The sequence below is a fragment of the Streptomyces sp. NPDC056169 genome, assembly GCF_042268445.1.
Classification (GTDB): Bacteria; Actinomycetota; Actinomycetes; order Streptomycetales; family Streptomycetaceae; genus Streptomyces.
The window spans coordinates 1-57,671 of sequence record NZ_JBHJUO010000029.1 but is presented as its reverse complement, the minus strand read 5'-3'; the positions used below and the strand labels follow the sequence as shown (position 1 = coordinate 57,671).

Below are 57,671 nucleotides of genomic sequence, written 5' to 3'. Positions count from 1 at the left end.
CTGCTGCTCACCACGGCCTCCAGCACCAACGGTGCCGCGGTCACCCAACAGGCCGACACCGGCTCGTCCTTGCAGCAGTGGACGATCAACTGACGGTGGTACGAGCAGGGTTGGCAGGGATTTCAGTGCCTCCTCGGGGTGACTGATGTGGTCATGCGCCTGACAGTATGGGTGCCGTATTACCCGCCGGTACGGCACCCATCCCGAAGGGAGCGATCAGCGCATGACCAAGCCTGAGAACGCGGCACGCGAGTACGACGTCGTCATCAGCGGAGCCGGCCTCGCCGGCAGCGCCGCGGCGATCCTGCTCGCACGCCGCGGTGCCCGCGTCGCCCTGCTGGAGCGCCGCTCGGACCCCGCGGCGTACAAGGTGCTGTGCACCCACTCCCTCACGGCCAACGCCTACCCGGTGCTGGACGAACTCGGCCTGATCCCCGCGCTGGAGAAGGCGGGCGCCGTCCACAACGACGCCCGCTGGTGGACCCGGTGGGGATGGATCGAGCCGAGGGCGGCGGCGGGCGGACCCGAGCTGCCGCACGCGTACAACGTCCGGCGCAGCGTCCTCGATCCGCTGATCAGGTCCCGTGCGGCGGAGACGCCCGGCGTCGATCTGCTCCTCGGCCATCAGGTGACCGGGCTGATCCGGGAAGCCGGGCGGACCGTCGGGCTGCGCACGTCGACGCGGCAGGGCGAGCGCGAGATCCGGGCCCGGCTCGTGGTCGGCGCCGACGGCAAGGACTCGGCCGTGGCGGAGTTCGCCGGGGTGCCGTCGAGGCGGTTCGAGAACACCCGGTTCGGCTATCTCGCGCACTTCCGCAACCTTCCGCTGCACGGAGGGATCGGTCAGACCTGGTTCCTCGAACCGGACATGGCGTACGCGTTCCCGAACGACGACGGCGTGACGGTCCTCGCGGTGCTCCCGGACAAGAAGCGGCTGCCGGCCTTCCGCGAAGACCTGGAGGGCAGCTTCCTCGACTTCGTCCGCGCCCTGCCCGAGGCGCCGCCCATCGACACCGCCGAGCGCGTCTCGAAGATCATCGGAACGGTCGACTACCCGCTCCACAGCCGCAGGCCGACCGCCCCCGGCGTCGCGCTCATCGGCGACGCCGCCCTGACCGGCGACCCCCTGTGGGGCGTCGGCTGCGGCTGGGCCCTGCAGTCGGCGCGCTGGCTGACCGAGGCGGTCGCCCCGGCCGCGACCGGCCGCGGCGACCTCGACAAGTCCCTCGCGGCGTACGCCCGCACCCACGGCCGCCGGCTCCAGGGCCACCAGCGTCTGGCCGCCGACTTCGCCAAGGCCCGTCCGTTCAACCCCGTGGAACGGCTCGTCTTCTCGGCGGCGGCGCGCGACGAGTCGCTGGCGCGCCACATGCACCTGTTCGCGTCCCGCCTGATCGGTCCGCTGCAGTTCCTGAACCCGAGGGTCGTGGCCAAGGCCGCGGCCGTCAACGTCAAGCACCGCAGGAAGGCCGCGCGAACGGCATCCTGACCCCTCGTCAGGCGGCGGAGGCCATCGCGTGGGGACGCAGGACCATGAGCGAGTCCTCCCAGGTCGCCACCATGGCGAAGGGGAACCGGTCGAGTTCGAGGCAGAGGGCGACGTCGTCGGGATGGACCCCCTCGCGCACCCCCTCCGTCAGCTCGGCGGCGGCGCGGGACTCGGCGGCGCGCCGGAGGAACCCGGCGGCCTCGGTCCCGGCATCCGCGCCGTCATCGGTACCGGGCTCGGCGCCGGCCTCCGCGCGGGCCTTGGTGCCGGCCTCCGCGCCGGCCTCGGCGCCGGCCTCCGCGCCGGGCTTCGTGACCCTCCCGGCGATGTACTGGGCGCAGGCCAGGTCCTCGTCGGCCCGCCCGTCCTCGCCGGTGACCACGAACGTGACGCGGTCGCTCCCGCGCTCCCGCAGGAGCCGGGCCGTCGCCTCCGCCACCACGAAACTCGCGCACAGCACCAGCGACGCGTCCTTGACCGCGAGGGCGCCGACCGTGCCTGCCGTGGTCTTCTGCACGACGGTCCGCCCCCCGAGGTCGTAGGACCGCAGCAGGCCGGGCGAGTTGACGGCATCGAAGCCGGGAGCGGCCGGGCCGTCCTTGAGCGTCACCCACTCCGGATGGCGGGCCTTGAGCGCCAGGGCCTCGTCCAGCGACTCGGCCAGCACGATCCTCTCCGCGCCCCGGTCGAAGGCCCAGGCGGCCACGGTGAAAGCGCGCATGACGTCGACCACGACCGCCACGGAGGGGACTTCGGCCAGTTCGGGGATACCAAGGAAACGAGCGTTCATGCGGATCATGATCGCCCACGCCCGATCCGACGGACCCGAAGTGCCCGGAGAGTGCTCCGCATCACATCGGAGGTCCCGGCTCCGGTTCCCCTTAGAGTGGCCCGCCCACCCCACATCGACCTGGAGGTCCACCGTGTCCGACGCCCGTACCCCGCTGCCCCCGTCCGCCCGCCCCGGGGCCTCGGCCGCGGACTCCGCGGCGATCTGGGCGGTGATCACAGGGATGTACGAGGCCTACGAGGCCGGGGACCGCGCCGCGATCGACAGGCGGCTCGACCCCGAGGCGACGGTCTGGGACTCGGCCGCCGAGCCGCTCCTGTGCGGCAAGGCCGACCTGGACCGGATCCGGGACGAGCGGCCGGCGACGGGGGAGGGCGCGGAAGGGCCCGAGGAGGCGGGCCTGCACGCCGACGAGCCCGTCGTGGACGTCTTCGGCGACCTCGCCGTGCTGCGCTACCTGCTGCGCGTGGACTTCGCCCCGGCCGGCGACGGCCGCGCGCTGCTGCCGGAGCTCGTGCGCAACACCGCCGTCCTGCACCGGGGCGCGGACGGCGTCTGGCGGATCGTGCACCTCCACGAGGACGTGCGGCAGGCGGGCGGAACGCCCGGGACGCCGGACGCCTGACCCTGCCGGATGTGCGCGGTGCACGGTGGCCCCGACCTGCCCTGCTGTGCGTGCTGCACGGTGGCCCCGACCCGCCCTGCTGTGCGTGCTGCACGGTGGCCCCGCCCCGCCCGTGCGCCGCGCACAGCCACTCCGTCGCCGCCGCTCGTTAGCGTCCGTCCATTCCCTGAGACAGCCGGGAGGCGGCATGACAGGCGGCACGACATACCGGGTGGCCATGGACATCGGTGGCACGTTCACCGATGTCGTCGCGTACGACGAGACGCGCGGCACCTATCTCGCGGCGAAGGCGCCGACCACGCCCGGCGACCTGGCGGAGGGCGTCTTCGCCTCGCTGGGGCGCGCGGTGGACGATCCCGCCGCGATCTCGTTCTTCGTCCACGGGACGACCCAGGGCCTCAACGCCCTCCTGGAGCGCAAGGGCGCCCGGGTGCTGCTCCTCATGTCCGAGGGCATGCGGGACGTCTACCACATCGCCCGCGGCAACCGGGACCGCATGTTCGACCTGCACTACCGCAAGCCGGTGCCGCTCGTGGAACGCCAGGCCACGGCCGAGGCGGGCGGCCGGCTCGACTGGCGCGGCCAGGAGCTGCGACCGCTCGACGAGGAAGCCGTACGGGCGGTGGCGCGCAGGGCCCGCGCGGAGGGGTACACGGCCGTCGCCGTCTCCTTCCTCTTCGGATACGTGAACCCCGCGCACGAGCTCCGCGCCGGGGAGATCCTCGCCGAGGAGCTCGGCGACGACGTGATGGTCGTCCTCTCGCACCGGGTCGCGGGCGAGTGGCGCGAGTACGAGCGGACGTCGTCGGCCGTACTCGACGCCTACACGGGGCCGGTGGTGCGCCGCTACCTCGGCCGGATCGAGGAGCGGTTCGCCGAGCGGGGCCTCGGCGTGCCGGTCCAGGTCATGCAGTCCTCCGGCGGCGTCGTGAACGCCGCCTTCGCCCGCAGCCACCCGCTGCAGACGCTGCTCTCCGGACCGGTCGGCGGCACCATGGGCGGCGTGGCCGCGGCGGCCCTGCTCGGTCGGCCGAACGCCATCTGCGTCGACATGGGCGGCACCTCGTTCGACGTCTCCCTCGTCCTCGACGGCAGGCCCGACATCTCCAACGAGGGCACCGCGGACGGCTTCCCGGTCCTGATGCCCCTGGTCAACCTGCACACCATCGGCGCGGGCGGCGGCTCGATCGCCTACGCGGAGGCCGGCGGTCTCCGGGTCGGCCCCGAGTCGGCGGGCGCGGCCCCCGGCCCCGCCTGCTACGGGCGCGGCGGCGTCCGGCCCACCGTGACGGACGCCAACGCGGTCCTGGGCCGGGTGGATCCCGAGTGGTTCGCGGGGGGCCACATGACGCTCGACGTCGACGCCGCCCACCGCGCGGTCGACGGACTCGCCGCCGAACTCGGCCTCTCCGCCGTGGAACTCGCGGGCGGCGTCTGCGACGTCGCCAACGCCAAGATGGCGCAGGCGATCCGTACGCTCACCGTGGAACACGGCCTGGAGCCCCGCGAGTTCACCCTCCTCGCCTTCGGCGGTGCGGGACCCATGCACGCCGTCGAGATCGCCAGGGAACTGGGCGTGTCCGAGGTCGTGGTGCCCCGCTTCCCCGGTGCGTTCTCCGCCTGGGGCATGCTCGGCACCGAGGTCCGCCGCGACCTCACCCGCCAGTTCTTCACCCCGGGCGACGCCCTGGACGGCGCCGCGATGGCGGCCGCGCTCGGCACGCTGCGCGCGCAGGGCCTCGCCGCCCTCGGAGAGCAGGGCGTCCCGGCGGAGCGCCGTCGCGTCGAGCACACGGTCGACATGCGGTACGAAGGCCAGGACTACACGCTCACCGTCCCGCTCGACTCGACGGAGGAGCCCGCGTCCGAGGGCTTCCTCGCCCGGGTGTCGGCCCGCTTCGCCGCCCTCCACGAGCGCCGTTACGGACACGCCACCGCGGGCGCCCCGGTCGAGTTCGTCACCCTGCGCACCACGGCGCTCGGCGCCGCCCCGGCCGCCGCCCCGGTCGCGTACGCCCCGGAGCCCGGGGAGAACCCGTGGGCCGGCCGCGTCAAGCCGGTCGTCTTCGACGGCGTCACCCACGAGACCCCCGTCCTGCGCCGCGAACACCTCCCCGCGGGCGAGGAGTTCAACGGACCGGCGATCGTCGTCGAGGCCACCTCCACCACCGTCGTCCCGCCCGACGCGCACGTCGCCGTCGACGCGAACGGCTTCCTCGTCATCAAGCTCGGAGGCACCGCGTGAGCACCCCCACCACGGGCACCCGACCCACCACGGGCCCCCGACCCGCCGCCGCCGGCACGGTCGACCCCGTCACCACGGAGATCATCCGCTGCGCCCTGCTCCAGGCCGCCGAGGACATGAACACGACGCTGATCCGGTCGGCGTACACCCCCACCATCTACGAGGCCAAGGACTGCGCGGTCGCGCTCCTCGACCGTGACCACCACGTCCTCGGCCAGTCCTCCGGGCTGCCCATCTTCCTCGGCAACCTGGAGGAGTGCACCCGCGCGACGGAGCGGATGTACGGCACCGACGTGTGGCGCGAGGGCGACGTCTGGGTGCTCAACGACTCGTACATCGGCGGCACCCACCTCAACGACGTCACCGTCTACGCGCCGATCCACGTCCGCGGGGAACTCGTCGGCTTCGCCGCCTCCCGCGCCCACTGGATCGACATGGGTTCGAAGGACCCGGGCGGGTCCATGGACTCCACGACGATCTATCAGGAGGGCCTGCGCATGGGCCCGTTGAAGATCTACGAGGCCGGGGAACCCTGCGTCCTCACGCAGGACCTGATCGCCCGCCAGGTCCGCTTCCCGCAGCCCACGCTCGGCGACATGCGGGCGCAGGTCGCCTGCGCGCTGACCGGCGCCCGCCGGCTCGCCGAGATCGTCGAACGGTGGGGCACGGAGACGCTCCTCGCCGCCCGTGACGCCATCTTCGCGCAGACGGAGCGGCGGGAGCGGGAGCAGATCGCCGCCATCCCGGACGGCGTGTACGAGGCGACCGGGCAGCTCGACAACGACGGCATCGACCTCGACACCCCGCTCCCCGTGACCGTGCGCGTGACGATCGACGGCGACCGGATGACGATGGACGTCACGGAGTGCGCGGACCAGGCGACCGGCCCGGTCAACTGCGGCGCCGCGCAGACCGTGGCCGCCTGCCGCGTCGGGTACAAGCTGCTCGTCAGCGGTGAAGTACCCCTCAACGGCGGCTCGTTCAAGCCGCTCGACGTCCTGACCCGGCCCGGCTCGATGCTCGCCGCGATCGAGCCCGCCGCCTGCCAGTACTACTACTCGCACCTCGGGCTCGTCATCGACCTCGTCGTGCGCGCCCTGGCCCCGGCCGTGCCGGAGCGGGCCGCGGCCGCCTCGTACGGCGACTCGATGATCGTGCAGTTCACGGGCCTCGACCCGCGCACGGGCAAGCTCTTCGTCTCCCAGGAGGCGACGGTCGGCGGCTGGGGAGCCTGGGCGGCCGGGGACGGCGAGTCCTGCCTCATCAACAACGTCAACGGCTCGCTCCGGGACATGCCGGTGGAGGTCCTGGAGACCCTCTTCCCGGTACGCGTCGAGGAGTACGCGGTACGGGAGGACTCGGCGGGCGCCGGGCGGACCCGGGGCGGCAACGGCGTGGTGCGCCAGTACCGGTTCACCGCCGACCAGGACCTCTCCCTGTGGTGGGAGCGTTCGGTGACCCCGGCGTGGGGACTGTTCGGCGGCGAGGCCGGGGCCGCACCCCGGGTGACGCTCAACCCGGGCCGGACGGATGCCCGTTCCCTGCTCAAGGTGAACGCCCTGCCGGTGCGCGAGGGCGATGTGCTGCGCTGCGAGAGCGGCGGAGGCGGCGGCTACGGCCCCGCAGCCGAGCGGGCCGCCGATGCGGTCGCCGAGGACGTCCGGCAGGGCATGCTGAGCCCCGGGCGCGCCGCCGCCGACTACCCGTCCGCGCCGTCCCGTTGACCGGTTCCGGCCCCCGGTTCCGACCGTGGTCCGGACGCCGGCTCCGACCGTGGTCCGGACCCCGCTCGCGGTCCCTCTGATCCGCCGGTCTCCGGCTCGTCGAGCAGCACCCGGCAGGCCAGGTGCAGCGGCAGCCGGAGACCGGGATCGTCGGGATCGCACCCCAGCGCCCGCAGCCGTTCGAGCCGGGCGGCCACGGTGTTGCGGTGCACCCCGAGGCGGGCCGCCGCGACGGACGGCGCCCCGCCGACATCGAGCAGCACCGCCAGGGTCCGCAGCAGGGCCCCGTCCCGGTCCACGGCCAGCAGCGGCGCGAGCAGCAGGCCGGCCGGACCGCGCAGGGCCTCCCGGGGCAGCGCGGCGAGCAGCCGGGCCGGCCCCACCCGGTCGGCCCGGACGACGCCGCCGAGCGGCACGACGGCGACCGCCGCCACCGCCTCCGCGAGCGCCCCGCCCAGCCCGTCGAGCCCGGCCACCGGACCCGCCGCCGCCCCCGCGACCGGGGGCAGCCTGCCGGGCTCGGCGGACGCGGCCCGCAGCCGGCGCTCGGCGCGGGCGACGGGGTCCTGGTGCGCGTCCCCGGAAGCGTCGACGGCCTCCCAGGACACCCACACACCGTCGTACCGCACGAGCGGACCACTGCCGACGGCCGCGCGCGCCCAGCGGGCGGTGAGCAGCTGTCCCACGGCCGGTTCGGCCGCGTCCCCGGGCCGCAGGGCGTACACGACGAAGGGCCCGCGCAGCGGCCAGCCGAGAGCGACCGCCCCGGCGATCAGCGGATCGTGCTCCGCCGGCTCCCCGCCGTCGTCCACGGCACCGGGCCCGTCCTGGCGGGCGACCCCGCCGGAACGGTCGAGGAGTTCCCGCAGCAGGCCCGCCGCGTGCCGCTCGGCGCGCTCGGCGGCGAGCCGTTCACCCGCCGCCCAGGCGGTCAGCGGCGCCACGGCGAGCCCCAGCACCTCCCGCACGGTCCCCTCCCAGCCGGCCGCCCGCGCACGGAACCGCGCCGTCAGCACCACCAGGCGCTCCCCGCCGGGCCCCGGGACGTCGACCGTCACCGCCAGGGCGGTCCCGGCCGGGTCGTCGAGGGCGGCGGCACGACCCGCGACGAGCTCGCCCGACGGGGCGGTGAGCGCCACGGACGTGGACGGCAGGACGGCGTGGAGCGCGGAGAGGAGCCGTACCGGACGGGTGCCGGCCTCCGCGATCCTGCGCGCCGCGCCCGCGACGAGGGCGGTGCGGCCCGCCTCGGGCCGGGCGACGGCCGAGGCGATCCGGACCGCCGCGTCCAGCGCGTCCCCGGCCACGACGAGGAGCGGGACGCCGAGCCGGCCCGCCAGCTCGGCGACCGAGTCCGGATGACCCGCCTCGCGCGAGACGACCACACACGCGGCCGCGTGCTCCCAGGCCTTCCGCAGCGCCATCTCCACGGTCCAGGCGGCAGCGGCGGTCCCGGCGGTGAGGACGACGGCGGTACGGGGCTGCACCCGGTCCAGGGCGGCGAGCCGGTCGACGATGCGCACGGCCACGATCTCGGCGCCGCCGTCACCGGCCCCGTACACCTCGACGTCCCCGAGAGGACCGTCCTGGAGGAGCTCGGCCAGCGTGAGCGGACGGACCGCGGCGGCCGGTCCGCCCGTACGGGAACCGTCGTCGCCGCTCATCGGCCGCCTCCGCTTCCCGTACGGGCCAGCGCCCGCCCCTCAGGGGTGTACCAGGCTTCCGGCGCGTCGATGACGACGACCTCCACGGCTATGCCGGGCACCGCGCGCTCGACGTCCAGGACCCCCCTGTCGGCGGCGGAGAGCATCAGGATCTGATCGGGCAGGGCCGCGACCTGAGCACCGTCGGCGAGCGCCAGCAGGACCTCGTTGTGCGCTTCGAGCCGGAACCGCCGCCGCAGCCCCTCGTCCTCGTCGACGAGGACGCTCGTCGGCCGGGACGGCAGTGAGGCCCCGTAGGGGAGGGAAGCTCCGTAAGGGAGGGAAGCTCCGTACGAGGGGGACACCCCGTAAGGGTCCGCATCCAGGCTCCCGTACGCGCCGGCCGACTGCTCCACCGCGACGATCCGCCCCTGGCACAGAAGCCGGGGCCGCCAGGCGGCGAAGCGCGTACGGCCGGTGTCCGTGCCGGCGGCGACGGCCCGGCCGACGGTCCCGGGGACCAGGCACGCCGCCAGACGGGCGCCGTCCATCGGGTACGCGGCGACCACCGCCCAGCCGCCGGACGCGGACACCAGGGGACGGATCAGGTCCTCGACCTGACCGCGCCCGGACTCCAGGGTGACGACGTCACCGCCGGGGGTGGCCAGGGCGAGCGGGGCCGGGGCGGCGCCCGCGAGGGTGAACAGCGTCTGCTCCAGGAGGGGCAGCACCCGCCCGCAGCCGTCGCCGTCGACGAGCGGGAGGCCGCAGCGGGCCGCGGCCGCGAAGGCGATGAGCGCGTTCTCCGCCGCGGTGTTGAGCGGCACGACGGCCTCGGCCCGCCGCCCGACGAGACGCTCGACGGCCCGCACGGCCCTGACCGGTTCGTCGCCGAGAGGCAGCTGCTCGGCGAGGGCGGCCGAGGCACCGGCCAGCGTCACGGCCACACAGAGCCCCACGGAGTCCAACTGCTCCGGGGAGAGCAGAGGGACCGGGCCGTGCGCGGCGAGTTCGGCGGCGGCCCAGTCCAGGGCCACGCGGTAGGCGGACTCCTCGGTCCCCGCGGCGAGCACCCGCGCACCGACGGCCAGGTGCTCCAGTTCCTCGGCCCCCAACAGGCGCACCGGCCCTCCGCCGACGGCACCGGGGCGACGCGCGGTCATCGGACGGCCCCCGCGACCGGCTCACCGGCCGCGCGCACGGTCACCCTGTGCACCCCGGCCGGCAGATAGGCGACGGGAGCGTGGGCGAGGCCCTCGACCCGTACGGAGTCGGGGGCGGCCCCGGCCGCGACACAGCGCGACAGGGCGTGGTCGCGGGCGGCGGCGAGCAGCTGGTCGAGCTCGGCGCGGCCCGCCGCCGAGACCACCTGCTCCAGCTCGACCCGGCACTCGGCGCGGGCCGCGTACCGGGCGGCGTCCGTGAGCCGCGCCGCCCGGGTGGCGGCGTCGGCGGGCGGTGCGCCCACGGACTCGGCGGCGCCGCCGGTGTACAGCGTCGCGGAGCCGGGAAGCCGCTCCCGCAGACGCGCCGCCTGTGCGGCGACCGAACCGGCCGGGCTCTCCCCGACGATCTCCACGATGTCGGGGGCGCCGAGCGCGAGCCGCACACCGAGGGGGCCGGGCACGGGGACGCGGGTGCGTTCGGGCTCCCCGTCGCGCACGACGAGGCAGCGGACGGAGCGGGCACCCGCGTCGATGACGACCGCATGGCCGAGCCCGACGGGGGCGGGACCGGCGGGGGCGAGGCGGGAAGGGGTGAGGCCGGCGGGGCCGAGGCGGGAAGGGGTGAGGCCGGCAGAAGCATGGCCGGCAGGAGTGAGGCCGGGAGGAGTGAGGCCGGCAGGCGTGGAACCGGCAGGGGTGAAACCGGCACGGGCGAGGGCGCCGCGCGCGCCGCAGGCCGCGGCGGGGGCCGTGGCGATCACCGGGTGGCGGCGGAAGTACTCCGCCGAGACCAGCCCGCCGTCGTCGCGGGCGAAGAAGAGCGGGGCGGACACGCCCGCCGAGCGCAGAGCCGTCCGGCAGTCGGCGACGAGCTCCTCGGCCCAGCCGCCGAGGGCCGCGTTGACGACGGTGGCGTTCTCGCGTTCGCGCAGCCCCGCCGAGCCGATCTCGTACGAGAGGCTGAGCGTCGCTCCGGGGACGGCGGCGGCGAGGACGGCCGCCGCTTCGAGCTCCGGTTCGGGCCGGGCAGGAGCTCCCGCCGCGCACACCGCGAACACCGACAGGCCGGCGTCCCGCGCACGGGCGGCGAACGCGGAGACGGCGGCACGGTCGAGCGGGGCGAGCGGTCGGCCGGTGACGGCGCTGCCGCCGCCGACGACGGCGGTCATCGCCCCAACGGCCGCACGGGCCGCCTCGGGCCAGTCGGCGAGCGGGGCGAGTGCCGGGTGGCACGAGGGGGCGATCCGCAGGACGGCGACCGGCCGTGGCCGCGGGGGCCGGCGCGCGAGGTCGGTGACGACGGCGACGGCTCCGACGGGGCCCGGGAGCGGTCCGAGGGCGGCGAGCACGCGACGGAGGCAGACGGCCGTCCGAGGGGCGCTGTCGACGACGGCCTCGGCGACAACGCGGCCGGTGGCGTCGGCGAGCGCCGCCGTGGTGGTGGCGCGGCCCACGTCGATTCCGATCCTCACGCCCCCATCCTTCCACCGGCCGCGATCACGGCGACTCGGGACCACGACGCACCCGCCTGCCCGCCCGCTCCGGTCCCCGACTCCGGCCCTGGCCCCGGGTGTCCGCTACTCCAGGTCCTTGCCCTCGGTCTCCGGCAGCGGGGCCGCGCACAGCAGGGCCACGACGAGGAAGGCCATGATGAAGAGGATCGTGGACGAGTAGCCGGTGGCCCGCGCGAGCAGGTAGCCGACCACGGACGGGGCGAGCGAGGTGGCGCCGAGCTGCGCAGCGGTCGCCCACGAGTAGCCCGTCGCCCGCAGGGCCGTCGGATAGAACTCGCCGTTCCACGTGTTCCAGACGCCCCACGCACCCAGGCAGAAGAACGACAGCGCGAAGTTCGCCACGTACAGGGTGGTCAGGGTGTCGGCGTACGCGAAGGCCACGCCGGAGACGGCGGCGAGGGCGAGGTACGGCAGGAAGACCTTCCGACGGCCGTAACGCCCGGTGAGGAGGGAGGCCGAGACATAGCCGGGAATCATGAAGACGGCGCTCAGGGCCACGAACCCCAGGCTCGCCGACATGCTGAGGCCCTTCTCCTGGAGGAGCGTGGGCAGCCAGGTCTGAAGCCCCCAGTACCCCCAGTTGAAGGTGAAGTTCACGACGAGCATCAGCACCGTGATGCGCAGCAGACGCCCCCGCAGGAGGTCCAGCGGCTGTCCCGCCCGCTCCTTCCCGCCCGTGTGGGAGGTGGCGAAGACGGTCCCCTCGGGCACGTCCGCGCCGAGCCGGCGCAGCACCGCGGCGGCCTCCTCGTGCCGGCCGCGTTCGGCGAGCCAGTACGGGGACTCGGGAACCCAGGCGCGGATCGCGAGGACCCAGACACCCGCGAGACCGCTCGCGATCGCCACGACGTGCCAGCCGAGCCCGCCCACGAACCGCGTGACCGCGACGGCGAGCAGAACGCCGATCGGCCAGCCGATGGACAGGTAGACGGCGGCCCGGCCGCGCAGCCGTGAGGGCAGCAGCTCCAGGAAGTAGGGAAAGGTCACCGTGTAGATGCCGGCCAGGGCGAGACCCGAGAGGAAACGGGTCACCATCAGCACCGTGAAGGTCGGCGAGAAGGCGCTGGCCAGCGCGATCACGCCGTAGGCGGCCAGCGACCACAGACAGACCGCGCGCCGCCCGATCCGGTCGGAGACGGGCCCCCAGACGAGGCTGCCGGGGATCATGCCGAGGGCGACGGCGGACAGTGCCCAGCCGATGGCGCCTTCGTCGATGCCGAAGTCGGTCCCCAGGTCCCCGGAGACGTAGACGAGGGCGAGCTGCTCCCAGGACTCGATGACGAAGGCCATGAAGAGGGCCACGGCGGCCAGCAGGTGCGCCTTGCGGAACGGCATGTCGTCGAACCAGGACCCGACGGTCCGCGCGGGCTCGACGCCTCTGACGGGACCCTCTCCGGCCCCCGGTACTGCTTCTCGTACGGCGCTCATCGACTGTCCTTCCGGGCCCCGAAACAGGCTACGCGTCCCTCGACCTGAGGGGTGGCGGCACCTTAGACACCCGACGCCCCGGCGAACTGTGCTCCCCGCACGGACATCGGCCGGGCGGCTGTGCCCCGTGCACAGCCCCGGCCCGCCCTCACGCGCTGCACCGCCGGGCGGCGCTCGGCCGCGGACCGTGCGGAGTCCCCGGCGGGAGTCGCGTCGACCGCCTGGGGACCGGGACCGGGACGGGGCCGGGGCGGCGACGGCGGGAGGTACGGGTCAGCCCGTGCGGCGGGAGCGGGCCAGAGCCGTCCCGCCGAGGGTGACGGCGACGAGCCCCAGCAACAGGGCCACATAGGCCCCGCCGAGACCGTTGCCGGTCCCGAGGCCCCCGTCGGCGGTGGCCGCGACCAGCCCGCCGAGGGCCAGGCCGATCGCCCCCGCCGCCACCGCGGTCAGGGCTCCGCGCGGCCCACGGGCGATGCCGGCACGACCGGCCGGGCGGGTCAGCGCCAGGACCGCGATGACCACACCGGCCAGCGCCACCAGACCGCCCGTGGTGGCTCCGGCCCGCCCGAGGCCGAAGTCGTAGACGCTCGCGGCGACGGGCCGGGTCGCGGCGTCCGCCGCCGCTGGTGCGGCAAGGCCGAGGCCTCCGAGCACGGCGGCCGCGGCGGGGACGAACAGACGACGAACAGACATGGGACGGCTCCTTCTCTTCCTGTGACGGGACGGAGCCCGATCCTGTCGCCCTCACCTCCTCCGGTCGTCTCGCGGACGCGGACACTTCGCCCTACCGCGAACGCGGCAGGCACCGCGCACGTACCGCGTGCGCGGTAGCCGGCCGCTCGTCCGCGAGCGGGATCCCACCGTCCGTGGATCTGGCTAGGGTGCGCTCATGAGCAAGGGGCGGGTCGGGGTTCCGGCCGAGGTCAGAGACCGGCTGATCGCCGTCGGAGTGGCGGCGGCGCTGCTGGTCACCGGGGGGTCCGGGCAGCACGCCGCCACGGGCCTCGATCTGTTCGGCTACGGGCTGCTGGCGGCCGGCGGTCTCGCACTGGCCGCCGGCCGTCGGGCTCCGATCCCCGTCCTGGCCGTCACCGGCGTGTGCGCGGTGGGCTACCAGGCGGCAGGCTTCGACGTGCCCGCCGTCGCGTTCCTGTTCGCGGTGTACGCGGCCATGAGGGCGGGACACCGCGCGGTCACGGTGGTGGCGAGCGTGACCGTGCTGACCGCGCTTCCCGTCGCGGCCCTGGTCTCGGGGCTGCACGACACGGGCGAGGCGTTCGCGCAGGCCCGGGGTGCCCTGGAGATCGCCTGGCTGATCGCCGCAGGCGCCGCCGGCGAAGCGCTGCGGCAGGCCGAGCGACGGGCGGACGAGGCGGAACGCACCCGTGAGGAGACCGCGCGGCGCCGGGCCGACGAGGAGCGGCTGCACATCGCGCGGGAGTTGCACGATTCGCTCACCCACCAGATCTCGGTGATCAAGGTGCAGTCCGAGGCCGCCGTCCACGTGGCCCACAAGCGGGGAGAGCAGGTTCCGGATGCCCTGCTGGCGATCCGGGAGGCCGGCCGCGAGGCCGCCCGGGAGCTCCGAGCGACCCTGGAGGCGCTCCGCGACGACGACACGAGCCCTCCGCACGGACTCGACCACATCCCGGAACTGGTGGAACGGGCCGGGCGAGCCGGCCTCACGGCCACCCTGACGATCGAAGGCCCCCGGCGCGACGTCCCGGCCACCGTGGGGCGGACCGTCTACCGGATCGTCCAGGAGTCGCTCACCAACGTCGCCCGTCACGCCGACGCCACCGCGGCGTCGGTCCGCATCGGCTACCGCCCGGACGCCGTCACCCTCCACGTCGACGACGACGGCAAGGCCACGCCGGACACCGCCCCGGTTCCCGGCATCGGACTGCTCGGGATGCGCGAACGCGTCACCGCCCTCGGGGGCCGTCTCCGGGCGGCACCACGCAGCGGGGGCGGCTTCACGGTCGAGGCCGTACTCCCGGCACTCCCAGAACTCGCCGAACGCCCAGAACCGGCCGTACTCCCAGAACCGGCCGAACGCCCAGAACCGGCCGTACTCCCAGAACCGGCCGTACTCCCAGAACCGGCCGAACGCCCAGAACCGGCCGTGCCCCCAGAACCGGCCGTACTCCCCGAACCCTCCATGGAACGAACCCCGTGATCCGTGTCCTCCTGGTCGACGACCAGCCCCTCATCCGCAGTGGATTCCGCGCGCTCCTCGACCTCGAAGCCGACATCGAGGTCGTGGCCGAGGCCGCCGACGGGAGGGCGGGGCTGGCTCTGGCCAGGGAGCACGAGCCCGACATCGCGCTCATCGACATTCAGATGCCGGTCATGGACGGCATCGAGACCACCCGGCGCATCGCCGCGGACCCGGCGCTGGCCGGCGTGCGCGTCGTCATCCTCACCAACTACGGCCTCGACGAGTACGTCTTCCACGCCCTGCGCGCCGGCGCCACGGGCTTCCTCGTCAAGGACATCGTGCCGGAGGACTTCCTCCATGCCGTACGCGTCGCCGCGCGGGGCGACGCCCTGCTCGCACCGTCGATCACCCGCAAACTCATCAACCGGTACGTCGCCCAGCCGCTGCCCGACGACACCGGCCCGGCCCTGGAGGAACTGACCGGCCGCGAACGCGAGGCCGTCGTCCTGGTCGCGCACGGCCTCTCCAACGACGAGATCGCGGACCGCATGGTGATCAGCCCGTCGACCGCGAAGACCCACATCAACCGGGCCATGACCAAACTCCACGCCCGCGACCGCGCCCAACTCGTCGTCCTGGCCTACGAATCCGGCCTGGTGAAGGTCAGGGCCTGAGGAGGGAAGCTGCCTCGCGAGCGGCGTCGATGGCGCCGGCGCGGGCGGCCTGCCGGTCGTCGTCGCCGCGGGCGTAGGCCACGGAGATCACCATGTTGCTGCGGCGGAAGACGACCTGTGCGGTGATGTTCTTGCCGGGGACGGGCGGCCGGAAACGGAGAAAGGCCTCGTCGCCGAGGCCGATCAGGTCCTCAGGGGTGCCCTTCTCCCAGCCGGGCTCACCGTCGGTGCGCTGCTCGCGCATGTCCTCCTCGGCCAGCTCGACATCGAGCCGACTGGCGAGGAGATGAACGTTGGCCCGGTACTTCCCCTTCTCGCGCGGCGCGGCCCACGTGCAGGACGCCGTGTCCTCGCGCCCGCCGTACGCCTCGGGCACGAGCCGGTGGATCGTCTCGGGGGTGACGAGCCCGCAGTACGCCCGCGGATCGGCCGCGAACTCGCCCTCCTGCTCACCGTCCCACCACCGCCAAGCCCAGAACGCGGCCAGGGTGACGACGATCAGCGCGACAACCGACGCGAAGGCGAGACGCGAGGGCGCGGCGGACGAGGAGGGTATGGTCACCGCCGCAGCATAGGGCCACCACCGGGCCCGTCCCGCGTCACCGCCACCTCCCGGTTCTTACGCGAGGGACCCCGGCCTCACGACAGGGCCTGCTCGCGTCGGCGGTCGAGATCGCGCTGCATGCGGGCGGAGTCACGCGCGTACGTGCGGTGCAGCAGGGTCAGGAAGGCCCCGTTGACCAGCATCAGGACGACCAGGACCCACAGGAAGACGGGGCGCAGCCCGATCGCGTCGCCGAGGAAGCCGGCGCCGAGGCCGAACAGGGCCCAGGCGATCGCCTCGAAGACGGAGACGTAGAGGGTGAAGGCCGCGGGACGCAGTTCGGGCGGGACCACGGCCATGATCATCGGCCGGTTGATGCCGGGGTTGACGCCCTGGGCCACGCCCATCAGCCCGAAGAACAGCGCGTACGGACCGATGCCGCCGTAGTGGAACTGGGTACCGAAGAACGCGAGGACGGCGAAGAGGATCTGGGCCGCCTGGAGCACGGCGGGCAGGCCGTGGCGCGGGCTGAGGCGGGCGGCCCGGTCGGCGGCGAGACCGCCGAGGACCGTTCCGGCGAAGTAGCCGATGCCGACGGGCATCAGGATCACCGACGCGGTCTGGGTGGTGAAGCCGTAGACCTCGACGAGGAACACCACGGCGAAGGAGAACACGAGCAGGTGCCCCGAGAGGAGCCGGGAGACCAGGAGGACCACCAGGGTGGGGATCTTGAAGAGGGAGGCGACCTGGCGTCGGTTCACCAGGCCGGAGGCGTCCCGGGCTGCGCGGTCGAGGTCCGCGAGCTGTGCCTCGGAGGCGCCCTGGCCGGGGTCGCGCAGGTACCGCCACAGCACGAGGCCGAAGAGGATGCTGAACCCGCCGATCGCCCAGAGGCCCCAGCGCCACCCGTCCTCGAAGCCCGCGAGCTGGCCCTTGAGCGTGCCGAAGACCGAGGACGCGAGCGCGGTCGCGCCGAACAGCATCCCGATGGCCCGGCCCCGGGACGAGCTCTCGAAGAGGTCGCCGACGATGGTGGTGATGATCGGGTGGGCTCCGGCGTAGCCCGCGGCGAGCAGCGTCGAGAACAGCAGAAGCTGGGTGAAGTTCTGGGCGAAGCCCGCGGCCACGCCCCAGACGCCCCACATGCCCGCGCAGAGGACGAGCACCGTCTTGCGGGACCAGCGGTGGGCGGCCCACACCCACAGGGGTGCGGTGATCACGCCGATCAGCTTGCCCGCGGCGGTCAGGATGCCGAGGGCGCCGAGCGAGAGGCCGAGGGCCTGCCGGATCACCGGGAAGAGCCCGCCGATCACGCCGGCCTCGGTGTTGTCGACGACCATGGCGCCGCCCAGGAGCGACAGTTGTCGCCACCGGCCGGGGACGGGGGCGGCCGGGGTCTGTCTTCTCGTGTCGGGATCGTGGATAAGCTCGGGCATGGCGCCTCGCTTCCTCTGCGTGTGTGGTCTCTTCGCTGGAGATGCACGGGGAAAGGGGAAAGGGGTGTGTCGGCCGGTGACGGGGCGGCAACCCCGGCACCGGCCACTTCGGCAGTGGCTCAGAGCGCGGCGAGTTCCTCGGCGACCGCCCTGAGTGCCTCGCGGGGTATGGCCCCGGCCGCCACCGCCGCGACGTCGATCAACGGCATGGGCCCCAGGAACTGGAGCAGTTCGGAGTCGAACAGGCTGGGCAGATGCCGGCGCAGTACGACGGAGGCGACCGGGTCGGACATCAGCGTCCGCATCGGTGTCCGGACCGACACCCGCCCGACCGGGAACTCGTCGAGCCGCGGCAGCGGCAGCGCGGCCCGCCGGGCCTGGTCGCGCTGAGCCCGGACGAGGAGATGAGCTTCGGTCACCGGGCCCTCGGCCGGCAGCCCCAGGCGTTCGTACTGACTCGGCGGAGCCTCCGTGCCTCGCATCAGCTCCACCAGCAGCGTCGCGAGCCGCAGCTCCGCCTCGTCGTCGACGAGCGGGTCGAGCTGCTCGGGGTCGTTCTCCAGATCGAAGAGCAGGCTGCCGTGGTGGTACGGATTGACGAAGGTGCGGCCCGGCACCCGCAGGGTGCGGACGCCCTTGGTGAAGCCGAACGGCTCGGCGAGCTCCACGTCGGCGAGTTCGGCGGGGGTGAAGCGGCCGCGCATGTGGGTGGGCATCAACGTGTGCTCTTCCAGCGGGGCGTTGTCCGGGGAGACGGGGGCGCGCATGTAGACGTACCGGCCGTCGGTGATGTTCACGTGCCCGCCGTGGATGCCGAAGAGGCCGGCCTCGCGTACGGGGTCGTCCGCGGCGGCGACGGGTAGCGGTGCGCCCTGCATGTCGACCGGGCGCTCGACGCCGAAGTACTCCAGGAGCGTGGGAGCGAGGTCGATGGTCTGTACGAGGGTCTCGCGCCGCTCGCCCGCGCCGCCGGAGCGCGGGTCCCAGACGAACAGCGGCAGATGGACCAGCTCGTTGTACCAGGGCTGGACGGCCTTGCCCCACCAGCCCTTCTCACCGAGCAGCAGCCCGTGGTCGGTGTTGACGATCAGGAGCGTGTCGTCCCAGAGCTCGTGCTCGTCCATGGCGTCGAGGACCCGGCCCAGCGAGTGGTCGCACATGGAGAGCAGGGCGGCGTACTCGTAACCGGCGTGGGCGACCTGCTCGTCCGTCTCCACCACCTGCTTGTAGTCGGGCCAGTCGAAGTGCGGCCCGTCGTACGCGTGCGGGTAGAGGTCCTTGTACCGCTGGTGGCTGAAGAACGGCTCGTGCGGGTCGAAGGTCTCGATCTGGACGAACCAGCGATCCGCGTCCTTGTTGGTGTGGATGAACTCCAGGCCGGCGTCGAAGGTGAGCGTCTGCGGATGCCGGTCCTCGGTCGCCATGTGCGGCCGGTTCACCCAGTCCTGCCGGTAGACGGCCGAACGCATCCGCTTCAGGTCCTCGGGCATCTGCGGATCGGCCACCTGCCCCTTCCACGGATCACCCTCCTGCCCGCGGAAGAACTCCCAGGAGTTGTAGCGGCCGTGGTACGTGGCGCCGCCGTCCTCCCAGTAGTGCGGGTGGTCGCTGGCCAGATGCGTGTACACACCGCTCTGCTTGAGCAGTTCGGGCATCGAGTCGTCGAAGGGCTCCAGCGGTCCCCAGCTGCGGTGCAGGAAGTTGTAGCGCCCCGTGTGCAGTTCGCGGCGGGCCGGCATGCACGGCATCGATCCCGCGTACGCCCTGTCGAAAGTGACTGTCCGCTCGGCGAGGCGCGCGAAGTTCGGGGCATGCGTCCAGTCGGATCCGTACGGCGGCAGCATGCGCCTGTTGAGGCTGTCGAACATGACCATGATGGCCTTCATGCGGAAGAGTCCCTCCTGTCGGGGTCCGGCGTACCGTGCTGTTCGAGGCGGCGCCGTATTCCCTCCAGCCAGGCCACCCAGCTGTCGACCGCCGACGCTCCGTACGCGTGCAGGTCGTCGAAGATCTCCTGGGCCAGAGCCGGGTCCAGCTCGGGCAACGGATCCTCGAACCGCAGGGTGCGGTCGCGGTCGCGGTTGCGGGCGATCTGGGCGCGCCGGTAGGCGAGTTCGGTGTCGATCAGCCCGATCGCGGCCTGCCGGTCCAGCGGGGCGGTGAAGGCGAACCGGGCCAGGAAGTCAGGGTCCTGGAACCGGCTGGTCGGCTCGTACGGCGAACGCACCCACTCCCACAACACCTCCTTCCCGCGCGGGGCGAGGCGGTAGACCTTCGCGTCCGGCCGCCCCTCCCGGGGGTCGACCTCGAAGGCCACCCACTCGTCGTCCGCCATCCGCCCGAGCAGCCGGTAGATCTGGCTGTGATGGGCCCGCGACCGCAGGAACTGGCCCTCCGTCTCCACCCACCGCCCCAGATCGAAGCCGCTCCGCGGCCGCGCCGAGATCAACGCGAGCAACACGTACTCGAACTTCACCGCCCCACCACCCCTATGTGCACTGTCATCTATGTGTTCAGTGTTGTAGGTGCTGTACGGGGGGCGTCAATGGATCCGGTACGCGCTTATCAGGGCCGTATCACGCCGTTCATGATCGGCCGCCCGCCGTGCCCGCGCCGACTGATCTTCGACCGGACAGCGGTAACGCGTCCGCCCGCCCGGTCTCCGAGAGACCGGGCGGGCGGTGCAGTGACGCGCGGTGCGGCGTTACCGCGTTACGGCTTCGGCAGGGTGCAGCCCGGGCGGTTCAGGTCGATCACGTTGCCCGCGCCGACGCACGGGACGATCGTGTACGTCTCCTGGGCGTAGTTGATGCCCTGGCGGACGGTCACGGTGCCGTTCTCGTCGATCTCGCACGGGTTGTTCACGGTGCAGCTCTCACCGCTCTCGTTGCCCGTGTTGTTGACGGCGACGACCTTGCCGGTGGTCGTGTCGATGACCGGCGAGCCGGAGGTGCCGCCGATGGTGTTGCAGGAGGAGGTGTAGCGGACCGAGTCCTTCCAGGTCCAGTCGCCCTCCTTCATGCGGTAGACGAAGCCGTCGACATTGCAGCTGTAGATCCGCTTCCAGTACCCGGACACCACCTTGATCGACGAACCCTGCGTCGGGCGGACGTCGTTGAGGGTGAGGGCGCCTATGCCGTACAGGCTCTGGATCTGCGCGTAGGTCTTGGTCACCTGGTAGATCGAGATGTCGGTGTCGGTCATCGTGCCGTACGCGATCTTGCTGGCGCGCAGCGTCGCGACCTTGGTGCCGGCCGAGTTGAGCAGCGAGAACGAGCGGGTGGAGCGCACGTCCTTGACGACCTCGCCGGCCCCCGGCATGCCGGTCTCCAGACAGTGCCCGTTGGAGAGGACGAGCGCGGGGTCGTTCGGCTGGGAGCTCGGCATGCGGACGAGCGAGCCGGAGCAGTTGCTGAGCGCGACCGTGCCGGCGAAGTCGACGGCGACGGCCGCCGTGGCCCGGTCCTTGGCCGCGGGAGCCTGCGGCGGCGCGGCCGCCATGGCCGGGGCCGCGGCCGCTCCGGTCAGGAGCAGCGCGAGCAGGGCGCCGACGAGAGGCTTCTTCATGTGGGGGTTCCCCTCTGATGACGTGCAACCGAAGATCCTCCGGTTGTCATGTGCATTCTTAGAACCTCGGCATCAACCCACAAGAGGGCGTACGGAAATGAGCCACCGTCAGTTCGGCCCCACCCGTCCGGCGGTCAGAGCCCCGACATGCCCGCGGCCGACCGGAACTCCCGCCGCCGACGCCCCACCGGCCGGCAGCCGTTCGTCATGCTGCCGGGCAGGTCGACGCCGAAGGCCGGGGCGGCTGGCGCCGTCCCGGCCTACGGGGAACTCGGGGAACTCGGGGAGGTCAGAGTTGCTCGTCCTCCGGGATGCTGACCAGCCAGCGGGTGTCCCGCCGGGGGCGCAGGTACAGGGCCCAGTAGAGGGTGGCGGCGGCCGTGATGCCGCCGGTCCATGCCAGGTACTTGGTGTCCTGCATGTACAGGACGTACGCGAGGACGCCGATGAGCAGGAGCGGCACGGCCGGCCACAGCGGCATGCGCCAGGCCGCGATCTCGCGGTGCGCGCCCCGGCGGCTGAACAGGGCGGCCACCGCGACCAGCAGGTACATGCCGGTGACGGAGACGCCGGTGACGCCGTACAGGGTGTCGAGGTTCACGAAGCACAGGGCCGCGCCCGGGACGCCGACGGCCAGGGTGGCCACCCACGGGGAGCCGAAGCGGCCGAGCCGGGACAGGGCGTTGTTGACGGGTTCCGGCCAGGCCTTGTCGCGGGCGGAGGCGAACAGGACGCGGGAGTTCTGGATGACCATGACGATGCCCGCGTTGATGATCGCCAGGGCGACGCAGAGGCTGATGAAGGTACCGACGGCCGAGTTGGACCACGTGGCGATCATGCCGCTGATGTCTCCGCCGGTGAGGGTCTCCAGGTCGCCGGCGCCGAGGGTGATCGCGACGACGGGCACCAGGATCACGGCGGTGGAGATGGCGAGCGTGGCGAGCACGGTGCGGGCCACCGTGCGGCGCGGGTTCTCCAGCTCCTCGGAGAGGTAGACGGCCGTCGAGAAGCCCTGGGTGACGAAGAGGGCGATGGCGAGGCCGGATACGACCATGGCGCCGGTGACGAGCGAGTGTCCGCCTCCGGCGGACGCGACCTGGCCGTGGACCAGGGCGCCGACACCCCGCTGGGAGTGGGAGAAGCCGAGGATCGCGACGATGCCGGCGGCGACGACCTCCAGGACGAGGAAGATGCCGGTGATCCAGGCGTTGGCCCGCAGGTCGAGCAGACCGGCGAGGGTGGCGAGGACCATGACGCCGGCACCGGCCAGCGGGGCCGGGAGGTGTACGAGCGGCGCGAGGTAGTCGGCGGTCCCCATGGCGATCACCGGTGGCACGATCATCACGACCAGCAGGGACAGCACGAAGACCAGCCAGCCGGCCAGGCGGCCCGCGAGGGTGGAGACGATGGCGTACTCGCCGCCCGCGCTCGGGATCAGGGTGCCGAGCTCGGAGTAGCAGAACGCCACGCCGATACAGAGCAGCGAGCCGATGGCGATGGTCAGGGCCGCGTACGTGCCGACGCCGTCGAACAGGTCAGGGACGACCACGAAGAGGGTCGAGGCGGGTGTCACGCACGACAGCGTGAGCAGGGTGCCGCCCACGACACCGATGGAGCGCTTGAGCTTCTGCGGCACGGGGCCGGTCTGGGGGGCCAACGCGTGCGGTGCGCTGAGGGTGTCCGTCATCAGGCGGTTCCGATCGGTGCGAGCGGTGTATCTGAACGGGAGCGGTATCGCCTCCGAGGCGTCCGGTGTCAGTGGGGTCCGTGGCTCCCGGCCTGAATGGAAGCTCGGGCGGAATCGCAGGTCAATGCCCCTCCCGCTGCGGAATCCGTCGTTCCAGGGCGCCGGGACGAGGCCCGGGGGCGCTAGGAACGCGATAAGACGCCGTAAACACTCAGTGCGGGAACCGCAGCGGTCCGACCAGGACTTTTCCCGCGCTTTACCCCCCGCACCCCCGCACGCCCGCACGGCCCGCCGGTCGGGCGGGCCGCGCGGGCGTGCGGGGGAGAGGGGGCCGGTCACTCCGGACGGCTGAAGCGGCGGGCGGCCCACAGCAGGGTCAGGCCTCCGACGGCGAGGAGCAGCCCGGCCTCCAGGAGCAGCGGGGGCTGCCGGCCCGCCCATTCGATGCCGCCGGCGGCCGCCTGGTCCGGGACCCGCAGGGCGATGCAGCGCCGCAGCAGGTCCACCCCGTACGCGAGCGGATCGACGGTCGCCAGGCCGCGCGCCCAGCCCGGCATGGACTCCAGCGGGAAGAAGGCGCCGGAGAGGAACAGCAGGGGCATCATCAGCAGGCTGAGGAGTGTGTGGAACAGCTCGGGGCTGCGCAGCGTCACCGACAGCGCCAGGGTCATGCTGGTGAGGGCGAACGAGGCCAGGAGCATGCCGCCGAGGAGCAGCAGCAGGAGCACCGGGTCGTACGGCAGGCCGACCGCGCCGGCCAGGCTGAGCAGGACGGCGCCCTGCACCGCGGCGACGAGCGTGCCGCCGGCGCAGCTGCCCAGGAGCAGGGTGGAGCGGCTGACGGGGGCCATCAGGAGCTCGCGCAGGTAGCCGCTCTGCCGGTCGGTGATCAGCCGGATCCCCACCATGATGGCCGGGGTCTGCACCGTCATCATGAGCATGCCGGGGAAGAGGTACGTCTGGTAGCCGGTGCCCAGTGAGGCGGCGGGGATGAGGGCGGCGAGCCCGCCGCCGAGCGCGAAGAGGTAGAGCACCGGCTGGAGCAGGACCAGCACGGTGTGGGAGCGCTGACGGGCCAGGCGCAGCAGATCGCGGTGGACCAGGGCGTGGATCGCCCGCAGTTCGTGCCGCAGCCGGGACGCCCGCCCCCGCTCGGTGGCCTCGGGCGCCTGGAGGGTGAGGGCGGTCATCGGCCGCCTCCGATCGCGGCGGGGGCGGTGGTGATGCTGCGGCCGGTGTGGTGGAAGAAGACGTCGTCGAGCGTGGGCGGGGTGGCGGAGGCGGCGTGCACCGCGATGCCGTGCGCCTCCAGTGCCGCGCACAGGCGCGGGATCCACGCGCTGCCGTCGGGCACCCGCAGCCACGTGCCGTCGGCGTCCACCGTGACGGGGCGGTCCGGCGGCGCAGCCTGGGCGACGACTTTCCGCGCCCGCCCGTCGTCGCTGGTGCGCAACACCACCCGGTCGTCTCCGACCTCCGCCTTGAGCCCGTGCGGCGTGCCCTGCGCGACCAGACGGCCCCCGTCGATGATCGCGATCCGGTCGCAGTTCTCCGCCTCCTCCAGGTAGTGGGTGGTGACGAAGAGGGTGCTGCCGAGCCGGTCGCGCAGGGCCCGCAGGTGCTCCCAGATCTCGGCGCGCGCGTGCGGGTCGAGCCCGGTCGTCGGCTCGTCCAGGAACAGCACGCTCGGGGAGTGCAGCAACTGGCGGGCGATCTCCAGGCGTCGCCGCATGCCGCCCGACAGGGCGCGTACGGGAAACCGCCGCCGGTCGGTCAGTCCGGCGGGTTCGAGCACCTCGGCGGTCCGCCTGCGCACGTCGCGGCGGGGCAGCCCGTACAGGCGGGCGTGGATGCGCAGGTTCTGCTCGACGGTCAGGTCCGGGTCGAGGGCACTGTGCTGGAACAGGATGCCGACCTGGCGCCGCACGTCGTGCGGTCGGGTGGCCACGTCGAAGCCGGCCACGGTGGCGTGACCGGAGGTGGGGCGGGCGAGGGCGCACAGGAGGGCGATGGTGGTGGACTTGCCTGCGCCGTTGGGGCCGAGGAAGGCGAAGGCCTCACCCCGGCGCACGTCGAGGTCGAGGCCGCGGACCGCGTCGACGGTGGTGCCGTCCGGGCCCGGGTAGCTCTTCACCAGACCGCGCGTGCTGATCGCGTATCCGGGGTCGGGGCCGGGTCCGGGGCCCGGGTCCGGGTCGTGGTCGTGGTCGCGGTCGTGCGGAGATTCCCCCGCGCGGGGGACGGCGACCTCGGCGGTCAGGAGGGCGGCTGCGGCGAGTGCGTCGTCACCTGCGGATGGCTGCATGGGGTCCCGTCCTCTTCCTCGTCCACGTCCTCTTCCGCTTCGTCCGCACGGAGCCGGAGCCCGCTCCGGCCGGCGGCTGCTCGCGGCAACCACCGGCCGGGGGGTCTTCGGTGTTACGCGCAGCTGATACCGATACAGATGGTGTTGGCGAGCGTCAGCAGGCCGACGCACGCGCACGTTCCGCTGAACGAGTCGCCGTCGACGCCGACCGGGTCGGTCTCCGGAAGGGCGTGCAGGTGGGCCAGCAGCTCGAGGTCCTGGTACTCCATGACAATCTCCTTCACTCGTGTGACACGTGGCGGCAGGGACTCCTGCCGCTCAGACCGGCTGCTGGACCATCCAGTGCCGGGGCTCTGTGTGGCGGACCCTCAGGAGGAACGCCAGGATTCCCGCCGATCCGTCGCTCCAGCTCGTCGAGACGTCCCCGTACTCGTTGGGGAAGACGACGTGGCTGCCGCGGTGGGACCGTTCGGAGACGAGGAGGCGGGCCAGCTCCTCGGCCCGCGCCCGGTGGGCGGGGTCGCCGGTGGCCTCGGCCATGTCGAGGAGGAAGTCGCCGTTGCCCGCCAGTCCGTGGCATTGCGTGACGGCGGCGCGGGAGGCGCGCTCGACCACGGCTCGGGTGCCACCGACGGCGAGGTCGCGGAACCGTTCGTCGCCGGTCGCCCGCCACAGCCGGACGAGGAACGAGCCGATGCCGGCGGAGCCGTGGCACCAGTACGGTGCCGTCGGCACGTCCGTGGCCTGGGCCGGCCACTGGGCCGCGTCGCCGACGGTGACGGCGTGCGTCACGAGGAGCTCGCCCGCCGCCAGGGCCAGTTCCCGGTGCTCCGGGTTCTTGGTGACGGCGGCGGCCTCCAAGAGGAAGCAGCCGATGCCGGCGGTGCCGTGGGCGAAGCCCAGGTAGCGCTTGCCGGCCTCCTCGACCACGGCCTCGGCGGGCACCGGCCAGCTCGCCCCGGACCGCTCGCGCCGGGCTGCGGCGGTCAGCCGGTCGGCGGCATCGGCGACCCGCTCGGCGAAGCGCGGATCGCCGGTGCGGTGCCACAGATGGGCAGCGGCCATTCCGCTGCCCGCCGAACCATGGGTGATGTCATGGCTGGGCGTCGACTCCTGCGGTGCGAGGGCCAGGGCCAGGGCGTGGTCGATGAGCGCCCGGTCGGCGACGGCGCGCCCGGCCTCGTACAGCGCCCAGGCCGTGCCGCGGCCGCCGAAGTGCAGGCCGGGCCGTGTGGAGCGGGTGTCGGTGCGGTCCGCGATCCAGCGGCCCGCGGTGGCGATCAGCTCCGGGAGGCGGGGGTCGTCGGTGAGCTCGAAGTAGCGTGTCAGGACGGACAGCACACCGGCCGCGCCCTGCTGCACGATGCAGGCGTCGGTCTCCCCGGCCTTGACGGACACGGGCCACAGCCGCAGGTCGTCGTCGGGTGTCATGGAGTCGACGAGGTGCTCCACGATGCCGGCCACGGCGACGTCGATCGAGTCGGTGCCGGTGCCGGTGCCGGTGCCGGTGCCGGTGCGGGTGCGGGTGTCCGTATCCGTGTCGGTGGCTTCGGTGGCTTCGGTGGCTTCGGTGCCCGTCGGGCCGGTGCGAGCCGCGGCCGTACGAGCAGCCCCGCCACGTCCCCTGTTGGTGCCACTCCCCGTACGGCTCTCCCGGAGCGCGTCCCGCGCCCGGGCCGGGTCCCAGCGCGCGGCGGGGTCGTCCTTCATCAGCCCGAGGATCATCGCGCGCAGGCCGTCCGGCAGCTCCAGGGGGGCGGCGCAGGCGTCCAGCCACTCACCGAGGCGGTCCTCCGGGGGCCGGGTGGCGGGCTTCTCCTCCAGCAGGGTCGGTACCTTGCCGGTCAGGACGAAGCACAGCGTCGCGCCGAGGCTGTAGTAGTCGCCGGTCGGGGAGACGGGCGCGTCCACCAGGCGCTCGGGGGGACTGAAGCCGGGCGTGCCGACGCGGGTCGGGAGGGCGACGTCGTCGGCGAGGACGGCGAGCTCCAGGTCGATGAGGCGCAGTGCGCCGTCGGGGCGGACCATCACGTTGGCGGGGGTGAAGTCGCGCAGCACGCAGCCTCGGGCGTGGGCCGCCTCGACGAGGTCCACCAGGCGTCCGGCCTGGGCCGGCGCGTCGGTGCGGTAGCGTGCGGCGCCGGTGTCGCGGAAGTGCTCGGCGACCCAGTTGCGCAGGGGGATCCCCGGCACTTCCTCCTGGGCCAGGAACAGGTGTCCGCCGTGCTCGAACATCGCGAGCGGCTCCGGTGCGAGTCGCGTGCCCTTGAGCTTCTCCAGGGTTCGGGCCTCGGTGCGCAGCCAGTCGCGGACGTCGTTGCCGGAGGCGTCGGCCTCCACGTGGGGCCGGGTCTCCTTGATGACGACCGGGGCGCCGGTCTCGACGTCGGTGCCTCGGTAGACGCCCCCCTTGTTGGTGTGCCGGATCGCCTCCCGCACCGAGAACCGGCCGCCGAGCAGGACCGGGCGCCGCGGCGTCTCCGACCTGGGGGGTGCGACGGGCACGGAGTCGGGGAAGGGGCTGACCGCCCACGCCGGCGGCGCGTACCGGCCGGTTCGCTTGTCCTCCACGGGGTTGCCGTCGGGGTCCTCGATGTACCAGACCATCAGCCCCTCGTCCGAGAGGCGCCGCCGCCCGACGAAGGCGCCGTAGCGGTAGTGCACCAGGCTGTTGGGGGCGTACGGCTGGTCGGACAGGATGCGGGGTCCCGCCAGCCCCTCGGTCGCCGTGTGGAGGTCCTGCGCGAGGCGGGCCGCGTCGGCGTCGGAGGCCGGGTAGACCGTGATGAACTTGCCCGAGCTTCCGCGGGGCGTGGCACGGGTGTTGAGGGCGCTCACCTGCTCCAGCGAGCGGGCGAACTTGAACGCCGAGCCGTCCTTGAGCAGGACGTCCAGGGCCTTCTCGAGCACCGCCGGGGCGGAGGCGGCCGTCGCCGACACGTGCAGCTTCCAGCCCTGGTCCGGCCCGGTCCCGGAGCGGGGCGCCACCCGGCACCAGCTCTCGTTCGACTCGGTGGCCCAGCGCTCGCCCGCCCCCTTGGCGCGGAGTGTGCCATGGAGCAGGGCTTCCAGCTCGGACTCGGTGACTTGGGTCGTCATGCCCATCCCTCTCAACGGGTGAGAACCGCTGGGAGGGAGCGTGCCCAGACGTCGTAGTCCGATGAACACACACGCCGCCGGATTCACTTGCTTTGGCGAGCGCACGGGTCCGTTGTGCCACCTTGTCGCGCGACCGCGCGGAGAAGGCGTGCGGCCGCGCAATACGGGGCGCATTCGTGTCGGCGGACGGCACGATCACCTACCTGAGCACGGACGGGGTCGCGGCTCAGGTGGCGGAGGCCCGGAAGAGGGTGGCCGGCGGTGCCGGCACCGCTTGCGTCATCGGATTCCGTGACCACCACAAGCGGTGCGTCCAGACCACCCGGGACCGTGGCTTGAAGGCGTACGCGATCAGTGGGGCGGTGCACCGGCGAAGAGGATGGCCAGTCCCGCGTCGAGTTCGGCGGCGGCCGCGAGGAGACCGTTCATGACTCTTCCGGATCTCGCCGGGTGGCGTCGGCCGTGCGGGCGTCCAGTGGGACGCCGCCGATGCGGTAGCCGCGTTCGTCGAGCAGGTGGCCGCTGAGCTTCAGCGGCCAGAGGGCCACGGCTCGGTCGGTGATGTCAAGGCCGGGGGCGCGCTGGGCGATTCGTACCTCGAAGCGCTGGGCGTCGGCGAGGGACTTCACCCAGGCCACGACGAGGACGTTGTTCCGGCCGGTGAGACCGGCGCACAGTCGTACCTCGCGGGCGCCGGTGACGGCGCGGGAGACGCTCTCCAACTCCGCTGCGGCAGCCCTCCCCCAGAGGATCACCGTGACCGGCCACTCCGACAAGGGGCGGGCGACCTCGCAACGGGGCTGGAGCATGCCGGCGGCGAAGAGCCGGCCGAGTCGGCGACGGACGGTGTCCGGGCTCGTTCCGCAGGCGTCGGCGAGGGCGCGGTAGGTGGCGCGGCCGTTCATGGACAGGGCTCTGACGAGGGCGTGGTCCAGGTCGGTGAGGGGGAAGACGGGGGTGTCGGTGCGGGGAGTGCCGGTGTCGGCGAGGCGGGCGATCTGGGTGCGGTCGAGGGCGCGCAGCCGCCAGCGGCTGCCCTCGGTGTAGACGGTGCTCGCGAGGTGGGTCCGGGTGGCGACGATGCCCTGCATCGCGCCGATGCCGCGAGTCACCCAGTGGGTGAGCGCGGCGAGGTCTGTGGCCATCACCGTGAGCAGGAGGTCGCGGTCTCCGCTGACGTGTTCGACGGCGGTGACGTGGGGCAGCTCGGCCAGGGCCCGGGCGACGGTCAGCAGGCTGCCGCTGGCGCAGTCCACCTCGACGACGGCGAGCAGCCCCTGTCCGCTCGCGGCGAGGGAGGGGGATGGGGAGCAGCTGATCCAGGCGGCGCCGGCTTCGGTGAGCCGGTGCCAGCGGCGGGCCACGGTGACGGCGTCGAGTCCGAGTACCGCGCCGATCTCGTTCCAGCCGGCGCGGGGGGCGATCTGCAGCGCGTGCACCAGGGCCTGGTCGACGTCGTCGAGTGCCCGTACCGCCCCGTGCGCGGAATTCCGTACTGGTCCGTGGCCAGAATCCTGCGTCATTCGATGCCCCTTGCGCGTTTCCTGCGATTTGGGTCGGTTGGGCTGGCCAGGACTTCAGTCTTTCCGCACCGATGGCCGGAACCGTATCAGGAGGTTGACGCAGCATGTCCGTACTGGAACGCGCCAGGGAACTCCAGCCCGATCTCGTGCGGCTCCGCCGCTCGCTGCACCGGGAGCCGGAGCTCGGCCTCCGGCTGCCGCGTACGCAGGAGAAGGTCCTCGCCGCGCTCGACGGTCTCCCCCTCGAGATCACGCTGGGCCGGGAGCTGACCTCGGTCACGGCCGTGCTGCGCGGCGGCCGTCCCGGCGGGGCGGTGCTGTTGCGGGGTGACCTGGACGCACTGCCGGTGGACGAGCTGACGGGCGTGGAGTACGCCTCCGAGCTGCCGGGACGGATGCACGGCTGCGGGCACGACCTGCACACCGCCGGACTCGTCGGCGCGGCGACGCTGCTCGCGGACCGTCGGGAGAGCCTCCAGGGCGACGTGGTGTTCATGTTCCAGCCGGGCGAGGAGGGGCACAACGGTGCAGGCGCGATGATCGACGAGGGTGTCCTGGGCGCGGCGGGCAAGCCGCTCGACGCGGCCTTCGCCCTGCACGTCTCGGCCAATCGGCTGCCCGGCGGCTGGATCGCGTCCCGGCCCGGCACGGTCATGACGGCATCCGACGTCCTGCGGGTGACGGTTCGCGGCGAGGGCGGGCACGGTTCGGCTCCGCACCATGCCAAGGACCCCGTGCCGGCCGTCTGCGAGATGGTGACCGCGCTGCAGAACTGGGTGACGCGCACCTTCGACATCTTCGACCCGGTGGTGGTCACCGTCGGGCGGCTGCACGCCGGCACGCAGCAGAACGTCATCCCGGACACGGCCGAGTTCGAGGCGACCGTACGCAGTTACTCGGAGGCCAACCACGAGCGGCTCGCCGCGGGGCTGCCGCGCCTGGTGCGCGGGATCGCGGCCGCACACGGCCTGGACGTGGAGGTGGAGTACGAGATGCTCTATCCGGTCACCGTCAACGAGCCGGCCGCGACGGCGTTCGCGCTGGACACGGCGCGCGAGCTGTTCGGCCCGGGAGAGGTGTGGGAGGCGCCGCAGCCGGCCAGCGGTTCGGAGGACTTCTCCCTCGTACTGAACAAAGTGCCCGGCGCGATGCTGCTGGTCGGCGCGGCGCCCGAAGGCGTGGACGTAGCGAAGGCGCCCCAGAACCACTCCCCGCGGGCGGTCTTCGACGACCGGGTGCTCCACCGCCAGGCGGCACTGCTCAGCGAGCTCGCGGAGCAGCGGCTCGCCGCTGGGGCGTCGGCATGACGGCCCCGCGCGGGACGGGCGAGGCGGCGGCGCCCCGGGTGACCGCCGTGGTGGGCCTGCTCGTCGTGTTCGAGCTGGTCAGCGGCTTCCTCCAGGGTTCGGCGCCGGCGCTGGTGCCGGCGGTTCAGGACTGGCAGTCCATCAGCGCGTCCCAGGCGCAGTGGTACATGGCGGTGCAGTTCCTGTCGGCCGCGGTCGCGGTGCCGGTGTTCGGGCGGCTCGGAGACCTGTACGGGCACCGTCGGCTCACCCGGGTCGCGCTGGTCTGCGTCGCGGCGGGCACCGTCCTGGTGGCTCTCGCACCGAACCTGACGGTGCTGCTGGTGGGCCGTGCCTTGATGGGCCCGCTGGCGGCGCTGTTGCCGCTGGAGATCGGGCTCGTACGGGACCGGCTCGACCTGGAGGGCGGGCGACGGGCGGTGGGGCTGCTTGTCGGCGCGCTCACCCTCGGCTCGCTCCTCGGGCATGCTCTGGTGGGCCCCCTGCTCGCCCTCACCGGTGGCATCCGGCTCACGCTCTCGGTCCTCGCCGCGCTCGCGTGTGCCTGCCTGGCCCTGTCGTACTGCGCCATCCCGGAGTCCCGGACGCTTGCGCCGGGCCGGATGGACTGGTCGGGGGCGCTGCTGCTCGGCCTCTCGCTGCTGCTGCTCCTCGGCACGACGGCGCGCGGCGCGACCTGGGGCTGGACCTCTCCGCTCACCCTGGGCGGTATCGCGCTCTCCCTGGCCCTGCTGGCCTGGTGGGTCCGGCTCGAACGGGACCGACCGCACGCCCTGGTCGACGTCCGGGCGGTGGCCCGCCGCCAGTCCGCGCCTTACTACGTCTCAGGCTTCCTTTTCGGCGCGGTGATGCTGGGCGGGCAGGCGGTCGGCATCTCGTATCTGGCCGCGTCCACGGCCGACGAGGGGTACGGGTTCGGGCTCACCACCTGGGAGATCAGCGCATGGGGCGCGGTGCCGCATGTGCTGGCGTTCACCGGGGCGAGCCTCGTCGCCCGGGTGGCGGCCCGCACCGGCTACCGCCGGATGCTGCTGCTCTCCTTCGCACTGATGGCGGCGGGGAACGTGGGGCTGATCGCCACGCACGCCGCGCTGCCACTGTTCGCCCTGGCGTCCGCCGTCGCCGGCTTCGGCATGGGCCTGGCCCTGGGCGGCCTGCCCACCCTGATCGTGGAACGCAGCGCCACGGACCGTACGGCGAGTGCTACCGCCGTCTACAACAACCTGAAGACCCTGGGCGGCAGTGTCGCGGGCGCGGGCTCGGCGGTCGTCCTCGGCTCGCTCGTCGTCGGGGGTACGGAGGTCCCGGCGCTCTCCGCTTATCTGACGATCTGGGGGCTGAGCGCGCTGCTGTGCGTGGGTGCTCTGATCCTCCAGATGCTGACCGGTCGTGAGGCGCATGCTCCGGGTGCGACGGGGAGTCCGGCTCCGGCGCGCGTATGACGGGCGGTACGGCCACGCCGGGCCTCGGTCGGACGGTTTGAACGCGACGTTCCGCCGCGGTACCGCACTCGACGGGCAGATCGCCGCCGCGCGCCGTGAACTCTCCGGCGCTGAAACGGTGTTCGGCTTCGGCCCGGCGATGGGCAGCGAGGACTTCTCCCTGCCGGCACCCGACGGCGTCCCGCGCCACTACGGGTACGTCACCTCGACCCGGCCGACGTGTGGGAGGCGGTCCCCGGCACGGACCTGGCCGAGAGGATCGGCGAGGTGCCGGGGAAGACGACGGGGGAGGCGTAGTGGACGATCACCAAGTCGAGCGCGGGGAAGCGCACGCGGCGGGGGTAGCCGTCGGGGACGCCGGAGACGATGGTCGGGGCGACGGCTTCCGGCACGATCTGGCGGTCGCCGATCGCACCGCCGCAGCGGATCATCTCGCCGAGGCGGGCCAGGTCGCGGGCGGTGGCGCTGAATCCGCCGCAGGAGACCTCGGAGCCCTCCGTGCCGAGGAGGTAGTACGCGTCCTCCTCGGTCGCCGATGCAGGACCAGACCATCTCGGACAGCAGGGCCGAGGTGGTGGTGCCGGTGACACGGCGCAGGGCCTCGACGTTGTCGTTCTCGTAGCGGAAACCGGTTCCCGGCGTGCCGGTCGCCTGTGCGGTGGCGAGGACAGCGAAGGAGCGCTGGGCTTCGAGTGCCTTGTCGTACGGGCGGCCCGCGTAACTCATCTGCGTGCCCATGTGGAGGAGGTGGTCGACCTGGGCTTCGCCGAAGGCGGTGCCGGCGAGCTCGGGGACGTACGTGTCGACCCCCGTGAGCGTGCGGGTCTGACCTCGTGGTCTCGTGAACGCGAGGCCGTCGAGGGCGCCGGTCGGCGCGGCGGGCAGTGCGGCGCCGCCTGAGCCTCGCCAGACATGGCGGCTCGGAATGAGTTCTCGACCCGAGTGGTATGCCGTCGGGCCCAGGCGGGATCCGTGTATCCCCGCGCCCACACGAGGTCGGCCAAGGAGGGAATGCCTGCCACGCGCCCGCTCCGCTTTTTCGGTCGTGCGCCGACTGGGCTCGTTACCGTACATCTTGTCCGGTAACTCGACCAGGCGTGACAAGGGGGAACGCGTCAGGGCGCACGGGGAAGGCGCGGTTCAGGGAGTGAGGTCGAGGGCTCCGGGGGCGTCGGACGGGGCGAGTCCGGTGGCCCAGACGCGGCCGTACACCGAGAGGTCGCGCAGGTGGGCGGTGATCTCGGCGGCGCTGTAGCCGGTGTCGTTCTCGACCCACCAGGTCAGCAGGCCGATGAGTTCACCGGTCCAGGCCCGGGCGACGACGTCGAGGGGGATCCTCGGTGTCACCGCGAGCTGCTCGGTCCGTGCGCGGAAGGCCGCTTCGGCGTGCGCGCGGATGAGGTCGGTGAACTCGCGCAGGGCCCGGCCGTCGCCCTCGCCTCGAAGGACTACCTGGTAGACGGGTTTCTCCTGCTCGGCGTGTTCGAAGATGTACTTCACCGGCAGTCCGGTGAAGCCCTCGGCGTGCGCCTGTCGGACCGCCGGCAGGAGGCGGTCCCGGTCCTCGGCGAGGTCGCGGACGATGCCGACCAGGAGGTCCTCCTTGTCGCGGTAGTGAGCGTAGAAGGTTGCCCGGCCGACGTCGGCACGTTCGGTGATCTCCTCGACCGTGATCGCGTGGAACCCCTTCTCCAGGACCAGTTCGACCAGGGCCTGGCGCAGTGCGGCCCGCGTCCTGCGGACGCGGCGGTCTCCCGCGGGCTTCATGTCCACTTCGTTTCCTTCTCGTCCGAACCGTTGACCTGACCCTAACGCTGCCTTTACGTTTCCGCACACCAAGCTTGCTACCGGACAGACTGTTCGGAAACTCTGGAGGTGCGATGAACTTCGGGCGGTACGTACGCCGGACTGCCGGCCACCAACCCGATGCCGAGGCGGTGGTCTGCGGACCCGTGAGGCTGACGTACGCGGAACTCGACGAACACAGCGACAGGCTCGCGACGGCCCTGCGCGCGCTCGGCCTGAGCCGGGGCGACCGGGTGGCGACCCTCGCGGGCAACCGCGCGGAACTGGTCGTCACGGAAGTCGCCCTCTACAAGGCCGGCTTGGCCCGGGCGCCGATCAACGCCAGGCTCGGAGCCGCCGAGGTGGCTCACCTGCTCGCCGAGTCCGACGCCAGGCTCCTGCTGGCGGACGCGGCCCATCTGGACATCGCCCGCTCCGCTGTGCCCGGCACGGCAGTGAGAACCGTCCTCGGCTACGACGGCCCGAGCGATCTCGGCCCGGGGTATGCCGAGACCCTCGCGGGCATCGAGCCGGAACCCGTCGAGACGGAGTGCGGCGAGGGTGACATCGCCGTCCTGCACTTCACCTCGGGGTCCACCGGCAAGCTCAAGGCGGCAGTCCAGACCTACGGCAACCGGCTCGCCCTGATGCGCAAGTCGGCGATGAGCGCCGACACCCGGGTGGGCCCCGGAGACCGGCAGATCCTGGCCGGGCCGGTCACCCACGCCTCCGGCATGCCGCTGATGGGCACCTTCTTCGCCGGCGGCTGTGCGATCGTGCTGCCCCGCTGGGACGCCGAGGAGTTCCTCGCCACCGTTCAGCGCGAGCGCGCCACCCATGCCTTCGTCGTGCCGACGATGGTCAACACCGTCCTCGCGTTGCCCAACGCCCGCGACTACGACCTCTCCACCCTCCGCCAGCTGATCTACGGCGCCGCGCCGATGTCACCGGCCCGGATCAGGGCCGCCTGGGACCTCTTCGGCCCTGTCCTGTCCCAGGGATACGGGTGTGGCGAGACCACCTCCGGCGTGCTCTTCCTCTCCACGGAGGACCACCGGCGGGGGATCGAGGGCGAGGACGAGGAGCTGCTGCTGTCCTGCGGCCGTCCGCTCGCCGAGGCCGAGGTCGCCATCGTCGACGACAGCGGACAGCCCGTCGCCGACGGAGAAATCGGAGAGATCGCCGTCCGCGGCCCCGATGTCGTTCCCGGCTACCACAACGAGCCGAACCTCACCGCGGAGATCTTCCGGGACGGCTGGTTCCTCACCGGCGACCTTGCCCGCCGCCGTTCCGACGGCTACGTCTTCATCGTCGACCGCAAGAAGGACATGATCGTCTCCGGCGGGTTCAACATCTACGCCGTCGAGGTCGAGTCTGTCCTGCACCAGCACCCCGGCGTCTACGAGGCCGCCGTCGTCGGCGTCCCGGACGAGCAGTGGGGCGAGGCCGTCAAGGCGGTCGTCGTGACGCGCGACGGAGCCACCCTCACCGAGGCCGACCTCATCGACTTCTGCGCCGAGCACCTGGCCCGCATGAAGAAGCCCCGCTCGGTCGACTTCGCCGCGGCCCTGCCCCACAACCCCAACGGCAAGATCGACCGCCGCGCCATCCGCGACCGCTACTGGGCGGGCGCCGAGCGCCACGTCAACTGAACAGGACCCCTGGCATGCCTTTCACCCTCGAACCCTCCTACGACGACAATCCGCGCCTCCAGGACCTCGTCGTCCGACTGCGCGCCTACCTCCGCGACGAGCTCATCCCGTACGAGCGCGAGCACGGCATCACCCCGGAGACCAAGCTCGACCGCACCACCCTCGAACACGTCTGGAAGCGCAGCGCGGAACTCGGCTTCTACGGCATCAGCCTGCCCCCCGAACTCGGCGGCCAAGGCCTGAGCTTCTACGAACTGTGCGCCCTGAAGGAGGAGCTGACCGCCTCCGGTGCCGCGCTCTCCCACTCGGTCCTCGGCGACATGGGCGGTCCGCTGCGTGTCGGCGCGATCGTGAAGTACGCCACCGAGCAGCAGCGGGACCGCTATCTGATGCCCGTCGTCCGAGGCGAGCGGGCCTGCTGCTTCTCCATCACGGAGGAGGACGCGGGATCCGACGTACGCCGCATGACGACCACCGCCACCCCGGACGGGGACACCTACGTCCTCAACGGCAAGAAGGTGTTCAGCTCGGCCGCCCCCTTCGCGGACTTCGCGATCGTCGTCGCCCGCATGGCCGGCACCGAGGAGGCGTACAGCGCGTTCCTCGTCGACCTGGACACCCCCGGCTGCACGGTTCTCGAAGGCGAAGTGCCCATGTCCGGGCAGCAGATGGAGGGCGACCTCGTCTTCGAGAACTGCCGGATCCCCGCCGGCAACCTCCTCGGTGAGATCGGTCAGGGCCTGCGCATCGGCATCGGCCGCATCACCCTCAACCGCCTGCTGCACTGCCCGTCCCTCATCGGCGCCGCCCGCCGCGCCTGGGACCTGTCGGTCGAGTACGCCACGAACCGCGTCGTCTTCGGCCAGCCGCTCCTCGCCCATCAGGCCATCCACCACAAGATCGCCGAGATGGCCACCGAGATCTACGCCGCCCGCGCGATGGTGATGAACACCGCAGCGAAGGCCGACCGGGGAGACAACGTCTCCGTCGAGGCCAACATGTGCAAGCTCTTCACCTCCGAGGCGTCGTTCCGCGTCGCCGACCAGGCGGTCCAGATCCATGGCAAGGCCGGGCTCACCCGAGGCCACGAGGTCGAGCAGATCTTCCGCAGCCTGCGGATGTTCCGGATCGTCACCGGAACCACCGAGATCCACAAGAACGCCATCGCCAAGGGCCTGATCTGACCGACCCCTTGGCGCCCAGGGCGGTGCCGCGGGCCCCCGCTTCGGCGAGCGGGTCCGCGGCCACGGGGACAACCGCCCACCTGTACGAACCCCTGCTCCACCCGCATCCGCAGGAGTCGCCCCATGGCACCCCGTACCGCCGCCGCGCAGTCCCGGCACATCGCCGCCCCGGCACCCGACCGCCGCAGAGCCTGGCTGATCATGGCGATGATCGTGGCCTTCATGGTCATCAACTACGCCGACAAATCGGTCCTCGGCCTCGCCGCCGTCCCGATCATGGAGGAACTCGAGCTCAGCAACAGCACCTACGGCCTGATCTCCAGCTCCTTCTTCTTCCTCTTCAGCGTCTCGGGACTCCTCGTCGGATTCGTCTCCACCCGGATCTCCAGCAGGGTGCTGTTGCTCGTCATGACCGTGTTGTGGGCCGTGGCCCAGCTCCCGGTCCTCGTGGTGGCCACGGTCCCGACCCTGATGGCCGGCCGCATCCTGCTCGGCGCCGCCGAGGGACCGGCCGCGTCCATGTCCATGCACGCTCTCTACAAGTGGTTCCCGCCGGAGCGCCGCGCCCTGCCCTCGGCCCTCCAGATCGGCGGGGCGGCCCTGGGCACACTCATCGCGGCGCCCGTGGTCACCTGGCTGATCGACGGCTTCGGCTGGCGCTCCGCGTACGCCGTCCTGGCGGTCGTCAGCGCCTGCTGGGCGCTGGTGTGGTGGCGCGTCGGCCACGACGGTCCGTACGACCACAAGCACATGGCCGCCGGATCCGGCGGGCTCCGGCTGCCGTACCGCAGGATCCTGTTGACGGGCACGGTGCTCGGCAGCATCGCCAGCGCTTTCGGAGCGGCGTGGGCGCTGTCCCTCAGCCACGCCTGGCTGCCCGCCTACTTCAGGACGCAGATGGACATGTCGGCGGCGGCCTCCGCGACCGCCATCAGTGTCATGTCCGGCTTCGGACTGGTGCTGCTGCTGGCGGTCTCCCCGTTCGTGGACGCGTTGAAATCCCGTGGTGTGAGCAGCCGTTGGTCCAGCGGGGCGGCGCAGAGCATCGCCGTGTGCGTGGCCGGGTGCGCGATGACGGCGTTCCCGTTCGTCGACGCGTCCGGCCCCCGGCTGGTGCTGATCGCGCTGGCCTTCGGCGGTACCGCGATCGCCGTTCCCCTCCACTACATGACGACCGCGGAGGTCGTCCCTCCTGCCCAGCGCGGAGCCGTCTTCGGCATCGTCGCCGGTATCGGCACCTTGCCAGGACTCGTGGCGCCGTTCCTGGCCGGCCACCTCATCGACACGGCCGGCACCCCGGCCGCCGGCTACACCACCGCCTTCCTCGTCGCAGGCGCGGTGATGCTCGCGGCCGGCGTCTTCGCCCTGGCGGCCATCCGCCCGGACCGGGACGCCGTACGCCTGGGGCTCGGCGCAGGGCCGCAGTCGTTTGGATAGGCCGCCTCGCCCGCCCCCACGTACGTCGAACGCAAGCGCCGGCAGGCTCCTCGCGGGAAGCGGAAGGTGCGGGCTGCCACTCGTTTCTCCCCGGTTTCTTCCCATCGAGCGCCACCTCAGGAGGAGCGTCCGGCCCTGGTAGGACAGGCCTTCACGCCGGATGCAGCGGCTACGTATCGCGACCGGAAGGGCGGCTGGTAGGGAGAGCACACAGTGGGCGGTGAGCCCTCCACGGCTGCGTCGGGCAGGTGGGAGTCGCGGGTTGGCCCGGATGACGAGAAGCCGATCGAGCACGGGCTCTCGCTGCCCGGCCCCCGCTTCTCCCCGCAGTGCGGTCCGGGAGCGGGATCGTGGCGGAGTGTTCCGGCGTCGGCCGGTTGTGCGAGCTGCCCGGGCAGGCCATCAGGTGTGCTGTGCGAGGAACGCTGCGAGTTCCTTGGCGTAGGTGTGGGGGTCGACGTTCCAGGCGCCGGTGTGGGGTGCCCCTTCCACGGTGACGAGTCTGACCTTGTCGGGCCAGTCATGGGCGAACGCGGCGCTGGTGGCGTATGGCACCACGGTGTCGCCGGTGCCGTGGAAGAGCAGGACGGGCTGCTTGGGGCCGCCGGTGCGCCGGTTGGCGGCCAGGGCGTCGATGTCGTCGAGGTCGACGTCGGCGCGCAGGCCCAGGATCCCGGCTTGGAGGGCGGCGAAGGGCGTGGGGAGTCCGAGGCCGGCGACGATGGTGTCGAGGGTCGCGCGGTAGTCGAGGGCGGGCGAGTCGAGGACGACGGCGCGCACGGCGCTGGTGTCGGCCGCGCGTTGGAGGTAGGTCTCGATGATGCCTCCGCCCATGGAGTGGCCGAGCAGGACGACGCCGGTGGCCCCGTGGCCGCGGGCGTAGCGGACGGCGGCGTCGAGGTCGCGCCATTCGGTGTCGCCGAAGTGCCGGGTGTTGCTGCTGTCCCGGGGCGCGCCGGGGTCGTTGCGGTAGGTGATGTCGAGGACGGGGTGGCCGAGGTCGTGCAGTTGGGGCATGGTGCGCAGTCCCGCAGCGCGTCCGGCGCCGAGGCCATGGACCTGGACGACCCATGTGGTGCCGGAACCGGGGAGGAACCAGGCGGGCATCGGGCCCAGTTCGCCGGGGTAGGTGACGTCCTGGTGGTCGAGGCCGAGGGCTCGCTCGGGGTCGGTGTTCCAGACGGTGACGATGACCTTCGCTTTGGCGCCCTGGGCGGGCGGGGTGCCGGCGGTGAGTTCGCGGGTGACGGTGTCGTCGTCGGAGGCGAGGACGGGGCCGAGGGTGCCGTGGTGGCGCTGGTCGGTCTCCTCGTCCTGCCAGACCAGGCCGTACGTGCCGGTGGCGCGGCTCTCGGTGGTGGCGGGGAGGGTCACCGTTCCCGGTGCGGAGGCGACGATGTGGGTGTTCAGCGGGGTGTCGTCCATGGGGTGGACGAGTCGGCCCGCAGCCAGCCAGAGCAGGCCGGCGGCGGCACCGAGGACGAGGACGACGGTACTGGCGAGGCCGACCAGCAGACGTCGGCGCAGTCGGGAACGGTGGGTGCGACGGCCGGGTGCGGCGGTCTCCGGGCAGGCCTCGGGCCCGGGTGCCTTCGGGACGGGGGCTCCCAGGGCGGCGGCCTCGGGGGGAGCCGTCTCCGGTGGGGTGGGCTCGGTGGGGGTGCGGTCGTGGGGCATGGGCGGTGACGGCTCCCGTTTCATGCGTGCTTGAGGGCGGTGTGACCGGCGGTGAGGGTGATGCCGGTCGGGGTGGCGGCGACGGTGGCGGGCTTGAGCGTGGCTTGTCCTATGCCGTCGGCTTCCGGCCGAGCGATGCTCGCGGCGCCCGCTGCGTATCCCTAGGTCGGATAGGCCAGCAGGCCCGCGTCGATCTTTTCCCAGGCTGCCCTGAGCTCGGCCACCAGATGCGGCTCATGTGCCGACCGGTCCGCGTACTCCCGCTGGTCCTGCTCCAGGTCGTAGAGCGTGTCCTTGCCGTTCTTGTGCGGGAACCTGGCCTTGGCGGCGCGGTGGTACTTCCACTTGCCGCGGCGCAGGGCCCGTTCCTCGCGGGTGCGCCAGAAGAGGTCCCGCTCGGGTCCCTTTTCGCCGCGCAACAGGTATCCGGTGAGGCTCACGCCGTCCAGTGGTGTGTTCGGGTCGGGGCGGGCTCCGGCGACGTCGAGGAAGGTGGCGGTCCAGTCCGGAGTGAACACGGGTACGCGGCTGACCTGGCGGCCGTCGACACGGGCGGGCCACCGCATGATGGTCGGCACCCGGATTCCGCCTTCGAGCAGCGCGTACTTGCCCCCGGTCAGCGGCCAGCTGTCGGAGTAGCGCTCCCCGCCGTTGTCGCTGGAGAAGACGACAAGGGTGTCGCGTTCCTGCCCCGAGCGCTTGAGGGCCCGCATCACCTCGCCGACGGAACGGTCGAGGCCCTCGACCATTTCGCGGTATTTGGCCAGGGACCCGCCGTCCAGATGCGCGAGAGCGAGTTGGGCCTGTTCGAGCGGTAGCTCGCGGACGAGATTCTCCAGCCGCTTGGCCTCCTCCGTGTCGCCCTCGGCGATCCAGGGCCAGTGCGGGGTGGTGAAGTTGAGGTTGAGCAGCCACGGCTTGTCGTGGTCGCGTGCGATGAACTCGCCCGCCCGCTCGGTGAGGACCCGGGTGTAGTAGCGCAGATCCTTGTAGGGCGTCCCGCCCTCGTACAGGTCGTAGATCCTGTCGCTGGTGAGCTTCGAGTAGTACTCCAGGGCACCGCCGAAGTTCCCGAAGAACTCGTCCCAGCCCGACCTGGTGGGGGAGTAGTCCGGCAAGAAGCCGCAGTGCCACTTGCCGATCATCGCCGTCGTGTACCCGGCCCGGCCCAGGAGCGAGGCCAGCGTGGGGTGGGTGGGTTCGAGACCGACGGTGGACCGCTCGATGATCGGCTCCTCAAGACCGGCCTGCGTACGCCCCGGATAGCGGCCGGTGTAGAGGCTGAGCCGGGTGGGCGAGCACGTCGAGGACCCCGCGTAGCCATCGGTGAACCGCACGCCCTGCGCGGCGAGTCGATCGAGGTTCGGGGTCTTGATGTGCGGCGACCCGTAGCAGGCGAGGTCGGCCCAACCGAGATCGTCGGCGAGTATGTAGAGCAGGTTCGGCCTCTTGGCCCTGCGGTCCGTGGCGGCGTGGAAGGGCCGCTCCTCGGCGGCCCCTGACGCGGCCGGCACCGCGTGGGCCCCCGAGGCGGGCAGACCCACCGCCGCGGCTGTCCCTGCTCCGACCGCACCGCCGAAGGCTCGTCGCGACAGGTTCTGTTCAGGCTTGGGCACAGTTCGCTCCTTGTGCCGGGCGCGACGCGGAATCGGCGCTGCCCGGGAGGTAGGGAAGACAGGGCGAGAGCATGAAGCGGTGAGGCAGCTCGACGGGGCCGGTCATGTGTCGTGGCGCCCGTCCGTTCCCGAGGAACTGCCTTTTCCGGGTACCAGCTTGACCACCGCGATGATCGCGAGTTCATCTCTGATGACCCCTTTCTGTGTGTTCTCTGGGAATCCCCGGCTCGCGAAAGGGGGGAACTGGGCAATCGGGTCGCTTTCCTGGCGGCGGGGAGGCCGGATTCCCAGGAAACTCCCAGGAACTCTCCGAAAGCTGCGAAGTCCGGTTGGGAGAGTGCAGCCACGCCGACGGACGACGGCACCGGCGAACGTCACGTTCGCCCTCCCGAATGTGACGTTCGCCGAACCCCTGTGTGCGGGTGCCGTTCGACCACCTCGTCAAGGTCGTCCGCCCGGCGGTCTCCCGTATGCCGATCCCCTCCCAGGAGCCACCCGTGGCAGCCCTTCTCTACCGACTCGGCCGGTTCGCTCACCGGCGCCGCCATCTCGTGGTCCTGTTGTGGATCTCAGTGCTCACGCTGGCCGGGGTGGCCGCCGCCCGGGCCCCCGCCGCCGGGCCCACGTCCTTCGCCATGCCCGGCACCGAGTCCCAGCGGGCCTACGACCTGATCGACGAGCGGTTCGAAGGACAGCGGGCCGACGGCGCCACGGCACGGGTGGTCTTCGAGGCGCCGGAGGGCAGCAGGATCACGGATCCGGCCCTGCGGGACGTGGTCTCAGCCACCGTCGACGCATTGGCTGCCGGACCCGAAGTGGCCCAGGTGACCGATCCGTTCGAGGCCAGGACCGTCAGCGCCGACCGGTCGGCCGCCTACGCGCAGGTGACGTACGAGGTTTCCGGCACGGAACTCTCCGAGAGGTCCCGGCAGGCCCTCAGCGACACGATGGCGAAAGCCTCCCGTTCGGGCATGACGGTCGAGGCCGGGGGCGCCGCCCTCAAGGGAGAGCGGGGATCCCACGCGGCCGAGGCCGTCGGACTCGCCGTCGCGGCCGTCGTCCTGCTGATCACCTTGGGTTCGCTGCTCGCCGCCGGGCTGCCGTTGGTCACCGCGCTCATCGGCGTGGGCATCGGCGTGTGCTCCATCACCGCCCTGGCGTCGGCGTTCGCACTGGACTCCACGACGTCCGTGCTGGCCATGATGCTGGGCCTGGCCGTGGGCATCGACTACGCCCTGTTCATCGTGTCGCGCTACCGCAGTGAGCTGGCCGACGGTCGGCTGCCGGAGGACGCGGCCGGGCGGTCTCTCGGCACGGCGGGCTCGACGGTGATCTTTGCCGGTCTGACCGTGGTGATCGCGCTCGCCGGCCTGGCCGTGGTCGACATCCCGCTGCTCACGAAGATGGGCGTCGCGGCGGCGGGCACCGTGATCCTGGCCGTACTGGTCGCGCTGACGCTCGTTCCCGCGCTCTTGGGCGTGGCCGGCGGGCGCATCAAGGCGCCGAGGGCGCGGAACAAGCCGACGGACCCCGAGTCCGCGGACGGCTCCCGCACACCGCGGGCATCGAACACGGGCGGCCGCTGGGCGTCGTTCGTGATCCGCCGGCCGGTGGCCGTGCTGGCGGTCGGTGTGGCCGCGCTGTGCACGCTGGCCGTCCCGACGGCGTCCATGCAGCTGGGGCTGCCCGACGAGGGCTCCCAGCCGGTGACCAGCACGCAGCGCAAGGCGTACGACCTCATCTCGGAGCACTTCGGCCCCGGCTTCAACGGACCGCTCCTCGTCGTCGCCGACGCGCGGGGGAGCGACGACCCGAAGCGGGCGGTGGGCGAACTCACCACCGTCATGAAGGACATCGACGGAGTCGCCACCGTCGGCCCGCCCCGATTCAACGACGCCGGCGACACGGCCGTGATCACCGTCATCCCCGCGTCACGCCCCGGAGGCGCCGAGACGGAGGCCGTGGTCCACGCAATCCGTGAGGCGGGCGACGTCATGAACGGCGACGGCGGTCGGCTGATGGTTTCCGGAGGCACGGCGATGAACATCGACGTGTCGCAGAAGCTGAACGACGCCCTCCTGCCCTACCTCGCCCTCGTCGTCGGACTTGCTTTCCTCCTGCTCATCCTGGTCTTCCGCTCACTCGCCGTGCCGCTGAAGGCCGCCCTGGGATTCCTGCTCTCCGTCGCCGCCTCGCTTGGCGCCGTCGTCGCGGTCTTCCAGTGGGGCTGGCTCTCCTCGCTGCTGGGCGTCACCGACCCGGGGCCCGTGATGTCGATGATGCCGATCTTCATGGTCGGAATCGTCTTCGGCCTCGCCATGGACTACGAGGTGTTCCTGGTCACCCGCATCCGCGAGGCATACGTCAGCGGGCGGACGGCCCGCGAAGCGATCACCGCCGGATTCCGGCACAGCGCCCGTGTGGTGACGGCCGCGGCCCTGATCATGATGGCCGTGTTCGCCGGATTCATGGGGGCGGACGAGCAGATGGTCAAGACCATCGGTTTCGGCCTTGCCGTCGCCGTGTTCATCGACGCTTTCATCGTGCGGATGACCCTTGTCCCGGCCGTACTGGCGCTCATGGGCGACAAGGCGTGGTGGCTTCCCCGCCGGCTCGACTCCGTCCTCCCCCATATCGATGTCGAAGGGGACGACCTGCGGGTCGAAGGCGAGCCCGAAGAGTTCGCCGCACTCGCGCACAGCACCCATTCCTGACATTCGACATACGGAGAGAGAACTCCTCATGCCTGTCCCGCCGAAAAAGAACACATCACAGGAATCCGCGCTGAAAGGCCCGAGAGCGGCCACCCGTCACCTTCTGGAGGGCGCGGGTTCGGTGGTCGTCGCCGTCATGGCGATGGCGCTCATGGGATACGTGGCTCTGCGGAGTCTGCACGCCGAATCGGTCGGCCCGCTGACTCAGCTGGTGCCGCTGCTCCTCGCCATGGCGGTCGGCGGCTCGCTGACGCTGTCGTCGGCGGGCGGCGCGCCGGCCGTGGGCGACGGAGCCGGCGGCGGGCTGGGCGGTCTCTTCGGAGGTGCGGGAGGCGCTGGCGGCATGCGCCTGGAGGTGACGGGCGGCCTGGACCTCATGCCGCTGTCCCTCACGCTCGTCGGCTCCGTGGTTCTCGCCACACTCTTCTTCCGGCCGCTCAGGCGGCGGGCACAGCCCACCGGGCCCGTGCTCGGCGCTCGCTTCGCAGGGGCGGTCCTCGCCGCGGTGACGCTGTTCACCGTGGTCGCCTCCCATGCATCCGGAACGCTGCGGTTGCCGGAGTCCGTCACCTCCAAGCTCGGCCAGGGCAAGGGCGGCGGTCGCACCGGGGGGCGTGGACTCAGTGACGCCATGAAGGACGTCGGCGTCGGCGTCGACGCCGGAGCGGTCGCCGTCCAGGGCCTGATCTGGGCGTTCGTCGTCCTGCTGATCGGCTGTGTCGTCGCCCGCCGCACCACCCTGCCCCGTGGGCTCGCGATGTCCTCCCTCAGGCTCAGGTGGAATCCGGCGGCCTCCGCGGTCGTCGGCGTCCACCTGGTGCTCGCCCTCGTCCCGCTGCTGCTCTCTGCGGCCCTGGCCGCCGTGGCGGCGTGCGGTGGCGACCTGCCGGGCGCCGCCGGGAAGGCCGCCGGAGGGCTGCTGCTCCTGACGCCCAACCTCCTCACGATCCTCCTCACCGCAGGCCAGGGCTCCGCCTGGCAGGGGGTCATGGAGAGGAGTCAGGGCGGCGGCGGTCTCGCGGGCATGCTCGCGGGGCAGACCGATGCGGCCCCCGAGCCGGCTCCCCGCGGCAAGAACGTCATGGACATCGCCGTCGCGGGGATCCCCCTGTGGGCCGTCGGGCTGGCGCTGCTGATCTCCACGCTGCTCGTCTGCGGCTATGTGGCCACCGCCCGGACCCCCCGCCCCACCCCGCGTGAGGCCGGGAACGCACTCCTCGGCTTCCACCTGCAGATCGCGGTGCGCATCGGCGTCGTCACGTCCCTGTGCACGGCCCTTGTGTCCTGGCTCACCACGGCTTCCGGCGGATTCGGCATCGGTATCATGGGCATGCGGTTGGGGGGCGCCACGGCCGACCTGAGCGGGGACTGGCTCCTGGCCTGCCTCACCGGAAGTCTGCTCGGCGGCGCCGCAGGCTACGGTGGAAGCCACCTCCATCGCGTGCTGCTGCGCATGCGGCGAACCGACACAGCTCCTGCCGCGAAGCGCCGCCCCGGCCAGGGTCCGAGCGCGTCCGCGCCGGCGGAGCCCGTACGGCCCGAGGCCGCCGCGGCCAAGAACTCATGAACGCGCCACAAGGCGACCGACCCCGTCCAGGATGCCGACGATGACCACACCCTCTCCGACGGCCGGCGGAAACCTGCTCGTCGTCGACGACGAGCAGACCGTCCGAGAGTTGCTGCCGACCGCACTGCGCTACGCCGGCTTCACCGTGGACACGGCCGCCACCGGCGAACAGGCCCTGGACAGGGCGGCACAGCACCCACCGGACCTGGTCCTGCTCGACGTGATGCTCCCCGACATGGACGGCTTCGAAGTGATTCGACGCCTCCGCGAACAGCCGAACGCAGCCACGTCGAGTCGGCTGGGCCCCGTTCCCGTCATCTTCCTCACAGCCCGCGAAGCGACACGGGACAAGGTCAACGGACTTCTGCTCGGCGGAGACGACTACGTCACCAAGCCCTTCGACCTCGAAGAGCTGATAGCCCGGATACAGGCGATTCTGCGGAGGACCAAGGGAAACCCTCACTCGACCTTGAAGATGGCCGACCTCGAGCTCGACCCCGAAGGGCATCAGGTCACCCGGGGAGGCGTGCCCGTCCGCCTTTCGCCGACCGAATTCCGACTGCTGCACTTCCTTCTCTCGAACCCCGGGAGCACGGTGTCCAAGTCACAGATCCTCGAATACGTATGGCGATACGACTTCGGTGGCGACCCCAGCATCGTGGACACCTACATCAGTTACCTGCGGCGCAAGATCGAAAACGGCGGGCCGAAACTCATCCACACGGTCCACGGAATCGGATACGTGATGCGCGGCCCGCGCACGTGAGGGTGCCTTCGGCGGCGTCGCGGATCCGGCGGGCTGTGAACCGGTACTCCCTGCGCGCACGTCTGCTGTTCCTGTCCGCGACGCTGCTCGCCGTCAGTCTGGTGACCAACGCGTTCTTCGTGAGCAACGCGCTGAGCGGGTACCTGATGGAGCAAGCCGACTCCCGTCTCAAGGTCACCACACAGATCTGCGCCCGACTGCCCGCCGCCGTACTGGAAGCCTCGCAGGGTGCCGAGCGACTTCCCCCGCAATGGAGCCAGTTCAGCAACCCCGTGGTCTTCTACATGGACGATCAGGGCACGACCCTCAACCGAATACCACCACCGGAGAAGCTCCCCCCGGGGAGCGGGCCCGCCCTCCCCACCCTCGACCGTCACTCCGTCGACGCACGGAAGGGCGATCCGTTCACCGTCGACTCACAGAACGGGTCAGGGCGCTGGCGGGTCATGGCCGTGCCCTACATCTCGGCCGCCGGTACCGCGGCTGATGGCGCCCCCCGGCCCGACAGCGTGATCGTGGCGGCGTCCCTCTCCCACGTCGACGACACGGTGAGCGAGATCCGCACGGTATCCGCCACCGTGGGCAGCGTCCTGCTCTGCCTCCTCACGGCAGCCGGCTGGCTGGCCGTGCGCTCGAGCCTGCGCCCGCTCACCCGTATCGAGGAGACCGCGGCGGCGATCGCGCACGGCGACTTCTCCCGCCGGGTGCCGACCCTGGCCGGGCCGCGAACCGAAACGGGCCGGCTCACCACGTCGCTCAACGGGATGCTCGTCCAGATAGAGACGGCCTTCCAGGCCAGGGAGGAGGCCGAGGTGCGCATGCGCCGCTTCGTCGCCGATGCCGGCCACGAGATGCGCACCCCGCTCGTCGGCATCAAGGGATACACGGACCTCCACCGCATGGGTGCTCTGCCGACCCGCAGGAACGTCGACGAGACGATGGAACGCATCGCCCGGGAGTCCGAGCGCCTGGGCCGACTCGTCGAGGACATGCTGCTGCTCGCGAGGCTCGACGAGAGCACGTATCTGGCCCGGCCGGGAGCCGCAGCGCCGGACCCGTACCCGTTGGAGCTCGCGCCCATGGACCTGCGCACTCTCGCCGTCGACGCCCTGCACGACATCCACGCCATGGATCCCGCCCGGTCCGTCACACTGACCGGCCCGGACGCCGGCAAGGCCACCTCGGCCCCCGCCCTGGCGGACGAGGCGCGACTTCGGCAGGTGGTCAGCAACCTCGTCGGAAACGCGGTGAACCACACCCCGCCCGGCAGTGGTATCCGAGTCGGCGTCGGCTCGCTGGACGGCCACGCCGTGATCGAGATCGAGGACACGGGCCCCGGTCTGACGGCCGACGAACAGGAGCGGGTCTTCGAACGCTTCTACCGCGCGGACAACTCGCGTAGCCGGACGACGGGCGGGGGCTCCGGACTCGGCCTCGCCATCGTCCACGCACTCGTCAGCGCGCACGGAGGCAGCATCGAACTGTGCTCGGAGCCCGCGCGAGGGTGCCGCTTCCGGGTGCTGCTGCCCCGGCTGAACATCGAGACACAGGAGACGTGAGGCCGGGCAGGCCCGGCCTGCGCGTGCCGTTGCGTGACGAGTGGGTCAGTGACCCATGCGGTGGAGAGGTCTGCCCCTGGCTCAGGTGCACCCTACAACCAGTCCCGACGCTTGAAGATCATGTACAGACTGACGCAGACCAGCCCCATCAGGCCGACCGCGAAGGGGTATCCGAAGGCCCAACTCAGCTCAGGCATCTGGTCGAAGTTCATGCCGTAGATGGTTCCGACGAGCGTGGGTGCAAAGAGAATGGCCGCCCAGGCCGAGATCTTCTTGAAGTTGTCGCCCTCAGTGCGCTGACCTGCACAGATCCTTGCGGGAGGTGTGCTGACCTGGGGCTTTGCTCGTTTCGGGGGCTTTCATGATGACGCCGTTTTACGCGGCCGATTCTCCCCAGCCGCTCCCCAGTGGGGCTTCATTCTCCCCAGATTCTCCCCAGCGGAGGCTGCCTTTGAAGGAGGATCGCCGCTGTTCGGGACCGTGATCCGCGTGCCGTGTCAGGCTACGCCACGTAGTGGCAGTGGGGCAGGTGGCCGCTGTTCGGTCGGCGGTAGATCGCGATCGGGTGCGGCTGCTCGTTCACAGGGAAAGCAACCGACGACGCGGACCAATGCGCGACTGGATCTGGCGAATAGGGTCCCTGCGCAGGATGCGAGGTCGCGGCGGCGGACAATGCGTCGGGGCGGATCACAGCCCGGGCAGCGAGACTGTCCTGGTAGTTTCCGGTCGGCAAGGTGGGACCGGAGGAGTCCTGTGAGGCTGCTGCTCCCCGGGGCCGCCGTCGTACGCTGCCAGAGCTCCACCACCTCAGCCGTCGACTGGGAGTACCCGCGTGAATGAACCGCAGCGCAAGCCGTTCGTGTATGTCGTCGTGTGTGCGGCCGGGATCGCCGGCGATGTCGGTTAGCTCGATACGGCCGCCCAGGAACGGGACTGGGGTGTTGTGGTTGTAGCCAGGCGCACGTGACGCACGGACGGCGCATTGTCTGATGGAGCGTCACGTGTGGTTTGAGGCTCCTGGGCGGGCGCTGTCTGTGTGCGGATGCCCTCGCGATCGGGCGCTGGAGCCGGCTGCCGAATGGGTGGGTGATTCCGCTCCTTTGCGTCTCGGTCGTGACGTTCCGTGATGTTCGGTGGGTGTGGGGCGAACGCTGCGTCGGGGGCTGTTTGCGCTTCTGTGACCGATGGTGAGTTCGTGGCGTCGTTGTAAATCCGACCCAGAGGTCGATGGGCGGCAGTCCCTGCATCCGGGGAACGGGGGTGAGCCGCGGTTAGGCGGGGTTGGGGCTGTCCGTCCAGATGCGGCCCCACCTAGACCAGCTGGGGCCGTCGGGCGCAGGTCTGGTGCTCGATGGCCTGTCCGGGCTCGTTCTGCACAGCGCTGTCAGTGGCAAGTGCCATGCTGTTTGAAGGGGTCCGTGCGAAGTAGGGGGTGCCGTGGCGTTCGAGTGGGATCGGATCGGCCAGCCGCATTTTGACCGAGTCGTTGAGGCATTGGTCCACCGGCTCTACAGCGAGACGGCAGAGGTTCGGGCCGTCAACGGGCGCGGCGGTGATGGTGGCCGAGACATTGACGTGGTGCAAGGCGGCCGCCTGCGGATCTACCAGCTCAAGTACTTTCCCGACGGGCTGCAGGGACGTGGGCGCAGACCGAGTATCAAGAAGTCGTTCAAGCGGGCCATGGAACACGACCCCTATGAGTGGGTCCTCGTCGTCCCTTGCACTCTTACCCCGGGCGAGCGGGCATTCGTCATGGGCCTGGCCGAAGGCCGGGACGTGAAGGTCACCGTGATGGACCGGACCGTACTGGACGATCGCCTTGCCGCGCACAGTGATATCGAGCGCAGTCTCAGCCGCACCGGTGGCGATGGGGGCCTGCTGGAGTACGCGAAGATCATGAACCGGGAGCAGGACATCCTGGCGGGCGGCATGGCCGACTTGAGTACTCGAGTGCAGGCGCTGGGGCGCGTGGCCGACGACCTCGACCCAAACTGGACGGTGGACTTCGCCCGCGAAGGCGACAAGGTCGTCCAAACTCTGCGTGCGAAGCATCCCCGGGCCCAAGAAGTAAGCCCCATCACCATGTCCATCGCCGGAACGTCCATGGACGCCGATCTGGCGGCCGCCGTTACACGGTCCCTGGGGTTCGGAGTCGCCGAGCCGGTCGAGCTCCCGCCCGACGTGGTTGAGCGCCTGACGGTCAGCGGACCGGACTGGATCGCGCAGACATTCACCAACACCACGGTGTCGTGGAAGCCGATCTCACGTGTGTCAGGGGCTGATGCTGCAGTCTCCGTAGCCTTCCTCGGTGAGGACGGCAGCGTGCAGGCGTCATACGCGGGCCGGTTGAAGGCGCGAGGTGCCGGCTCCTTGGGGAGCTCGATCGAGGTGGACCTACCTGGTGCCCTGCTTCGGGTGCTGCGCCCATTCGATGAATCGGCTCCTGCGAAGCTCACGTATCAGTTCGATCTTGCTGGGCTCGGTCCCGCGGAGGCGCTCAAGGTGCTGCGGCTGCGTCGGCGCCTTTTGCTCGGTGGAGACTTCCGAGTGATGATTGACGGCCAGCTCGCGGGTGCGGGGTGCCTTCCGGAGAGTGGCACTGCAGATGATCTCCGCCGCTGGGCACAGCTACAGCTGTTCCTGGAGGACCTCGAGGTGGTCCAGCGACACTGCGAACAGGACTTCCCCATCCCCGCCGACATGTCGATGACCGACCGGATCGCTCTGCGGATGGCTCGTCTCCTGATAGAAGGCCGCTGCGTAGCATCACCCTTCAGCCGCGAGCTGACGATCACACTTACCTGGATCGACGACGCGAACACACGGGAGCTGCTCAGCGGCAGGCCGCAGTCGCTGCGCGTCACAAGCTCCGAGTACGGGGTCACGATCGCAGGGCACCTTCTCAACCTCGGCTCCGTCTGCATCTTTCACACGGAAGTCACAGCCGACGACGGGCCCGCCATCCTCGAGTCGCTCCGCAGCGGTCGCGTGTCGGAGGCGACCCTCGTGCTGCGCCCGGCCCGGGGCGAGCACTACCGAATGTTCCTGACAGACTCACCCGACGATGGCATGCCGCTCAGCCCCTGCCCATTGGGCCTCGACGGCTTTCCCGATCCTCGCTAGTTGTGTGTTGTCTCATGAGGTTGGTTCCGCGAGGTCATCCAACGTGAGTTGCTGTGGGCACGTGACGCACGTTTGACGGACGGACGGCGCGGTTTCTGATGGGTCGGCATGAGTGATTGGCGACTACTGGGCGCAGCCCTCAGCTGGTTCGCGGTGGGCACCTGGCTGTGGCACCGCTGCCGAGGCAGTTCGGCAGGTGTCGAGACGCTGGTACGCGGGCTCGGGGATGCGGATGCCCGCGTTGCAGTTGCCGACCTGGTCTGGTCGTGCCACAGCATGGCAAGGCCCCGGTAGCTGCCGATGCAGGGGAGAGCGGCGCTGGGTGTCTCCCAGCAACTGAGGATCCCGCTACTGAACTCCTGGCGGCACCCCGGCGAGATCTAAGGATGTAGGACGGCCAGCGGCACGTGACCTCATGTTCGACGTCACCCGTAGCCAGAAGGACCCCCGAGGCCGGGAACACCATCCGCGGTTGACGTCCCCCTCCCACGTTGCTCTGCCGTCAAGAGCTGTCCGGTACTTCAAGCCGAGGGGTGGGGGTCCCCCCAACTCACACGCGGGTCCCGCACCTGCTACGTGCCTTCTCGAACTCGGACACCGGGTCACCTCCGACGCTCCAGGGCCAGGCCGCGACCGTACCGTTGATCGCCTCGAAGACCGGACGGGCCTCGCCGCGCCGCTCGGCGGCCATCAGCGCGTAGGCCAGCACGTTCAGGTCGGCGAGGGCCGCCGCGTGGTGGAAGAACCCGGGCTGGGTCCAGGCGTGTGCCGCACGGTCGAGGGCCTGGGCGGCCGATGCGTGTGACCAGTGGTTGCGTGCCATCAGCGCCTCGACTCCGCCCAGGGCGAGGACGGAGTGGTACTGCAGAACCTGGGCGGTGAGCTCGGTGGCCGCGCAGGGCGCGTTTGTGGGTATGCGGGCGCGGATCGCGTCGACGAAGTCCAGTACCTGGCTGCGCGATCCCATCTCCTCCGGCCCGAGATAGCGCAGCATGCTCAGATACGCCTCGCGGTTCCAGCGGTCGCGGGCCAGTACCTCGTTCCACAGGCCGAACACCTCCGGCTGACGGCGGCGCTCCAGCCGTGAGAGCCCCAGCATGACCACCCAGGGAGTGGGGTCCTCCGGCGCCAATTCGGCGGCGCGCCGACAGCTGCCGGCGATGCCGACCGCATCCTCCAGGTACCCCCGGGAACGTCCGCTTTCGAGCTGCGCCCAAGCGGAGAGGACGAGCGCGCTCGCATTGCGCGGCTCACGAGAGGCCCAGGCGCGGGGCCCGTGCGATTCGGACAGGCGGTACGCCAGCACGGAGAGCTGATGGGTGCGGCGGTCCCAGTCGGCCAGGCTCTGGTTCAAGAGACGGGATATCTGGGCCATGTACAGGTCTGTCGTCCCGATCGCGCCCGTATTCGGCGTCGACTGAAGGGACTTCAGCAGCCGGCCGAGGGCAGCGTCGTCGAGTTCCAGGGAAAGGCGTGCCCGTCTGCGGCGACTTGAGAGAAATGCCATGCACGGAGGCTAGAGGTTACGAGCCGTGACGCAAGGTGTGCGCTGAGATCGTTACTGATTACACTATGCGATCTAGCCGTTACTCATCGGTATGGTGAGGCGGGTGCGCCCGGACCCCAGGTGGCCAGGAACGGCGTGATCATGCCGGTGATGGTGATGGGCGGCGCCACCGCAGTGATCCGCGTGGCACGGCCGGCGGTGTGCATCGACCGCGGCCTCGGTGGTGTCCGCACGGGCGGCCGGGGCGCGGGCCAGGGGAAGGAAGTGCTGGCCAGCCACCGTGGTCGAAGATCGTCACCTTCGAGGCCCTTCACCAACTGTGCAGTTGGCGCGACAGCGAGGGCAGGGCGAAGCGGACCGCCTCGGCAGCCTTGGTGGCGGAACGGTCTCCACGATGCTCAGGAATGAGCGCAGCGCTCGGATCTCCGTGGGGGTAGTCCCTCGGGAGGCGCGGGAAGCATGACACCTCCATGCCTCAAGGGCATGGTAATCAGCCCTTCCAAGTATTTGAGGCTATGGCTGATGGGGCGCATTCTTATTTCACCGGAACTTTTGGTTATCGGAGCCCGAATCTCCGTCGACTTCTCCGGGTAAAATGCACCCTTCGATTGGCTGGTGTTCTCGCATGGCCCGCCCCCTGCCCCTGATCCTCGCCCAGGCGCCCGGCCGCCCGGCCGACGACCTCGCGGGCTTTACCGCCGACGTGGAGCGGCGCGTGAAACTACGCGCAACCGGTGCCCTCGTCGTCTACCCCGAACTGCACCTCGGCGAGAGCGCCCCCGGCGTCCCGGCCGACCCGGGGCAGGCGGCCGAGCCGCTCGACGGCAAACGCGACGCGGTCTTCGCCGAGCTCGCGGGGGATCTGGGCATCTGGCTGGTACCCGGCAGCGTCTACGAGCGAGGAGACGGCGACCGCGTCCACAACACGACACCGGTCTATTCGCCACGGGGTGAGCGCCTTGCCGCGTACCGCAAGATCTGTCCGTGGCGCCCGTACGAGACGACCACACCCGGCAACCGGTTCGAGGTCGTCGACCTCGCCGGGGTCGGCCGCATCGGACTGTCCATCTGCTACGACACCTGGTTCCCGGAGATCTCCCGCCATCTGGCCTGGATGGGCGCCGAGCTGATCGTCAACGTGGTCCGCACGCCGACGAGCGATCGCGCACAGGAAGTCGTCCTCAACCGCGCCAATGCCATCGCCAATCAGGTCTTCGTCGCCAGCGTCAATTCCGCTGCCCCCTCCGGGATCGGCCGCAGCCTCGTCATCGACCCCCAGGGCACGGTGCGCGCCGAAACCGTCGATGCCAGCGACTCCACCCTCACCGACGTGATCGATCTCGACGAGGTCAGCAACGTCCGCCGCTACGGCACCGCCGGTCTCAACCGGATCTGGGACCAATTCCGCCCCGGCGACCCAGCCCTCGACCTCCCGCTGTACGGGGGCCGCATCGACCCCGCCACCTGGAACCCCGCCCCCACCACCGAGGAGCCACCGCGATGAACAGCGAGACCACGGGGAACAGCATGAGACTGAAGGGCGACCTGAGCCTCTTCTCCGTCGTCCTGTTCGGGCTGGCCTATATCTCCCCTGGCATCGTCGTCACCCTGTTCGGCGTGGTCGCCGCCACCAGCGGCGGCGTGGCCCCCACCGCCTTCGCCGTCGCCACCCTCGCGATGCTGCTCACCGGGCTGAGTTACGCGAAGATGGCACGCGTCGTGCCCGGCGCGGGATCGGTCTACACCTACGCCCGCAAGATGCTCGACAGCCGCATCGGTTTCCTGTCCGGCTGGGCGATGCTGCTCGACTACTTCTTCATCCCGATGGTCGGCTGGCTGATCACCGCGATCTACTTCAACGCCCAGTTCCCTGCCATACCCAAGTGGGTCTGGCTGATCGTCTCGGTGGGCATCACCACCGCCATCAACGTCTTTGGCATGAAGCTCGCGGACCGCGTCAACAAGGTCCTGATGTTCATTGCTCTGGGGTCGCTGGTCCTCTTCGCCACCCTGTGTGTCGTCTTCCTCGGCAAGCACGGCTCGTCCGCCCCCGTCACGGACGCTCTGTGGAACTCCGGCACTTCGATCGGCGCGGTCACTGCGGCCGCTGCCATCGCCGCGTACTCCTTCCTCGGCTTCGACGCCGTCTCCACACTGGGCGAGGAGGCCAGGGGCGGGGCGAGGACGATCGGCCGCGGCATCATCGGCTGCGTCATCGCCGCCGGAGCGATCTTCATCGTGCTGTCCCTCGTGATGCAACTGGTTCACCCCGGCGCGACGTTCGTCGACGTCGACGCGGCCGCCTACCACCTGAAGGTCCAGGTCGGTGGCGAGACGTACGCCGAGATGATCAACTTCGTCACCATCGCCGGATCCATCGCCTCCTGTATCGCCCTGCAAGCCTCCGCCGCCCGCCTCATGTACGTCATGGGACGCGACGGCGCACTGCCCAAGGCCGTCTTCGGCAAGCTGTCGGGGAAGACTGGCACGCCCGTCCTGAACCTGCTGCTGACCGCGGCCGCCGGTGTCATCGCCATGAAGCTGGACCTGACCACAGCCACCTCGTTCATCAACTTCGGTGCCTTCCTCGGCTTCGCCCTGGTGAACGTCTGCGTGATCGCCCACCTGGTCCGAGAGCGCAGAGACGGCCGCACCCCCAACCTCTTCTCCTACCTGGTGATGCCGGCCATCGGCGTTGGCGTCTCTCTCTACCTGCTCACGAGGCTCGGTGACGTCGCACTCCAGATCGGCGGCGTCTGGCTGGCGATCGGCGTCGTCTACCTGGCCGTCCTGACCAAGGGCTTCCGCCGACCCGCACCGGAGATGAGCTTCGACGACGACACCGCGGCCACGGACAGAGCCACCGCGTAGCTCCCTCCCGATGTGAGGAGACGAGGATGTCCACGACAACTGCTGAACTGGTCCATGACCGGAGCCTCGGAGACCTGTTGATCCACCGTGATGTGGTGCTCGACGGACTCGATACCCCGCAGCGCGCCGCCCGTACTGTCCTGGTCGACGTCCTGAACGGCAAGGCGGAGGATCAGCTTTTCGATGCCATGCTGGTGGCCAGCGAACTCATCGCCAACGCCATCCAGCACAGCAGCGGTGCGGTCCTCATAAGGGTTGAGGTCTACGAGTTCGGTGCGGCGTTGGGCGTCGTCGACCGCGGAGCCGACATCACTGTCGTCCCTGCGCGACCTTCGAACTCATCTGTCGACGTAGGGATGGTGGCTGCCAGCGGGCGCGGCCTGTTCATCGTGGACAGCCTCGCCAGCGCCTGGTCGGTCGAGGAGACCGAGTACGGAAAGGTCGTCATCGCCATCCTCACCCTTCCAGCAGGCCCTCGTCGATGACCCCTCTCGACCTCACGCGACACCATCTCGGCCGACAATTCTTCGCCCATCCGCTCGGCGTCAACTGCGGAGCCATCGGACTGTCACAGGGCACTGAGCCAGAGACGCGGTCATGTGGCACCAGGCGGGCAGATCGAGCGGGGCGGCGGGGTCGGTGGCGATGACGTGGACGACCGTGCCCGCCGCTGCGTCGGCAATGCGGGCGCGCAGCCTCAGCAAAGGGGTGACGCACAGCAGACCGGTGCCGCCGACGGTGATGTCCGCCGGCGGCGCGAGGGTCTCGGTCAAAGGGGCAAGGCCTGGGTGACGCGACACAGGCGGCAGGGCAGGTCGCCTTCCTCGAAGGCGTGGATCTCTTCGAGGGTCCAGCCGTCGGCGAGGGCGTCGACCAGGTCGCGGCCGAAGAAATGGACGGCGAAGCCGCCGTGCTCGTAGAAGTCGTCGCCGGCCTGCCGCACGGTGTAGACGAACGCCCCGTCGGGCCGCGGGACACGGTGGACCTCGCCGACCAGGGCGCGGATCTCCGCCGTCGACAGCGCCATGCACAGCAGCATGTGCGCGAAGACCGCGTCCACCGAGGCGTCCGGCAGCGCCAGCGGCTCGCGCACGTCGTGCACCGCGGTGGTCATCCGCTCCTCGACGCCCTCGGAGCGGGCGACGTTACGCAGCTGCTCCAGCCCGGCGGGGCTGAAGTCGGTTGCCTGGACGGTGAAGCCTTTGTGGGCGAAGAACAGCGGGTCGCGGCCGTGCCCGGCTCCCAGCTCCAACACGTCGTCGATCGTCATGCGCGAGCGGGCCGGGGTCTCGGAGTTCGGCACCGCCAGCCGCTTGGTCCAGGCCGGGACTGCGGGACCGTCGTAGCCGCGCTCTCGGCACCAGCCGAGCCAGGACAGAACCGTCGCGCGCCGGGAGAGCAGTACCTGCTCGCTATGCGATGCGTGGACGGACTGAATGAAGTCGGCCGCCTGGGCCCGCCTGACAGACCAGAGGGCAGCCACGTATTGAGCGGCGGCAGATATCTATGCTGCATCGCGGCCCTCTCCTGATCCCGACCATCATTCGCCTGAATCTTCGCCCCAGCAAGCTGCCAACGAGACCACCGACGATCGCTGGCACTGCCACCAGCGCAACGAACAGTTCGGATTTCCCATCGAAGTAGCTTCTGATCATGACCATATGCGCGTCCTGCACCGACCAGTGATGCCGGGGGGCATGAAGAGGCGCCCCAGTCTCGGGAGAGACTGGGGCGCTGCTCAGATTGCTAGGGCGTGTCCGCAATGTCGGTCGGTCGTTACTCCGTTCGTGGTGCGACGTCATGAACTGACTGATCAGGCCTGGGAAGTGATCGGGCCGTTG

At 71.4% G+C, this 57,671-nt stretch carries 43 protein-coding genes and 3 pseudogenes (1 of these 46 running past the window's edge); 21 read left to right on the top strand and 25 right to left on the bottom strand.

Annotation, left to right across the window (positions count from 1 at the left end):
* Together ACFC0G_RS36245 and ACFC0G_RS36240 are read left to right on the top strand one after the other, a co-directional pair.
* On the top strand, positions 1 to 93 hold the 3' portion of the coding sequence (locus ACFC0G_RS36245; RefSeq protein ID WP_376412259.1) for an RICIN domain-containing protein. 2,148 nt of this gene lie to the left of the window's left edge; 93 of the gene's 2,241 nt are visible here — the last part of the coding sequence; the start codon falls outside the window, past its left edge; its stop codon occupies positions 91 to 93.
* Positions 94 to 223: 130 nt separating this feature from the next.
* Entirely contained in the window at positions 224 to 1,489 is a 1,266-nt protein-coding gene (locus tag ACFC0G_RS36240) for an NAD(P)/FAD-dependent oxidoreductase (protein ID WP_376412256.1), read from the top strand.
* A 7-nt stretch (positions 1,490 to 1,496) separates the two neighbouring features.
* Here the strand turns inward: ACFC0G_RS36240 and ACFC0G_RS36235 are convergent, their stop codons facing one another.
* A complete protein-coding gene (locus ACFC0G_RS36235) occupies positions 1,497 to 2,279 on the bottom strand; it encodes a 2-phosphosulfolactate phosphatase (RefSeq protein WP_376412254.1) in 783 nt (260 codons plus the stop codon).
* 133 nt (positions 2,280 to 2,412) lie between these two features.
* Here ACFC0G_RS36235 and ACFC0G_RS36230 point away from each other — a divergent pair, with 133 nt between their 5' ends.
* The 3 genes from ACFC0G_RS36230 to ACFC0G_RS36220 all read left to right on the top strand — a co-directional run bounded on the left by ACFC0G_RS36230 (position 2,413) and on the right by ACFC0G_RS36220 (position 6,873).
* Entirely contained in the window at positions 2,413 to 2,904 is a 492-nt protein-coding gene (locus ACFC0G_RS36230) for a YybH family protein (protein WP_376412251.1), read from the top strand.
* A 187-nt stretch (positions 2,905 to 3,091) separates the two neighbouring features.
* Entirely contained in the window at positions 3,092 to 5,149 is a 2,058-nt protein-coding gene (locus ACFC0G_RS36225; protein ID WP_376412248.1) for a hydantoinase/oxoprolinase family protein, read from the top strand.
* Positions 5,146 to 6,873 (top strand): hydantoinase B/oxoprolinase family protein, encoded by a 1,728-nt coding sequence (locus tag ACFC0G_RS36220; RefSeq protein ID WP_376412245.1) that lies wholly within the window; start codon positions 5,146 to 5,148, stop codon positions 6,871 to 6,873. The genes ACFC0G_RS36225 and ACFC0G_RS36220 overlap by 4 nt, the downstream gene beginning before the upstream one ends.
* Here the strand turns inward: ACFC0G_RS36220 and ACFC0G_RS36215 are convergent.
* The 5 genes from ACFC0G_RS36215 to ACFC0G_RS36195 all read right to left on the bottom strand — a co-directional run bounded on the left by ACFC0G_RS36215 (position 6,849) and on the right by ACFC0G_RS36195 (position 13,320).
* Positions 6,849 to 8,537 (bottom strand): helix-turn-helix domain-containing protein, encoded by a 1,689-nt coding sequence (locus ACFC0G_RS36215; RefSeq protein ID WP_376412242.1) that lies wholly within the window; start codon positions 8,535 to 8,537, stop codon positions 6,849 to 6,851. The two genes, ACFC0G_RS36220 and ACFC0G_RS36215, sit on opposite strands and share 25 nt — an antisense overlap.
* The gene (locus ACFC0G_RS36210) at positions 8,534 to 9,640 is read right to left on the bottom strand and encodes a DUF917 domain-containing protein (protein WP_376412239.1); all 1,107 of its coding nucleotides are present in this window, start codon (positions 9,638 to 9,640) and stop codon (positions 8,534 to 8,536) included. Before ACFC0G_RS36210 ends, ACFC0G_RS36215 begins: the two co-directional genes overlap by 4 nt.
* A 35-nt stretch (positions 9,641 to 9,675) precedes the next feature.
* Positions 9,676 to 11,154: a hydantoinase/oxoprolinase family protein gene (locus tag ACFC0G_RS36205; protein WP_376412236.1), complete on the bottom strand. Its 1,479-nt coding sequence runs from the start codon at positions 11,152 to 11,154 to the stop codon at positions 9,676 to 9,678.
* A 105-nt stretch (positions 11,155 to 11,259) separates the two neighbouring features.
* The gene (locus ACFC0G_RS36200; protein WP_376412234.1) at positions 11,260 to 12,624 is read right to left on the bottom strand and encodes an MFS transporter; all 1,365 of its coding nucleotides are present in this window, start codon (positions 12,622 to 12,624) and stop codon (positions 11,260 to 11,262) included.
* A 273-nt stretch (positions 12,625 to 12,897) separates the two neighbouring features.
* On the bottom strand, positions 12,898 to 13,320 hold the full coding sequence (locus ACFC0G_RS36195) for a DUF6223 family protein (protein WP_376412231.1): 423 nt from the start codon (positions 13,318 to 13,320) through the stop codon (positions 12,898 to 12,900).
* A gap of 196 nt (positions 13,321 to 13,516) precedes the next feature.
* Here ACFC0G_RS36195 and ACFC0G_RS36190 point away from each other — a divergent pair, with 196 nt between their 5' ends.
* Positions 13,517 to 14,806 carry a histidine kinase gene (locus tag ACFC0G_RS36190; protein WP_376412228.1) on the top strand — a complete coding sequence of 430 codons (1,290 nt, stop codon included), beginning with the start codon at positions 13,517 to 13,519 and terminating at the stop codon, positions 14,804 to 14,806.
* Entirely contained in the window at positions 14,803 to 15,462 is a 660-nt protein-coding gene (locus tag ACFC0G_RS36185; RefSeq protein ID WP_376412225.1) for a response regulator, read from the top strand. Before ACFC0G_RS36190 ends, ACFC0G_RS36185 begins: the two co-directional genes overlap by 4 nt.
* On the opposite strand, the gene ACFC0G_RS36180 is transcribed toward ACFC0G_RS36185, so the two are convergent.
* The 11 genes from ACFC0G_RS36180 to ACFC0G_RS36130 all read right to left on the bottom strand — a co-directional run bounded on the left by ACFC0G_RS36180 (position 15,452) and on the right by ACFC0G_RS36130 (position 29,623).
* Positions 15,452 to 16,024: a hypothetical protein gene (locus tag ACFC0G_RS36180; protein ID WP_376412222.1), complete on the bottom strand. Its 573-nt coding sequence runs from the start codon at positions 16,022 to 16,024 to the stop codon at positions 15,452 to 15,454. The genes ACFC0G_RS36185 and ACFC0G_RS36180 overlap by 11 nt on opposite strands.
* Positions 16,025 to 16,101: 77 nt before the next feature.
* Positions 16,102 to 17,442 (bottom strand): MFS transporter, encoded by a 1,341-nt coding sequence (locus ACFC0G_RS36175; protein WP_376412219.1) that lies wholly within the window; start codon positions 17,440 to 17,442, stop codon positions 16,102 to 16,104.
* A gap of 119 nt (positions 17,443 to 17,561) precedes the next feature.
* A complete protein-coding gene (locus ACFC0G_RS36170; protein WP_376412216.1) occupies positions 17,562 to 19,328 on the bottom strand; it encodes a sulfatase in 1,767 nt (588 codons plus the stop codon).
* Complete coding sequence (locus ACFC0G_RS36165) at positions 19,325 to 19,918, bottom strand: PadR family transcriptional regulator (protein ID WP_376412214.1); 594 nt, start codon at positions 19,916 to 19,918, stop codon at positions 19,325 to 19,327. The genes ACFC0G_RS36170 and ACFC0G_RS36165 overlap by 4 nt, the downstream gene beginning before the upstream one ends.
* 236 nt (positions 19,919 to 20,154) lie before the next feature.
* Entirely contained in the window at positions 20,155 to 21,009 is an 855-nt protein-coding gene (locus ACFC0G_RS36160; RefSeq protein ID WP_376412211.1) for a serine protease, read from the bottom strand.
* A gap of 289 nt (positions 21,010 to 21,298) precedes the next feature.
* Entirely contained in the window at positions 21,299 to 22,696 is a 1,398-nt protein-coding gene (locus ACFC0G_RS36155) for an APC family permease (protein ID WP_376412208.1), read from the bottom strand.
* 335 nt (positions 22,697 to 23,031) lie between these two features.
* The gene (locus ACFC0G_RS36150; protein WP_376412205.1) at positions 23,032 to 23,886 is read right to left on the bottom strand and encodes an ABC transporter permease; all 855 of its coding nucleotides are present in this window, start codon (positions 23,884 to 23,886) and stop codon (positions 23,032 to 23,034) included.
* Positions 23,883 to 25,001, bottom strand: coding sequence for an ATP-binding cassette domain-containing protein (locus ACFC0G_RS36145; protein ID WP_376412202.1), 1,119 nt, complete (start codon positions 24,999 to 25,001; stop codon positions 23,883 to 23,885). Before ACFC0G_RS36145 ends, ACFC0G_RS36150 begins: the two co-directional genes overlap by 4 nt.
* 113 nt (positions 25,002 to 25,114) lie before the next feature.
* On the bottom strand, positions 25,115 to 25,270 hold the full coding sequence (locus ACFC0G_RS36140) for a VenA family class IV lanthipeptide (protein WP_376412199.1): 156 nt from the start codon (positions 25,268 to 25,270) through the stop codon (positions 25,115 to 25,117).
* A gap of 49 nt (positions 25,271 to 25,319) precedes the next feature.
* A complete protein-coding gene (gene lanL / locus ACFC0G_RS36135; protein ID WP_376412196.1) occupies positions 25,320 to 28,100 on the bottom strand; it encodes a class IV lanthionine synthetase LanL in 2,781 nt (926 codons plus the stop codon).
* 425 nt (positions 28,101 to 28,525) lie between these two features.
* Positions 28,526 to 29,623, bottom strand: coding sequence for an Lrp/AsnC family transcriptional regulator (locus ACFC0G_RS36130; RefSeq protein ID WP_376412193.1), 1,098 nt, complete (start codon positions 29,621 to 29,623; stop codon positions 28,526 to 28,528).
* Between the two features lie 104 nt (positions 29,624 to 29,727).
* On the opposite strand from ACFC0G_RS36130, the gene ACFC0G_RS36125 reads away from it, so the two are divergent.
* Entirely contained in the window at positions 29,728 to 30,930 is a 1,203-nt protein-coding gene (locus tag ACFC0G_RS36125) for a M20 family metallopeptidase (RefSeq protein ID WP_376412190.1), read from the top strand.
* The gene (locus tag ACFC0G_RS36120; protein WP_376412187.1) at positions 30,927 to 32,372 is read left to right on the top strand and encodes an MFS transporter; all 1,446 of its coding nucleotides are present in this window, start codon (positions 30,927 to 30,929) and stop codon (positions 32,370 to 32,372) included. The genes ACFC0G_RS36125 and ACFC0G_RS36120 overlap by 4 nt, the downstream gene beginning before the upstream one ends.
* A gap of 189 nt (positions 32,373 to 32,561) precedes the next feature.
* On the opposite strand, the gene ACFC0G_RS36115 is transcribed toward ACFC0G_RS36120, so the two are convergent.
* Both ACFC0G_RS36115 and ACFC0G_RS36110 read right to left on the bottom strand, forming a co-directional pair.
* Positions 32,562 to 33,446: a serine hydrolase gene (locus ACFC0G_RS36115; RefSeq protein WP_376412334.1), complete on the bottom strand. Its 885-nt coding sequence runs from the start codon at positions 33,444 to 33,446 to the stop codon at positions 32,562 to 32,564.
* A gap of 66 nt (positions 33,447 to 33,512) precedes the next feature.
* Positions 33,513 to 34,145, bottom strand: a complete 633-nt coding sequence (locus ACFC0G_RS36110) for a TetR/AcrR family transcriptional regulator (RefSeq protein ID WP_356481791.1) — start codon at positions 34,143 to 34,145, stop codon at positions 33,513 to 33,515.
* Between the two features lie 107 nt (positions 34,146 to 34,252).
* Here ACFC0G_RS36110 and ACFC0G_RS36105 point away from each other — a divergent pair, with 107 nt between their 5' ends.
* The 3 genes from ACFC0G_RS36105 to ACFC0G_RS36095 all read left to right on the top strand — a co-directional run bounded on the left by ACFC0G_RS36105 (position 34,253) and on the right by ACFC0G_RS36095 (position 38,430).
* The gene (locus tag ACFC0G_RS36105; RefSeq protein WP_376412184.1) at positions 34,253 to 35,809 is read left to right on the top strand and encodes a long-chain fatty acid--CoA ligase; all 1,557 of its coding nucleotides are present in this window, start codon (positions 34,253 to 34,255) and stop codon (positions 35,807 to 35,809) included.
* 14 nt (positions 35,810 to 35,823) lie between these two features.
* On the top strand, positions 35,824 to 36,993 hold the full coding sequence (locus ACFC0G_RS36100) for an acyl-CoA dehydrogenase family protein (RefSeq protein WP_376412181.1): 1,170 nt from the start codon (positions 35,824 to 35,826) through the stop codon (positions 36,991 to 36,993).
* 123 nt (positions 36,994 to 37,116) lie between these two features.
* Positions 37,117 to 38,430 (top strand): MFS transporter, encoded by a 1,314-nt coding sequence (locus tag ACFC0G_RS36095; protein WP_376412178.1) that lies wholly within the window; start codon positions 37,117 to 37,119, stop codon positions 38,428 to 38,430.
* 402 nt (positions 38,431 to 38,832) lie between these two features.
* On the opposite strand, the gene ACFC0G_RS36090 is transcribed toward ACFC0G_RS36095, so the two are convergent.
* Positions 38,833 to 40,107, bottom strand: coding sequence for an alpha/beta hydrolase (locus tag ACFC0G_RS36090; RefSeq protein WP_376412175.1), 1,275 nt, complete (start codon positions 40,105 to 40,107; stop codon positions 38,833 to 38,835).
* A gap of 161 nt (positions 40,108 to 40,268) precedes the next feature.
* The gene (locus tag ACFC0G_RS36085) at positions 40,269 to 41,723 is read right to left on the bottom strand and encodes a sulfatase (RefSeq protein WP_376412172.1); all 1,455 of its coding nucleotides are present in this window, start codon (positions 41,721 to 41,723) and stop codon (positions 40,269 to 40,271) included.
* Between the two features lie 497 nt (positions 41,724 to 42,220).
* Here ACFC0G_RS36085 and ACFC0G_RS36080 point away from each other — a divergent pair, with 497 nt between their 5' ends.
* From ACFC0G_RS36080 to ACFC0G_RS36065, 4 genes are read left to right on the top strand one after another with little or no spacing between them, the layout of a single operon-like run.
* Complete coding sequence (locus ACFC0G_RS36080) at positions 42,221 to 44,437, top strand: MMPL family transporter (RefSeq protein ID WP_376412169.1); 2,217 nt, start codon at positions 42,221 to 42,223, stop codon at positions 44,435 to 44,437.
* On the top strand, positions 44,361 to 46,004 hold the full coding sequence (locus tag ACFC0G_RS36075) for a streptophobe family protein (protein WP_376412166.1): 1,644 nt from the start codon (positions 44,361 to 44,363) through the stop codon (positions 46,002 to 46,004). Before ACFC0G_RS36080 ends, ACFC0G_RS36075 begins: the two co-directional genes overlap by 77 nt.
* Before the next feature lie 31 nt (positions 46,005 to 46,035).
* A complete protein-coding gene (locus ACFC0G_RS36070; RefSeq protein ID WP_376412162.1) occupies positions 46,036 to 46,770 on the top strand; it encodes a response regulator transcription factor in 735 nt (244 codons plus the stop codon).
* Between the two features lie 35 nt (positions 46,771 to 46,805).
* Positions 46,806 to 48,329: a sensor histidine kinase gene (locus tag ACFC0G_RS36065; protein WP_376412159.1), complete on the top strand. Its 1,524-nt coding sequence runs from the start codon at positions 46,806 to 46,808 to the stop codon at positions 48,327 to 48,329.
* Positions 48,330 to 48,421: 92 nt separating this feature from the next.
* Here the strand turns inward: ACFC0G_RS36065 and ACFC0G_RS36060 are convergent.
* Positions 48,422 to 48,607, bottom strand: a pseudogene (locus ACFC0G_RS36060) (CorA family divalent cation transporter); the annotation flags it as partial.
* A gap of 554 nt (positions 48,608 to 49,161) precedes the next feature.
* On the opposite strand from ACFC0G_RS36060, the pseudogene ACFC0G_RS36055 reads away from it, so the two are divergent.
* Both ACFC0G_RS36055 and ACFC0G_RS36050 read left to right on the top strand, forming a co-directional pair.
* A pseudogene (locus ACFC0G_RS36055) lies at positions 49,162 to 49,233 on the top strand (flavoprotein); the annotation flags it as partial.
* Between the two features lie 533 nt (positions 49,234 to 49,766).
* Positions 49,767 to 51,452: a hypothetical protein gene (locus tag ACFC0G_RS36050; RefSeq protein ID WP_376412156.1), complete on the top strand. Its 1,686-nt coding sequence runs from the start codon at positions 49,767 to 49,769 to the stop codon at positions 51,450 to 51,452.
* A 550-nt stretch (positions 51,453 to 52,002) separates the two neighbouring features.
* Here the strand turns inward: ACFC0G_RS36050 and ACFC0G_RS36045 are convergent.
* Complete coding sequence (locus ACFC0G_RS36045) at positions 52,003 to 52,827, bottom strand: hypothetical protein (RefSeq protein WP_376412153.1); 825 nt, start codon at positions 52,825 to 52,827, stop codon at positions 52,003 to 52,005.
* 757 nt (positions 52,828 to 53,584) lie between these two features.
* On the opposite strand from ACFC0G_RS36045, the gene ACFC0G_RS36040 reads away from it, so the two are divergent.
* Genes ACFC0G_RS36040 through ACFC0G_RS36030 form a run of 3 tightly spaced genes read left to right on the top strand, consistent with a single transcriptional unit; the run spans position 53,585 to position 56,315 of the window.
* Positions 53,585 to 54,463, top strand: coding sequence for a carbon-nitrogen hydrolase family protein (locus ACFC0G_RS36040; RefSeq protein WP_376412150.1), 879 nt, complete (start codon positions 53,585 to 53,587; stop codon positions 54,461 to 54,463).
* Positions 54,460 to 55,830, top strand: a complete 1,371-nt coding sequence (locus ACFC0G_RS36035; protein WP_376412147.1) for an APC family permease — start codon at positions 54,460 to 54,462, stop codon at positions 55,828 to 55,830. Before ACFC0G_RS36040 ends, ACFC0G_RS36035 begins: the two co-directional genes overlap by 4 nt.
* A gap of 26 nt (positions 55,831 to 55,856) precedes the next feature.
* Positions 55,857 to 56,315: an ATP-binding protein gene (locus ACFC0G_RS36030; RefSeq protein WP_376412144.1), complete on the top strand. Its 459-nt coding sequence runs from the start codon at positions 55,857 to 55,859 to the stop codon at positions 56,313 to 56,315.
* A 60-nt stretch (positions 56,316 to 56,375) separates the two neighbouring features.
* Here ACFC0G_RS36030 and ACFC0G_RS36025 read toward each other — a convergent pair whose 3' ends face one another.
* Positions 56,376 to 56,603 (bottom strand): sulfurtransferase TusA family protein, encoded by a 228-nt coding sequence (locus tag ACFC0G_RS36025; protein WP_376412141.1) that lies wholly within the window; start codon positions 56,601 to 56,603, stop codon positions 56,376 to 56,378.
* A pseudogene (locus tag ACFC0G_RS36020) lies at positions 56,600 to 57,226 on the bottom strand (class I SAM-dependent methyltransferase); the annotation flags it as partial. The gene ACFC0G_RS36025 and the pseudogene ACFC0G_RS36020, both read right to left, overlap by 4 nt.
* Positions 57,227 to 57,671: the final 445 nt, after the last annotated feature.

What these genes read in the sequence shown, in the direction of transcription:
- ACFC0G_RS36240 (WP_376412256.1), top strand. Translation starts at nt 224, where the DNA reads ATGACCAAGCCTGAGAACGCGGCACGCGAGTACGACGTCGTCATCAGC.
- ACFC0G_RS36235 (WP_376412254.1), bottom strand. Translation starts at nt 2,279, where the DNA reads ATGAACGCTCGTTTCCTTGGTATCCCCGAACTGGCCGAAGTCCCCTCC.
- ACFC0G_RS36225 (WP_376412248.1), top strand. Translation starts at nt 3,092, where the DNA reads ATGACAGGCGGCACGACATACCGGGTGGCCATGGACATCGGTGGCACG.
- ACFC0G_RS36215 (WP_376412242.1), bottom strand. Translation starts at nt 8,537, where the DNA reads ATGAGCGGCGACGACGGTTCCCGTACGGGCGGACCGGCCGCCGCGGTC.
- ACFC0G_RS36200 (WP_376412234.1), bottom strand. Translation starts at nt 12,624, where the DNA reads ATGAGCGCCGTACGAGAAGCAGTACCGGGGGCCGGAGAGGGTCCCGTC.
- ACFC0G_RS36195 (WP_376412231.1), bottom strand. Translation starts at nt 13,320, where the DNA reads ATGTCTGTTCGTCGTCTGTTCGTCCCCGCCGCGGCCGCCGTGCTCGGA.
- ACFC0G_RS36190 (WP_376412228.1), top strand. Translation starts at nt 13,517, where the DNA reads ATGAGCAAGGGGCGGGTCGGGGTTCCGGCCGAGGTCAGAGACCGGCTG.
- ACFC0G_RS36175 (WP_376412219.1), bottom strand. Translation starts at nt 17,442, where the DNA reads ATGCCCGAGCTTATCCACGATCCCGACACGAGAAGACAGACCCCGGCC.
- ACFC0G_RS36170 (WP_376412216.1), bottom strand. Translation starts at nt 19,328, where the DNA reads ATGAAGGCCATCATGGTCATGTTCGACAGCCTCAACAGGCGCATGCTG.
- ACFC0G_RS36160 (WP_376412211.1), bottom strand. Translation starts at nt 21,009, where the DNA reads ATGAAGAAGCCTCTCGTCGGCGCCCTGCTCGCGCTGCTCCTGACCGGA.
- ACFC0G_RS36155 (WP_376412208.1), bottom strand. Translation starts at nt 22,696, where the DNA reads ATGACGGACACCCTCAGCGCACCGCACGCGTTGGCCCCCCAGACCGGC.
- ACFC0G_RS36150 (WP_376412205.1), bottom strand. Translation starts at nt 23,886, where the DNA reads ATGACCGCCCTCACCCTCCAGGCGCCCGAGGCCACCGAGCGGGGGCGG.
- ACFC0G_RS36145 (WP_376412202.1), bottom strand. Translation starts at nt 25,001, where the DNA reads ATGCAGCCATCCGCAGGTGACGACGCACTCGCCGCAGCCGCCCTCCTG.
- ACFC0G_RS36140 (WP_376412199.1), bottom strand. Translation starts at nt 25,270, where the DNA reads ATGGAGTACCAGGACCTCGAGCTGCTGGCCCACCTGCACGCCCTTCCG.
- lanL (WP_376412196.1), bottom strand. Translation starts at nt 28,100, where the DNA reads ATGACGACCCAAGTCACCGAGTCCGAGCTGGAAGCCCTGCTCCATGGC.
- ACFC0G_RS36130 (WP_376412193.1), bottom strand. Translation starts at nt 29,623, where the DNA reads ATGACGCAGGATTCTGGCCACGGACCAGTACGGAATTCCGCGCACGGG.
- ACFC0G_RS36125 (WP_376412190.1), top strand. Translation starts at nt 29,728, where the DNA reads ATGTCCGTACTGGAACGCGCCAGGGAACTCCAGCCCGATCTCGTGCGG.
- ACFC0G_RS36120 (WP_376412187.1), top strand. Translation starts at nt 30,927, where the DNA reads ATGACGGCCCCGCGCGGGACGGGCGAGGCGGCGGCGCCCCGGGTGACC.
- ACFC0G_RS36115 (WP_376412334.1), bottom strand. Translation starts at nt 33,446, where the DNA reads ATGTACGGTAACGAGCCCAGTCGGCGCACGACCGAAAAAGCGGAGCGG.
- ACFC0G_RS36105 (WP_376412184.1), top strand. Translation starts at nt 34,253, where the DNA reads ATGAACTTCGGGCGGTACGTACGCCGGACTGCCGGCCACCAACCCGAT.
- ACFC0G_RS36100 (WP_376412181.1), top strand. Translation starts at nt 35,824, where the DNA reads ATGCCTTTCACCCTCGAACCCTCCTACGACGACAATCCGCGCCTCCAG.
- ACFC0G_RS36095 (WP_376412178.1), top strand. Translation starts at nt 37,117, where the DNA reads ATGGCACCCCGTACCGCCGCCGCGCAGTCCCGGCACATCGCCGCCCCG.
- ACFC0G_RS36090 (WP_376412175.1), bottom strand. Translation starts at nt 40,107, where the DNA reads ATGCCCCACGACCGCACCCCCACCGAGCCCACCCCACCGGAGACGGCT.
- ACFC0G_RS36075 (WP_376412166.1), top strand. Translation starts at nt 44,361, where the DNA reads ATGTCGAAGGGGACGACCTGCGGGTCGAAGGCGAGCCCGAAGAGTTCG.
- ACFC0G_RS36070 (WP_376412162.1), top strand. Translation starts at nt 46,036, where the DNA reads ATGCCGACGATGACCACACCCTCTCCGACGGCCGGCGGAAACCTGCTC.
- ACFC0G_RS36045 (WP_376412153.1), bottom strand. Translation starts at nt 52,827, where the DNA reads ATGGCCCAGATATCCCGTCTCTTGAACCAGAGCCTGGCCGACTGGGAC.
- ACFC0G_RS36040 (WP_376412150.1), top strand. Translation starts at nt 53,585, where the DNA reads ATGGCCCGCCCCCTGCCCCTGATCCTCGCCCAGGCGCCCGGCCGCCCG.
- ACFC0G_RS36035 (WP_376412147.1), top strand. Translation starts at nt 54,460, where the DNA reads ATGAACAGCGAGACCACGGGGAACAGCATGAGACTGAAGGGCGACCTG.
- ACFC0G_RS36030 (WP_376412144.1), top strand. Translation starts at nt 55,857, where the DNA reads ATGTCCACGACAACTGCTGAACTGGTCCATGACCGGAGCCTCGGAGAC.